The 57,671-nt window shown below is 47.7% G+C and carries 49 protein-coding genes and 1 riboswitch (2 of these 50 running past the window's edge); of the genes, 33 read left to right on the top strand and 16 right to left on the bottom strand.

The window, feature by feature from the left end:
• The 4 genes in view from KE626_RS26950 to hisD are tightly spaced (at most 23 nt apart) and all read left to right on the top strand, a layout consistent with a single transcriptional unit that may run on beyond the window.
• Positions 1-1,353: the 3' portion of a sialate O-acetylesterase gene (locus KE626_RS26950; RefSeq protein ID WP_211976129.1), read on the top strand. 81 nt of this gene lie to the left of the window's left edge; 1,353 of the gene's 1,434 nt are visible here — the last part of the coding sequence; its start codon lies beyond the left edge, outside the window; it ends in the stop codon at positions 1,351-1,353.
• Between the two features lie 5 nt (positions 1,354-1,358).
• Positions 1,359-2,516: a glycoside hydrolase family 172 protein gene (locus KE626_RS26945; RefSeq protein ID WP_249207708.1), complete on the top strand. Its 1,158-nt coding sequence runs from the start codon at positions 1,359-1,361 to the stop codon at positions 2,514-2,516.
• Between the two features lie 23 nt (positions 2,517-2,539).
• Positions 2,540-3,586 (top strand): glycoside hydrolase family 43 protein, encoded by a 1,047-nt coding sequence (locus KE626_RS26940; protein ID WP_249207705.1) that lies wholly within the window; start codon positions 2,540-2,542, stop codon positions 3,584-3,586.
• Between the two features lie 4 nt (positions 3,587-3,590).
• Positions 3,591-4,862, top strand: coding sequence for a histidinol dehydrogenase (gene hisD / locus KE626_RS26935; protein WP_211976128.1), 1,272 nt, complete (start codon positions 3,591-3,593; stop codon positions 4,860-4,862).
• Positions 4,863-5,209: 347 nt separating this feature from the next.
• Here hisD and KE626_RS26930 read toward each other — a convergent pair whose 3' ends face one another.
• Positions 5,210-6,076: an AraC family transcriptional regulator gene (locus tag KE626_RS26930; protein WP_211976127.1), complete on the bottom strand. Its 867-nt coding sequence runs from the start codon at positions 6,074-6,076 to the stop codon at positions 5,210-5,212.
• A gap of 187 nt (positions 6,077-6,263) precedes the next feature.
• Between KE626_RS26930 and KE626_RS26925 the strand changes: the two genes are divergently transcribed.
• Positions 6,264-8,498 (top strand): DUF2961 domain-containing protein, encoded by a 2,235-nt coding sequence (locus KE626_RS26925; protein WP_211976126.1) that lies wholly within the window; start codon positions 6,264-6,266, stop codon positions 8,496-8,498.
• Positions 8,499-8,538: 40 nt separating this feature from the next.
• Here the strand turns inward: KE626_RS26925 and KE626_RS26920 are convergent, their stop codons facing one another.
• Both KE626_RS26920 and KE626_RS26915 read right to left on the bottom strand, forming a co-directional pair.
• Positions 8,539-8,925, bottom strand: a complete 387-nt coding sequence (locus tag KE626_RS26920) for a VOC family protein (protein ID WP_211976125.1) — start codon at positions 8,923-8,925, stop codon at positions 8,539-8,541.
• Positions 8,926-8,968: 43 nt separating this feature from the next.
• Positions 8,969-9,361: a helix-turn-helix domain-containing protein gene (locus tag KE626_RS26915; protein WP_211976124.1), complete on the bottom strand. Its 393-nt coding sequence runs from the start codon at positions 9,359-9,361 to the stop codon at positions 8,969-8,971.
• Positions 9,362-9,465: 104 nt separating this feature from the next.
• Between KE626_RS26915 and KE626_RS26910 the strand changes: the two genes are divergently transcribed.
• Both KE626_RS26910 and KE626_RS26905 read left to right on the top strand, forming a co-directional pair.
• A complete protein-coding gene (locus tag KE626_RS26910) occupies positions 9,466-10,224 on the top strand; it encodes a MerR family transcriptional regulator (RefSeq protein ID WP_211976123.1) in 759 nt (252 codons plus the stop codon).
• 142 nt (positions 10,225-10,366) lie between these two features.
• Positions 10,367-11,821 (top strand): aminoacyl-histidine dipeptidase, encoded by a 1,455-nt coding sequence (locus tag KE626_RS26905; protein ID WP_211976122.1) that lies wholly within the window; start codon positions 10,367-10,369, stop codon positions 11,819-11,821.
• 90 nt (positions 11,822-11,911) lie between these two features.
• Here KE626_RS26905 and KE626_RS26900 read toward each other — a convergent pair whose 3' ends face one another.
• On the bottom strand, positions 11,912-12,808 hold the full coding sequence (locus KE626_RS26900; protein WP_211976121.1) for an NAD(P)H-binding protein: 897 nt from the start codon (positions 12,806-12,808) through the stop codon (positions 11,912-11,914).
• A gap of 84 nt (positions 12,809-12,892) precedes the next feature.
• Here KE626_RS26900 and KE626_RS26895 point away from each other — a divergent pair, with 84 nt between their 5' ends.
• Positions 12,893-13,303 carry a winged helix-turn-helix transcriptional regulator gene (locus tag KE626_RS26895; protein ID WP_211976120.1) on the top strand — a complete coding sequence of 137 codons (411 nt, stop codon included), beginning with the start codon at positions 12,893-12,895 and terminating at the stop codon, positions 13,301-13,303.
• 26 nt (positions 13,304-13,329) lie between these two features.
• Here KE626_RS26895 and KE626_RS26890 read toward each other — a convergent pair whose 3' ends face one another.
• Positions 13,330-14,034: a VOC family protein gene (locus tag KE626_RS26890; RefSeq protein WP_211976119.1), complete on the bottom strand. Its 705-nt coding sequence runs from the start codon at positions 14,032-14,034 to the stop codon at positions 13,330-13,332.
• 124 nt (positions 14,035-14,158) lie between these two features.
• Between KE626_RS26890 and KE626_RS26885 the strand changes: the two genes are divergently transcribed.
• Positions 14,159-14,503, top strand: coding sequence for a winged helix-turn-helix transcriptional regulator (locus tag KE626_RS26885; protein WP_211976118.1), 345 nt, complete (start codon positions 14,159-14,161; stop codon positions 14,501-14,503).
• Positions 14,504-14,566: 63 nt separating this feature from the next.
• Here KE626_RS26885 and KE626_RS26880 read toward each other — a convergent pair whose 3' ends face one another.
• The gene (locus KE626_RS26880; protein ID WP_211976117.1) at positions 14,567-16,990 is read right to left on the bottom strand and encodes an outer membrane beta-barrel family protein; all 2,424 of its coding nucleotides are present in this window, start codon (positions 16,988-16,990) and stop codon (positions 14,567-14,569) included.
• A 597-nt stretch (positions 16,991-17,587) separates the two neighbouring features.
• Between KE626_RS26880 and KE626_RS26875 the strand changes: the two genes are divergently transcribed.
• Positions 17,588-18,430 carry an ester cyclase gene (locus KE626_RS26875; protein WP_211976116.1) on the top strand — a complete coding sequence of 281 codons (843 nt, stop codon included), beginning with the start codon at positions 17,588-17,590 and terminating at the stop codon, positions 18,428-18,430.
• On the opposite strand, the gene KE626_RS26870 is transcribed toward KE626_RS26875, so the two are convergent.
• Positions 18,372-19,289, bottom strand: coding sequence for a ferritin-like domain-containing protein (locus KE626_RS26870; protein ID WP_211976115.1), 918 nt, complete (start codon positions 19,287-19,289; stop codon positions 18,372-18,374). The two genes, KE626_RS26875 and KE626_RS26870, sit on opposite strands and share 59 nt — an antisense overlap.
• A 384-nt stretch (positions 19,290-19,673) precedes the next feature.
• Between KE626_RS26870 and KE626_RS26865 the strand changes: the two genes are divergently transcribed.
• Positions 19,674-21,077 (top strand): hypothetical protein, encoded by a 1,404-nt coding sequence (locus tag KE626_RS26865; protein ID WP_211976114.1) that lies wholly within the window; start codon positions 19,674-19,676, stop codon positions 21,075-21,077.
• Positions 21,078-21,289: 212 nt separating this feature from the next.
• Here KE626_RS26865 and KE626_RS26860 read toward each other — a convergent pair whose 3' ends face one another.
• Positions 21,290-21,928 carry a Crp/Fnr family transcriptional regulator gene (locus KE626_RS26860; RefSeq protein WP_211976113.1) on the bottom strand — a complete coding sequence of 213 codons (639 nt, stop codon included), beginning with the start codon at positions 21,926-21,928 and terminating at the stop codon, positions 21,290-21,292.
• Between the two features lie 81 nt (positions 21,929-22,009).
• Here KE626_RS26860 and KE626_RS26855 point away from each other — a divergent pair, with 81 nt between their 5' ends.
• From KE626_RS26855 to KE626_RS26840, 4 genes are all read left to right on the top strand, one after another.
• Positions 22,010-22,705, top strand: coding sequence for an HAD family hydrolase (locus tag KE626_RS26855; protein WP_211976112.1), 696 nt, complete (start codon positions 22,010-22,012; stop codon positions 22,703-22,705).
• A complete protein-coding gene (locus KE626_RS26850; RefSeq protein WP_211976111.1) occupies positions 22,702-23,331 on the top strand; it encodes a chloramphenicol acetyltransferase in 630 nt (209 codons plus the stop codon). The genes KE626_RS26855 and KE626_RS26850 overlap by 4 nt, the downstream gene beginning before the upstream one ends.
• A gap of 137 nt (positions 23,332-23,468) precedes the next feature.
• Positions 23,469-25,094, top strand: a complete 1,626-nt coding sequence (locus KE626_RS26845) for a glycosyl hydrolase family 18 protein (protein ID WP_211976110.1) — start codon at positions 23,469-23,471, stop codon at positions 25,092-25,094.
• Between the two features lie 46 nt (positions 25,095-25,140).
• On the top strand, positions 25,141-26,010 hold the full coding sequence (locus KE626_RS26840; RefSeq protein ID WP_211976109.1) for a polysaccharide lyase: 870 nt from the start codon (positions 25,141-25,143) through the stop codon (positions 26,008-26,010).
• Between the two features lie 82 nt (positions 26,011-26,092).
• On the opposite strand, the gene KE626_RS26835 is transcribed toward KE626_RS26840, so the two are convergent.
• Both KE626_RS26835 and KE626_RS26830 read right to left on the bottom strand, forming a co-directional pair.
• On the bottom strand, positions 26,093-27,271 hold the full coding sequence (locus KE626_RS26835) for an acyltransferase family protein (RefSeq protein WP_211976108.1): 1,179 nt from the start codon (positions 27,269-27,271) through the stop codon (positions 26,093-26,095).
• A 41-nt stretch (positions 27,272-27,312) separates the two neighbouring features.
• Positions 27,313-27,942: a VOC family protein gene (locus KE626_RS26830; RefSeq protein WP_211976107.1), complete on the bottom strand. Its 630-nt coding sequence runs from the start codon at positions 27,940-27,942 to the stop codon at positions 27,313-27,315.
• 121 nt (positions 27,943-28,063) lie between these two features.
• Here KE626_RS26830 and KE626_RS26825 point away from each other — a divergent pair, with 121 nt between their 5' ends.
• From KE626_RS26825 to KE626_RS26815, 3 genes are all read left to right on the top strand, one after another.
• Positions 28,064-29,059, top strand: a complete 996-nt coding sequence (locus tag KE626_RS26825) for a LamG-like jellyroll fold domain-containing protein (RefSeq protein WP_211976106.1) — start codon at positions 28,064-28,066, stop codon at positions 29,057-29,059.
• A gap of 152 nt (positions 29,060-29,211) precedes the next feature.
• Positions 29,212-29,769: a lipocalin family protein gene (locus KE626_RS26820; RefSeq protein WP_211976105.1), complete on the top strand. Its 558-nt coding sequence runs from the start codon at positions 29,212-29,214 to the stop codon at positions 29,767-29,769.
• A 222-nt stretch (positions 29,770-29,991) separates the two neighbouring features.
• Positions 29,992-31,197, top strand: coding sequence for a cytochrome-c peroxidase (locus tag KE626_RS26815; protein ID WP_211976104.1), 1,206 nt, complete (start codon positions 29,992-29,994; stop codon positions 31,195-31,197).
• Positions 31,198-31,443: 246 nt separating this feature from the next.
• On the opposite strand, the gene KE626_RS34965 is transcribed toward KE626_RS26815, so the two are convergent.
• The gene (locus tag KE626_RS34965; RefSeq protein WP_283093182.1) at positions 31,444-31,578 is read right to left on the bottom strand and encodes a hypothetical protein; all 135 of its coding nucleotides are present in this window, start codon (positions 31,576-31,578) and stop codon (positions 31,444-31,446) included.
• 33 nt (positions 31,579-31,611) lie between these two features.
• Positions 31,612-34,743 (bottom strand): lantibiotic dehydratase, encoded by a 3,132-nt coding sequence (locus KE626_RS26810; RefSeq protein WP_211976103.1) that lies wholly within the window; start codon positions 34,741-34,743, stop codon positions 31,612-31,614.
• A gap of 253 nt (positions 34,744-34,996) precedes the next feature.
• Here KE626_RS26810 and KE626_RS26805 point away from each other — a divergent pair, with 253 nt between their 5' ends.
• From KE626_RS26805 to KE626_RS26785, 5 genes are all read left to right on the top strand, one after another.
• On the top strand, positions 34,997-35,155 hold the full coding sequence (locus tag KE626_RS26805; protein ID WP_211976102.1) for a hypothetical protein: 159 nt from the start codon (positions 34,997-34,999) through the stop codon (positions 35,153-35,155).
• Between the two features lie 10 nt (positions 35,156-35,165).
• Entirely contained in the window at positions 35,166-35,351 is a 186-nt protein-coding gene (locus tag KE626_RS26800; protein WP_211976101.1) for a hypothetical protein, read from the top strand.
• A gap of 83 nt (positions 35,352-35,434) precedes the next feature.
• Positions 35,435-35,620: a hypothetical protein gene (locus KE626_RS26795; RefSeq protein ID WP_211976100.1), complete on the top strand. Its 186-nt coding sequence runs from the start codon at positions 35,435-35,437 to the stop codon at positions 35,618-35,620.
• A 97-nt stretch (positions 35,621-35,717) separates the two neighbouring features.
• Positions 35,718-36,932 (top strand): lanthionine synthetase C family protein, encoded by a 1,215-nt coding sequence (locus tag KE626_RS26790; RefSeq protein ID WP_211976099.1) that lies wholly within the window; start codon positions 35,718-35,720, stop codon positions 36,930-36,932.
• 122 nt (positions 36,933-37,054) lie between these two features.
• Entirely contained in the window at positions 37,055-37,669 is a 615-nt protein-coding gene (locus tag KE626_RS26785) for a response regulator (RefSeq protein WP_211976098.1), read from the top strand.
• Positions 37,670-37,807: 138 nt separating this feature from the next.
• Positions 37,808-37,905, top strand: a riboswitch (TPP riboswitch).
• 25 nt (positions 37,906-37,930) lie between these two features.
• Here the strand turns inward: KE626_RS26785 and KE626_RS26780 are convergent.
• Positions 37,931-38,773 carry a universal stress protein gene (locus KE626_RS26780; RefSeq protein WP_211976097.1) on the bottom strand — a complete coding sequence of 281 codons (843 nt, stop codon included), beginning with the start codon at positions 38,771-38,773 and terminating at the stop codon, positions 37,931-37,933.
• Positions 38,774-39,005: 232 nt separating this feature from the next.
• Here KE626_RS26780 and KE626_RS26775 point away from each other — a divergent pair, with 232 nt between their 5' ends.
• Positions 39,006-41,423, top strand: a complete 2,418-nt coding sequence (locus KE626_RS26775; RefSeq protein ID WP_211976096.1) for an ABC transporter permease — start codon at positions 39,006-39,008, stop codon at positions 41,421-41,423.
• Positions 41,424-41,514: 91 nt separating this feature from the next.
• Positions 41,515-41,871, top strand: coding sequence for a hypothetical protein (locus KE626_RS26770; RefSeq protein ID WP_211976095.1), 357 nt, complete (start codon positions 41,515-41,517; stop codon positions 41,869-41,871).
• A 109-nt stretch (positions 41,872-41,980) separates the two neighbouring features.
• Here KE626_RS26770 and KE626_RS26765 read toward each other — a convergent pair whose 3' ends face one another.
• On the bottom strand, positions 41,981-45,082 hold the full coding sequence (locus KE626_RS26765; RefSeq protein WP_211976094.1) for a non-ribosomal peptide synthetase family protein: 3,102 nt from the start codon (positions 45,080-45,082) through the stop codon (positions 41,981-41,983).
• Between the two features lie 872 nt (positions 45,083-45,954).
• Between KE626_RS26765 and KE626_RS26760 the strand changes: the two genes are divergently transcribed.
• The 3 genes from KE626_RS26760 to KE626_RS26750 all read left to right on the top strand — a co-directional run bounded on the left by KE626_RS26760 (position 45,955) and on the right by KE626_RS26750 (position 48,936).
• Complete coding sequence (locus KE626_RS26760) at positions 45,955-46,500, top strand: ORF6N domain-containing protein (protein ID WP_211976093.1); 546 nt, start codon at positions 45,955-45,957, stop codon at positions 46,498-46,500.
• 719 nt (positions 46,501-47,219) lie between these two features.
• Positions 47,220-48,107, top strand: a complete 888-nt coding sequence (locus KE626_RS26755; protein ID WP_211976092.1) for an oxidoreductase — start codon at positions 47,220-47,222, stop codon at positions 48,105-48,107.
• A gap of 25 nt (positions 48,108-48,132) precedes the next feature.
• Positions 48,133-48,936, top strand: coding sequence for a helix-turn-helix domain-containing protein (locus KE626_RS26750; RefSeq protein WP_211976091.1), 804 nt, complete (start codon positions 48,133-48,135; stop codon positions 48,934-48,936).
• Here KE626_RS26750 and KE626_RS26745 read toward each other — a convergent pair.
• Together KE626_RS26745 and KE626_RS26740 are read right to left on the bottom strand one after the other, a co-directional pair.
• On the bottom strand, positions 48,910-49,695 hold the full coding sequence (locus KE626_RS26745) for an SDR family NAD(P)-dependent oxidoreductase (RefSeq protein WP_211976090.1): 786 nt from the start codon (positions 49,693-49,695) through the stop codon (positions 48,910-48,912). The two genes, KE626_RS26750 and KE626_RS26745, sit on opposite strands and share 27 nt — an antisense overlap.
• A 67-nt stretch (positions 49,696-49,762) precedes the next feature.
• Complete coding sequence (locus KE626_RS26740; RefSeq protein WP_211976089.1) at positions 49,763-50,662, bottom strand: helix-turn-helix domain-containing protein; 900 nt, start codon at positions 50,660-50,662, stop codon at positions 49,763-49,765.
• Between the two features lie 167 nt (positions 50,663-50,829).
• On the opposite strand from KE626_RS26740, the gene KE626_RS26735 reads away from it, so the two are divergent.
• The 5 genes from KE626_RS26735 to KE626_RS26715 form a co-directional block, all read left to right on the top strand.
• A complete protein-coding gene (locus KE626_RS26735) occupies positions 50,830-51,435 on the top strand; it encodes a sterol desaturase family protein (RefSeq protein WP_211976088.1) in 606 nt (201 codons plus the stop codon).
• Between the two features lie 67 nt (positions 51,436-51,502).
• Complete coding sequence (locus tag KE626_RS26730) at positions 51,503-52,654, top strand: DUF5005 domain-containing protein (protein WP_211976087.1); 1,152 nt, start codon at positions 51,503-51,505, stop codon at positions 52,652-52,654.
• A gap of 174 nt (positions 52,655-52,828) precedes the next feature.
• The gene (locus KE626_RS26725) at positions 52,829-56,059 is read left to right on the top strand and encodes a S41 family peptidase (RefSeq protein ID WP_211976086.1); all 3,231 of its coding nucleotides are present in this window, start codon (positions 52,829-52,831) and stop codon (positions 56,057-56,059) included.
• Positions 56,060-56,257: 198 nt separating this feature from the next.
• Complete coding sequence (locus KE626_RS26720) at positions 56,258-56,809, top strand: sigma-70 family RNA polymerase sigma factor (RefSeq protein ID WP_211976085.1); 552 nt, start codon at positions 56,258-56,260, stop codon at positions 56,807-56,809.
• 99 nt (positions 56,810-56,908) lie between these two features.
• Positions 56,909-57,671 carry the 5' portion of a FecR family protein gene (locus KE626_RS26715; protein ID WP_211976084.1) on the top strand. It continues 383 nt past the right edge of the window, so the window shows 763 of its 1,146 coding nt (coding positions 1-763); its start codon is at positions 56,909-56,911; the stop codon falls past the right edge of the window.

Here is a 57,671-nt window from a genome sequence, read left to right as displayed (position 1 = left end):
CCGGCCGCCGCCAATATCCGGCTGCCGGCCATCATCGGCAGCAATATGGTATTGCAGCAGCAACATCGTGTAAAGCTATGGGGCTGGGCCGATCCGTTGGAAAAAGTGGTGGTTACTACCTCCTGGGATCGGCAAAGCTATCCTGTTACCGCTACCGGCAATGCCCGCTGGGAGGTGAGCATCCAAACGCCCGCAGCCGGCGGCCCTTACAGCATTACTTTCGCCGGAAAAAATAAAATTACACTTACCAATATCATGCTGGGCGAAGTATGGATATGCGGCGGACAAAGCAACATGGAAATGTGCGGGCAATGGGGACTGGCAGACATCAAAGCAGCGCTGCCCACTGCAGCCAACAATGATATCCGTTTCTTTCATATCCCGAAAACTACGGCTACCTGTCCGCAGGATGATGTAAAGGCCAGCTGGACCACCTGCGACAGTAGCACACTGAATACCTTCAGTGCAGTGGCTTACTTCTTTGGAAAAAAATTACAGGCGAAGTTGCATGTGGCTATCGGGCTGGTTGCTGCCAGCTGGGGCGGCACTTCCGCAGAAGTATGGACACCGGACAGCATTATTCAAAAGGACACCATCCTGAAAACTGCCGCTGCAGCCATTGCCCCGAGCGGGATGTGTCCGCATACACCGGGCATAGCCTGGAATGCCATGCTGGCGCCCATTACGAACTACGCCGCTGCGGGCGCGATCTGGTACCAGGGCGAAAATAACACCAGCACCGCCGGCACCTATGCACGCCTGTTTACTAAAATGATAGATGCCTGGCGCTGCGCCTGGCAGGATACCCTTCCGTTTTATTTTGTGCAGATCGCCCCCTTCAACTACCGCGAAAAAAATGTGGGCGCCTTGCTGAGGGAAGCGCAGTGGCAAAGCAGCCGGCATCTGCGTACAGGCATGGTCGTGATAATGGACCTGGTGAATAATGTGTATGATGTGCATCCGGCTAACAAACACGATGTAGGCGCGCGACTGGCAGACCGGGCGCTCGGGGACACCTATCATATTCCGGGGGCGCCGTATGAAAACCCATCTTATCAATCTGCGGTAGTGCGTCAGCATAAAATGCTCCTTTCCTTTGATCATGCTGCAACAGGTTTAACCATACAGGGGAAAACGATCAGGGAGCTGTTTATTGCAGGCAGCGACCAGGTATTCTATCCTGCTGAATGCAGTATCAAAAACAATACGCTGCTCGTATGGAGCAGCGAAGTGAAAACACCGGTGGCAGTACGTTATGCTTTTAGCAATACCGCTATCGGCAATCTTTTCAGCAACAACGGTTTACCGGTTGGCCCTTTTCGTACAGACGGCTGGCCGGTAGCAACAAAATAACAAGTATGAAATATCTGATCATTTCGATAACATTTTTATTGTCGGCCACCAACCTGTTATCCGCACAGGATCTGGGGAGCCTGACACAAATACGTTCGCATGTAAAGTCCCGGCGTATCAGCAGCTACGACAAAGCCGGTGGTCCCAATGATAACCTGCAGCATATTGAAAACGGCGGTAAACGAACGCTGGTGGATATCAGGGGCGCAGGTGTGATCCGTCATATCTGGATCACCATGTGGCCGGCGCCCGATAAATTAAGCCGTAACGATGTGATCATCCGCATGTACTGGGATGGTAAGCCGGAGGCATCGGTGGTGTCGCCTATCGGTCCTTTTTTCGGGCAGGGCTGGAACGAATCGTATTCGTTTACCTCGCTGCCGCTGGCAGCCGCGCCTATGGATGGTACCAGCCTCGTGAGCTATTTTGCGATGCCCTTTTCCAACGGCGCCCGCATAGAAATAGAGAACCAGTCGGGCGCCGAAATACAACCCTTTTATTTTTGCGTGGACTATGAAGAAATGGACAAGCTGCCTGCCAATACCGGTCGGTTTCACGCCTGGTACAACAAACAGCTCATGGGATCGCAGGACAGCATCGAAAACGAGCACTGGGTGTTTGGACCGGAGGGCAATAACCTCGACGGGAAAAATAATTATGTGATAGCCGATGTTAAAGGCGAAGGTCATTTTGTAGGGGTGAACTATTATGTACAATCACCCACGCCGCTCTGGTATGGAGAAGGCGACGATATGATTTTTATTGACGGAGAAGAGAAACCTTTGAATGGTACTGGTACAGAAGATTATTTTAATACTGCCTGGGGCCCCAAGGTATTATACACGCATCCTTACTTTGGCTATGCACGGGTGAACAATGATATTGGCACGTTAGGCCGCACCCATCTGTATCGCTTTCACATTACCGACCCGGTATATTTCAGCCGGTCGCTGAAGTTTACCATCGAGCATGGGCATAATAATGAAATGACCCTGGACCTGGCCAGTGTGGCTTACTGGTATGAACGCGAGGCCACAGCTGTACCGCCGATACCGGATGCCGCCGGCAGGAAGCCGATGCCGCCTATCGACTCCTATGATATTCATCGCTGGCGCAATGAGTGGCGTAAAAGCCGCGGCAAAGATCCGAAGTTATGGAGGTAGTCATTCGCTTAAAATCATCCGCCATGGAAAAATTATTATTGTTATTATCTTTTATGGTGAGCGTATCCTGTGGAACGAGCAGGGATGCCGCAGTAACGTCGCCGGTTATACGAAAAGACAGCACCTTTACAAATCCTTTACTGGACGGAGGCGCCGACCCCTGGGTGATACAAAAGGATGGCTTCTATTATTATATGAGCACCGGCGTAAGCCGCATTTTTATCCGTAAAACAGCGGCCATGTCGGAGTTGAAAAACGCCGCCGCCGTAACCGTTTGGACGGCGCCCGCTACCGGTCCCAATTCAAAAAATGTATGGGCGCCGGAGCTGCATTACCTGCAGGGAAAATGGTACCTGTATTATACTGCCGGCGCCACCGGGAACCTGGCCACCCAGCGTTGTTTTGTTTTGGAAAACAGCGGGGCGGATCCCATGCAGGGCATATGGACGGAGAAAGGAAAAATCGGGGATCCCAACGGCGATTTCTTTTCGATAGATGGTACTGTACTGGAATACCATCATAAAAATTATTTTATCTGGAGCGGACAGATTTCCGGCACGGACATCACCCAACGATTGTATATCGCGGAAATGGAAAATCCATGGACGCTGAAAACCGGCAGGGTACAGATTTCTATGCCGCAGTACGATTGGGAGAAAAACGGGCAGCCGGTAAATGAAGGGCCGGAAATTTTAAAGAATGCCGCAGGTCAGGTATTCCTTGTTTTCTCTGCCAGCAGTTGTGGTACTGATAATTACTCGCTGGGTATGCTGCGTTTAAAGGAAGATGGCGATCCGCTTCATCCTGCCGACTGGACCAAATCGCCCGAGCCGGTATTTACAACACAGGTCACCAATAATGTGTATGCCCCCGGGCATAACGGTTTTTTTATGTCGAAAGATGGAAAAGAAAACTGGATCATCTACCACGCCAATCCGCAGAAAGGGCAGGGCTGTGGCGGTGCGCGAAGTCCGCGTATGCAGCGGTTTACCTGGAAACCAGATGGTACGCCGGATTTTGGCGTGCCGCTTAATCCATATTATCCAATCACCAAACCTTCAGGAGAATAGTATTATGGCGACTTATATAAAACGGGGACAAAGTAATGCAGCCATCAGGGAAGCTGATGCCGGTATTAAAACAACGGTGGAAAAAATGATCAGGGATATTGAGCTAAGGGGCGATGAAGCTGTTCGCGGGTATTCGGCCTCGCTGGATCATTGGTCACCTGCTACTTTCCGGCTTACAGCTGCAGAAATTGATGAGATCATTGCGCAAACGCCGGCCACGGTGATAGCGGATATTAAGTTTGCGCAACAGCAGATCCGTTTCTTTGCGGAGCAGCAGCGGGCGTCGATACAGGACATTGAAATAGAAACGCTGCCGGGTGTTTTCCTGGGGCATAAAAACATCCCGGTAAATAGTGCCGGGTGTTATATCCCGGGCGGCAGATACCCGATGGTGGCCTCTTCGCATATGAGTATTCTTACCGCAAAAGTGGCGGGTGTAAAACGGGTTATTGCGTGTACGCCGCCTATCAACGGGAAAATTCCTGCAGCCACAGTATGCGCCATGCACTTTGCCGGTGCCGATGAAATTTATATCCTGGGTGGTGTGCAGGCTTTGTGCGCGATGGCGATCGGTACGGACACCATTGCCGGAGTAGATATGATTGCCGGCCCGGGTAACGCATTTGTTGCCGAAGCGAAGCGGCAGTTGTACGGCAGGGTGGGAATAGACCTGTTTGCCGGGCCAACGGAAATATTGGTGATTGCTGATGAAACCGCAGATGCCGAGATGGTTGCCTGCGATTTGCTGGGACAGGCAGAACATGGTCCCGGTTCTCCCGGTGTGCTGATCACTACTTCACCCGCATTGGCACAGGAAACATTAAGGGAGATAGAAAAGCAACTGGCGGTGTTACCGACCGCTGACATTGCCAGGGTGGCCTGGGAAAACAATGGCTCCGTGATGATAGTGGAGGATGAGGCCGAAGCTATCAGGGAAGCTGATGAGCTGGCGTATGAGCATGTGGAGGTACTGACCCGCGATCCGCAGTTATTTCTCGATAACATGACCAACTACGGGGCATTATTCCTGGGCCCCGAAACGAACGTGGCTTATGGTGATAAAGTGATTGGCACCAACCATACACTGCCCACCCGGCAGGCGGCGAGGTATACCGGTGGTTTGTGGGTAGGTAAATTTCTGAAGAACTGTACCTATCAGCGATGTACCCCGGAAGCAAGTGCCATGATCGGCGAATATGCCATGCGGCTATGCGACCTGGAAGGGTTTGCCGGACATCGTGAACAGGCAGCGCTGCGGGTGAGGAGGTATGGATAAATAGCTTTTAGCAGTTAGCTTTTAGCTTTTAGCTGATGATGTTTTTTTCTAACAGCTAATAGCTGTTAGAAGCCAACTGCTAAAAGCTAACAGCTGTTAAACCCAACACCTGCTAAGAGCTAAGAGCTAACAGCTAAAAGCTAATAGCTAATAGCTGTTAAACCCAACACCTGCTAAGAGCTAACAGCTAAAAGCTAATAGCTGTTAAACCCAACACCTGCTAAGAGCTAACAGCTAAAAGCTAATAGCTGTTAAAACCGAACACCAGCTAAAAGCTAATTGCTAAAAGCTAACAGCTATTAAAACCGAACACCAGCTAACAGCTAACTGCTAAAAGCTAACAGCTGTTAGAAGCTATATCCCTTCATGTATTGCAGCGGTGTTTTTTTGGTGATGATTTTAAATTGACGGTTGAAATTGGAGAGATTGTTAAAGCCGCAGGTGTAGCCAATCTGCGATACGCTCAGGTTATTTTCAATCAGCAGTTTGCACGCATATCCAATGCGTATTTCCAGCAGAAATTGCCAATAGGTTTTTAGCGTGCGGGATTTGAAGTACCGGCAAAATGAATTGGGGCTTACGTTAGCTGCTGCAGCTACTTCTTTCAGGGTAATTTTATTCTGGAAGTTATTAAAGGTGTAGGTGTAGATCTGGTTAATATTATCGGTATTGCTGATGTTATAGGTGCTGGCAAACCCGATACTGGACAACAGGGTATATTCTTCTGATTGAGCGATGAGGTTTAGCATGGAGAGCAGGTATTCAATCCGTTGTACCTGGCTGGCATGCAGGATGGCCTCCATTTTCTGGCTTACAATTTCGCGGGTGCGGCCGTGTACCCGGATGCCGTTCTTTGCCTTTTTCAGGAGGTCTTTAATGCCTTTCATTTCTGGCAGTTCAAGGAAGGCAGTGCCCCAGAATTCGGCTTTGAAATGGATGGCTACGGCTTCGATCTGCAGGTCGGGTAGTTCCTGGAAATAGATTTCATCGCTCCGCCACATATGTGGCAGATCGGCTCCCAGTAAGATGAGATCGCCGTCGTTGAAACGTTCCATGCTATCGCCCACCAGCCGCATACCGCTGCCTTTCCGGATCAGGGTAAGCTCTGTTTCCGGGTGGTAATGCCAGTGGTTATAGAGGTAAGGATAGATGTCTTCGCGAATACTAAAAGAATAATTATGGCCCGTATCAACCTTGCGCAGAATTGGTTTCATAAAGCAGAATTCATAGATGAATCTAACAACATTTTATCACGCAAAAAAATGCATTTGCCAATATAGTACAGATATGTGCCAATGTAAAGGTATTTTTCCCGGGCTAAAAAGCTTTTATTTATGGGAATCATCATCACGGCTGCTCTTTGTATATAAACTGGCTGTCATTTTTTCCTTCTTTCGAAAAATGAAGAAAATACTTTCCTATGTATGCCTGTATGTCTTGCTGCCACTATTTTTGCAGGCACAGCATACCAGCAAAATACCCGTAGTTCCCGCCGGAGAAGATGCTTACCTCATGTGGGAGAAGTGGCCCATGCAGCGGTTAGGCGTGAGAACATATATGAGGAGTACTTACGATCGGGCGGGTGGTAATGAACATGCGGATGCCGGACATTTTTTATTTATGAACGGCGAACATGAAAATATAACCCTGGACGTAAACGGTAAAGGCATCCTTTATTTTTTTCGTTCCAATCACTGGCATGGCAGTCCCTGGCACTTTATTACTGATGGACAGGATCATGTAATATCTGAAGCAGGTACTGCCGATCCGGTGAATGCCCGCCGGGATATCAAAGGCGGCGGATTTATTCCCGCATTGCCTTTTCCCAGGCCGCTGGCCTGGACCTGGGGCGATACCAAAGGCGCCGACCTGATATGGACACCGATACCGTTTGAACAATCGGTTAGACTGGCATATTCCCGCACCCACTACGGCACCGGTTATTATATTTACCAGCTGTTTGCCGATCCCCAAAATCTTTCCCGGCCCATACACTCCTGGAATCTGCAACAGGCGCCCGATCCGGCAGTAATAGCGCTGTTGAACAAATCAGGTACCGACATAGCCCCGCAGCATATTCCGCAACAGAAAGGCAGCGTTACATTGAATCACGAAAAAATATTGCTGGCAACCATCCGCCGCCGCAATAGTACGGTGCGTGCCTTTAAGCTGAGTCTGCCGCTGGAAAAGGCAGAACAACTGGAGCGGGTGTGGATACGTATTACCTGGGACGACGCAGCAGCACCGTCGGTAGACGCGCCGCTATGCCTCTTCTTTGGCGCCGGTACCCTGCACAATCGCGATAACAGGGAATATCTTGTTAAGGGGTTTCCCATTAACATCCGGTTCGATACCCTGCAGCATAAAGTAGTCCTGGCCTGTTACTACCCAATGCCGTTTTTTAAATCAGCAAAATTTGAACTGACAGGTATTACCCCCGATGAACATACAAAGATCGATTATGAAATCAGGTATGCCCCCGATAAAACCCAACCCCAATGGAATGCATATTTTCACGCGAACTACCAGGACTTTCCTGCGCCTGAACCCGGGAAAGACCTGATATTACTGGATACCCGCGGCGCTGAAGGGCATGCCAACTGGTCCGGCAGTTTTGCAGGCACCTCTTTTGTCTTTACCCACAAAGGCGAACTGGGCACGCTGGAAGGCGATCCCCGTTTCTTTTTTGACGACAGCCAAACACCGCAGGCCCAAGGTACCGGTACGGAAGAGTGGGGCGGCGGCGGCGACTACTGGGGCGGAGAAAATATGACGCTGCCCTTCGCAGGACATCCCTGCGGTGTAGCCAAAAAAGAACAGGCAAAAGATCCGAAAGACCTCCTGCATTCTGCCTATCGCTTTTTACTGGCGGACATGATGCCGTTTGGACGCAATGCAAAAATACAGCTGGAACACGGTGGTGAAAATCTTTCACGCGAGCATTATGAAAGCGTGACGTACTGGTACGGTCTTCCTGCACCATCCCTGTTGAAAACGGATGAACTGGACGTTGGTAATATTGCCAGTGAAAACAGCCACGGATGGTATTCTCCGCAATCTTCCCCGGTGGAAAATATTGTGTCAAGATATGAACTGGGAATAGATTCTTTTGTAGTACGTAACCCGCCGGGTACATCTCCCGAAAAAATAAAACAGGAAGTGTATCCTGCTCACCAGGAAGATGGCCGTTACACGCAGGGAACATCAACATTTACGGTGCAACTCGATCCTGCCAACAAAGGAGCCCTGCTGCGACGCACCCTGGATTACAGTCACCCGAACCAGAAAGCAGCGGTATATATTGCCGATGGCAACGGCGATACCGCGCATCTGCAATGGACCTACGCCGGTACCTGGTACCTGGCCGGCGCCAATACAGGCGTATTCAGCAATGTGCCGAAAGAGCTGGATAACCGCGTGCATATTGTACAAACCAGCAACCGACGTTTCCGGGACGATGAATGGCTGGTGCCTCCGGCGTTAACGAAAGGACGCAGCCGTATCCGGGTGCGGCTGGTGTTTGTTCCGGTAAGCCAGGAAGTATACCCGGGTTATCCTTTCCCGGGTGCGAATGCCTGGAGTGAGTTAAGGTATACAGTATATAGTTATGTAACGCCGGCGTTTAAGGTGAAGTGAGGATCACGACTATGGTTGCCGGCGTTATCTTTTCATCTGTTTATAACATTTGCGACAGCTGTATATTATTGCCACACGTATCATCAAGTACGGCTACCTTCACCGGCCCCATCGGGGTGGGAGGCATACTGAATGTTACTCCCGCCCGGAGTAATCTTTCATACTCTTTATCGATATCATCCACACTGAAGGAAGTAAGGGGAATGCCTGCGTCAAAAAGTGCCCGCTGGTATACGCGTGCCGGCGCAAAGGCCATGGGCTCCAACAGCAACTCTACGCCTTCCTGCTCTTCTTTTGATACTACCGTAAGCCAGGAGTACTCGCCTAATGGTACTTCCCGTTTTTTTACAAACCCGAGTATGGCCGTATAAAATTGCAATGCTTTTTGCTGGTCATCAACCAGTATGCTGGTAACAGTGATCTTCATCGTTTTATTTTTTACAAACATACATGCCAGATGGTAGCCCGGCTTATCGATTATTGCTTTTTTGTGCCTGTTCACGGAATGCGGCGGGCGTAAGACCGGTACTTCTTTTAAACAGTGCAGTAAAAGAAGGAATGCTTTCAAATCCGCATTGCGCGCATACCGTTGCCACCGGCTGATTGGCAGACAAAAGTTTCCGGGCTTCCCGTATCCTTACTGAAATGAGGTGTTGATGCGGCGTATAACCATAATAGGTTTTAAATAACCGGATAAAATGAAATTTTGATAAACAGGCTTCGCGGGCAAAGCCAGCCAGAGACATATTATCCGCAAAATGTACTTCCATAAAATGCCTGGCCTGTATCAGCTGCCTGGTCAGGTATTCTTTTGGATATAATTCGCCGTTTAGTTGATGAAATTGATCGGAATAAAACCCCATAATTTATAAAGTTAAAGAAATAACAAAAAAAAGTGCGGCAAACACTTGACTCTTACGCAACGTCATACCCTACCTTTGTTGGCATCAGAAAAAGAACACCCGTCATGAAGCAGTATGCGGTAAAGAAACTGGCAAAAATAGCAGGTGTGAGTGTGCGCACGCTCCACTATTACGATCAGATCGGTTTGCTGAAACCATCCGTCCGTACCTCCGCGGGGTACCGGTTGTATGGCGAAGCGGAACTGCTCCGGTTGCAGCAGGTGCTTTTTTACAGGGAACTGGATTTTGAGTTGAAGGAAATAGCCGACCTGTTGGATGACCCGGGTTTTGACCTGGTACAGGCCCTGGAAGGGCACCGGCAAAGGCTGTTGCAGAAAAAAGACCGGATAGATGCTTTATTGATGACGGTACACAAAACAATTCTTCACCTGCAAAACAATGTAAAAATGAATCCGGAAGATTTATATCAGGGCTTACCCAAAGAGCAGGCGCAGGCCTGGCGCAACGAAGCCCGCGCAAAATGGCCTGGCCAGGTGGAACATGCCGAAAAACAATTACTGACCATGGACAAGGAAAGCTTTCAGCAGCTGCAGGATGGGTTTAAGGCCAACTGGAATGCGCTGGCAGCGATGAGTCACCTCGATCCCGGCGCCGCGGCAGTACAGGCAGAAATTGACCGGCACTATCATTACATCTTGCAGTTCTGGGGCAAAACAGGTAAACAGGGCGAGGCCTATAAGGGGCTCGGTGATCTGTTGACCAATGACGAACGCTACACAAAGGTGGACGGGTTGGAGCATCCGGCATTCGGCCGGTTTATGCAACAGGCCATTTACGTATATGTAGCGGAGCATCTAAGTTAAGGAGCAGCGTAACCCTGTGCAGGAGCTGCGCAGGGTTACCTGTTTTAATTACATGGAGGTCCGCCATCGCGCTTACTGTCTCATAGTTTTTGCCCGTTTGAAATGATTTGTATACTTTGCCGGCGTCAAAAACACGTTACTGATGGAATTAAAGGATTTATCCCCGCAGCCGTTATGGCAATACTTTACTGAGCTGAACGCAGTACCCCGCGCTTCGAAAAAAGAAGAGGGCGCCATTGCATTCATTATGAATTTTGGTAAAAGTCTGGGGCTTGAAACACGCAGGGATGCTGCCGGGAATGTAGTGATTAAGAAACCCGCTACGGCAGGGATGGAGCAGCGAAAAACGGTGATACTGCAGTCCCACCTCGATATGGTACACCAGAAGAATGGCGACGTGGTGTTTGATTTTGCCACCCAGGGTATTGATATGTATGTGGACGGCGATTGGGTGAAAGCGCGTGGTACTACGCTGGGGGCCGATAATGGTATTGGCGTGGCTGCAATCATGTCGGTGCTGGCGGCGAAAGACATTACGCATCCGGCTATTGAGGCCATGTTCACTATCGACGAGGAAACAGGTATGACCGGCGCCAAGTCACTGGACCCGGCTAATTTTTCAGGTACTATTCTCCTGAATCTTGACACAGAGGAAGAAGATGAGCTGACGATCGGTTGCGCCGGCGGATTAGATACCAATACCAAAGGAGTATATAAAGAAGTGCCTGCGGCAGATGGGATCGCCTCGTTTGATATCCGGATCAAAGGTCTTATGGGTGGACATTCCGGCATGGATATCCATAAAGGAAGGGCAAATGCCAATAAGCTGATGAACCGCCTGTTGTATAATGCGAAGAAAAAATTTGATATACAGTTGTCGACTTTAGATGGCGGAAGTCTGCGGAATGCGATTCCCCGCGAATCCAATGCCACCATAACAGTGCCGGCGGGGGGAAAAGATAACTTTGTTGCTTTTGTTCACGACTTCGCCACCGTGCTGAAAGAAGAGTATGCAGCTATTGAAGCAGGTCTTACAGTGGAAGTGAGTCCGGCAGAAAACCCTGCCACAGTGATGGATGCTGAATATTTTCCGCGGGTACTGCGGGCTGTTTATTCCGCTCCCAACGGCGTATTCCGCATGAGTCCGGATATTGACGGACTGGTAGAGGCGTCATCCAACCTGGCACGGGTGATTGTAAAAGAAGGGGTTTTTATTACACAATCTTTGCAGCGGAGCAGCGTGGAAACCACCAAGGAGGATGTGGCGGCAGCGGTAGGCGCTGCCTTTGAAAACATCGGTTGCGAAGTAGCGCAAAGCGGCGACTATCCCGGATGGCGACCAGATGCTGATTCTGCTATCCTGCGATTGCTGCTGCAATTATATAAGGATCATTTTACGCATGAACCAAAAGTGGGGGCTTGTCACGCCGGACTGGAATGTGGTATTTTAGGTGGTCACTTTGGCGGTTTGGATATGATTTCCTTCGGCCCTACCATACAAGGGGCGCATTCGCCGGACGAAAAAGCGCAGATCTCTTCTGTGGGCAGATTCTATGATTATTTGTTGCATATACTGAGAGAAATCCCCGTGAAGTAACAGCAATTGTTATAAAATGCATAAGACCCGGCGATTTATCGCAAGGTCTTGTGCATTTAGCACATGATGTTGAATGCCTGTTGATGTATATTAATTGGCTGCATTGTAAGCAAAGGCAAATTCCTTTGCAAAATCAACCAGCCGTCTTTCTCCGAAGGCCGTGGCGGCATGTTTGCGGTAGTCGTCAAATAAAGTACCTTCTCTGAGTGCTACCCCAATTTCAATCACGTATACTCTTGCCATTTGCTCGGTGAATCCGTTTTGCAGCATTCCCTGTAACATATCCTCGTCGGAGAAGCCGATCCATTTCAGTTCCGGCTGACCGATCGCCTCGCCTAATATGCCGGCAATTTCAGCGCCATTTTTTTCATCGCTGGCAATGTAGCGCACTGTTTTCCCGGTAAAGGAAAGCGCATCCAGTGCTTCAGCAGCAGCGGCGGCAATGTCGTGCGGATGAGATAATACCATGCTGGTATCTGCATCGAAATTGTTGCCAATGATGTGCTGGTGTTTTATCATGGACAAACTGCCATAGAAGTTGGTATAAAACATACCGGGGCGGAGATGTAGTACATGTGTATCCGGCAGTGCATTCAGTTGTTGCTCTACATAATAATTGGCGCTGTTGGGACCCGGGCCATCAGGAAGATGGGCGCCAATGGCACTCAGGTTAACCACATGCTTTACGCCCGCCTGTGCAATGGCAGCAGTATAGCGGTCGCCCGCCGATTTCATATAGGCATGAATATCTGCTGCCTGAAAGTTAGGTGGAATCATGAGGTATACGGCATCCGCATTTTTAAAGGTGCGCAACAGGAAATCCCCGTCCTCTATAGATCCGATTGCCGGTATAGCATTGAGTTGGGTAATAGCGGCGGCTCTTTCCGGGTTATGGCTGATGACGGTAACCTGGTGACCTTTTGCAATGAGCTGTGTAGCGAGGGGCTGGCTGATGTTTCCTAAAGACCCTGTGATAGTAATGTTCATAAGAAATATGTTTTAATAATTTTCTTGTACAAAAGTAGGATAGTACTTACTTTTGTACAAGTACTTACCCTAAAGTATGTATCTATGGCAAAAGCAAAAGATAACTCTACCATCCAGGCAAATAAGAAGGCAGCCTTCCAGGAATGCCCGGTCACTTATGTAATGGAGAAGATCGGCGGATACTGGAAACCTATCATCCTGTTCCAGTTATTATCGGGCAGTAAAAGATATAGTGACCTGAGAAAATCCATCCCGGCCATTACAGAAAAGATGCTGATCCAGCATCTAAAGCAACTGGAAGCCGATGACCTGGTATTGCGGGAAGCAAAGCAGGTAGTGCCGCCGCATGTAACGTACAGTCTTACAAAAGCAGGGCAGGGGTTAAAACCGGTATTGTATGCGATGGCGGTATGGGCAGTGGACGACAGCAAAGAAAACGCTGCCACTTTCCGCAGAAATTTGAAAAATTTTCCTGGTGTACCAAACACCCCCTGAGCTCCGGAGGTGTTTTAGCAACGAAATTAATCTGCAAAGAAATGCGCGATATCCTCGTTGATATGCAGCTTTGCTTTTAGTTGCGTGAGTTCTTCGGCCGACAACCGGATCTGTTTCAGCGGCTCCAGGCAGGGATCGGAACCGGTAACCAGTTCACTTCTTATCCAGTGTGCATGGGCAAGATCGATATTCAGTTCATTGACGGCTTTTTTTAGCCCGGTATCCAGTACTTTGACGGCTGCGGCAGGATCTTCTTTAAAATCACGCAGCCGTATCGCCAACGCTATGGCTTTCTGCAATGGCGTTAACCCTTCTTTTTCCGGTTCGTTAAATGCTTCCGAATCGGCTTCTCCCATCGTAACAAAAATCACGGAGTTGCCTGATGGGTCGGTGACCGTAAACCTGGTGGCGCCAGGCTTCATTTTTGAAATACGTGGTAATCCTGTAATCGGTACTTTGCCGGTATGTGTACGCAAACTTTGGGTAAATGTGGCATACAGGGCGGCTACATCTTTGATCGTTACCAAACAGCCGCTGTACGATTTTCCGGGCTCGAGTCCCTTTACATGTACAAAATGCAGGGCGGAACACGCCCGTTCCACTACCCCGTACTTATAGGGTCTGTTTTGGTAGTAAGTTGTTTTGTAGCCGAGTAGTTCCCAGAATGCCAGGGTATCATCGAGGGACAGGCATTGCAAAATGGGGACTGTCAGCCATTCTTTTTGAAGCATAGACGGAAAAGTTTTAATCGTGCAAACATATTTTTAATTTTATTTCCGGGCGCTTTATATACTTTTTTGCCGATAAAGGAGAATAGTGAGAAACGGCTGATTATAAACGATTTACTTTGCTGTTATGAAAGACTTTTTGCATGAGAGCCGCATCTATTACAATCCAATTGAATTTGCCATGGCGCATATTGGCGGTACCTGGAAAATGCCGGTACTGCTATGTTTGCGGGAGGGACCGGTGAGATACGGCGATTTGAAAAAAGCCATTTCGCATATTTCTGATAAGATGCTGATTACACAGTTGCGGGAACTGGAGGAAAAAGGAATGGTGACCCGTATTACTTACCGGGAAAAGCCGCCGAGGGTGGAATATGCTTTGACGCCCCGGGCAGAACAGGCGCTTCCTGCTATTGATGTATTGATGGAATATGGGCGCTTCCTCATGAAAGAAGAAAAGATAGGAGAGTGATGACCTGTTCGGATATTGATAACAGCGCCGTCTTTCAGAAAATGGGAAGGCGGCGCTGTTGTACTAGTGTATACGTCCTTTTTCATCCGCATTGCCGGTATCGGTGCGGATCGCTTTATGTTCGCTGCTGCCAAAGCGATAGCTGACACCCAATAATACGTACCTGTAAAGCTGGAAGTTGGTCAGCTTTTGCGGGATGCCGTTGATATTGGTAGACACGGCCGTGGCGCTGCTGAGGAAGATATCATTTACGGTTAATGAGATATCTATTTTCTTTTTTAACACGGCGGCTTTCATACCTACATCCATTTTGTAGTAGGCATCCGTTTTGCCGATATGATCTACTTCCGGGAACTGGTACCAGCAATTGATGGCGGCAGCCAGCGTTTTGTCGCTGTTCAGGTAGATATTATTGTTGGTAGCCAGGTAAACGCCTATACCTTCTACACTCTTGATGTATGGCACGGCCGACCTGGCAGTGGTATGATACACGCTTACCTGGTTGTTGTTATCGAGCCAGCCGAACAGCTGGAGGGAGATGCTCTCCGATATGCCTGCTCGATATGTTTGAATAAAGTTTAACGGTTTCGTATATACGAGATTGGTATCGGTGCTGGCCACTGTGATATAGTTAAACCCGTTATTGGTAACATTGAAAAATACAGAGGAGGTCAGCATATTCTTATAGGTATGCGATACCTCGAAATTCGTGTTGTATTCAGGCGCCAGGTAAGGATTTCCTTCTCCGTAGCTATAGGCGGTATACAACGATTTGAAAGGATTCAGGTTCCAGAACGAAGGCCGGTTGATACGTTTACCCACGTTGAAAGCCAGGCTGTTGTTGTCGTTTGCCTGGTAAGATACCGACAGGGATGGAAACAGGCGGAAGTATTTATTAACCGTTTCCTTATTTAACGTGTAGGAATAACCTTTGGTTTGAGTAAGTTCTCCCCGCAGGCCGGCTTCATATTTCCATTTGCCGAACGCCTTGCTTATGCTGATATACAGCGCCTGGGTGTTTTCCTTGTAATCAAATTCATTACTCAGATCAGTATTGTACACCAGTTCATCCCGGCCTGTTTTGTTATAATAAAAGGCGTTGCTGTAGTTATCAATAAAGCTCAGTTTACCACCCAGCATTATTTTCGCAAAGCGGGCAGGGATCTCTGCATCCGCTTTCAGGGTGTATATGTTGATGCGTTGTTTGTTATTGCTGAAGTAACGGGAGGTAGCGGTAGGGTGCACCGGATCGCTTCCAAGGTAATTATGGCTTTCAAAATCGGACTTGTCTGTCCTGTAGTAATTAATATAATCCGCATTGAGCAATAGTTTGCGGCCGCTGGTGTCAAAGTTGATCACGGAATGCAGGTTTACCGCATTGCTGAGCGCGATGGGGTAGTAGGTAGCATATGTTTTTAAGACAGAATCCATTTTACCGCTGGCCTTATCAAACACGGGATTGTTAACGTGGTCGGAGCCATCATAGAGGTTTTTACCGCCCTGGTAGTTGATGCCAATGCTGGTGTTGGGGCTGATCTTATAATCCGCGCCTGCTACTATGTTTACGTTGTAATACCTGTATTTACCGGTATCGCTCTGCAGCCAGGTTTGTTTTGGGTAAGATAAGGTCGTTTGAAACCCTTCCAGGTGATGATCCTGGTCGAGGTTAATGCTGCCATAGGCCGACCATTTGCCGGCGTTATAATTCAGCGTGGCGCTGACATTAACGGCTTCGTAGTCGCTGGCGCCATATACTACGGCGGGGTTGTGCAGCCAGCGCTTTGCGTTGGCCTGTACATTGCCGGAGTAGCCCTGTGTTTTGCTTTGTTTGGTGGTGATATTAAGCAGGCCGGCATTGCCTTCTGCATCATAGCTGGCATTAGGATTTTTGATCAGCTCTATCTTTGAGATCTGGTTGGCCGACATCGATTTCAGGAACCGGATCAGGTCTGTTCCGGAGAGCTGTACCAGCCGGTCGTTGATCATCACTTTTACGGCGCCTTTGCCGGCTATACTGATTTCATGATCATTTACTTTGATACCCGGTACTTTCCCGATGGTGGTGAGTACATCGCTGCCGGTGGCCGTAATGTTGGAAGAAACGTTGTACACCAGTTTATCCGGGTTGTCGTTGATGGCTGGTTTGGCAGCGGATACCACCACTTCTCCCAACCGCGTATCCGCTGTTACCAGCATGATAACAATACTGGTATCTTTTTGTAATACTACGTCCAGTATAACAGGCTTATAACCTGTCAGCGAGGTGCTGACCTGGTATTGCCCTGCGTGCAGCTGCCGGAAGCTGAAATGCCCCGTACTGTCTGCCTGTAAAGCCTGTTGCCGGGTTGAATGTAACCGCTGCAAACGAATCATCGCAAACGGTATTGTTTTTTCATTGTTACTGCGTACTGTTCCTGAAAGGGTCATCTGAGCCTGGGCGTTGCTACATAATACACCGGTCAGCAAGAGTAAAAAAAATAATCTCAAGAATAATGGAATTTATAAATATAAAAGAACTTAAAACATTCCAAGATAATAAATGTGCTTTGGAAGTGAAATAATAACATGATGGATGGTAAATGATAGCCGGTTATTTTGCTTATTTATGGCGTGTTTGTAATATGTTTTTTTAGTAAGGAATGCAAATTTAATTCATACTTTTCCAGCTTATTTTATTCCACTTGAAGCGCCTGTTTTTACCCAGCTTTCATCGTCAAAATATGATGTTATGAACAGCAGAAAAATTGACCGGGAATTTTTCCCGTAAGTGGAGCATCGCTGCCAAATTAGGCGCAGTGCTTTTAATGGGTATGATAGCGTCAGCATCTCTGAAGGCGCAGGTGCCAATCCCAACTCCTCCACCGCTAATAAGCTCAGGGAAACCATAACGCGGCATACTATTTTGCTGCCTGTATACCATACTCATCATAAGCGGTTACAAAGATCAACGTAAAATCGGGCGCAGGCAATTCCTCCGGCCTTCCGGGGTTTGAGTTTGGCAGGCCAAAAACTAAAATCAATGATTTTTTACAATTCCCGGCCCCCGGCGCCGGCTACTTTTGTATTCAATAAAACGATCCAAAAATGAACATCCGGACATCAGTACTGCTCGCGGGATTATTGCTCCCCGGCATCGCAGGCGCTCAACAGGCAAACAAAAACAATCATGATAAAATTGTCAACATGGAAAACAACAAAGCAATCGTAAAGGCATTGTATGATGAATCATTGAATAAAAGGAACATGCAGCTGTTATCTAACTATATCTCTGACGAGTATATTGGCGCCGGAGGTGTAAAAGGGGCGGCTGGTTTTGAAGCGCCGTTAACCAGCCTGATAGCGGCTTTCCCGGATATTCACTGGGAGCTGATAACAGTGGTCGGAGAAGGCAGCCAGGTAGTGGCCAGGTGGAAATGGACCGGTACCCAAACAGGGCTGTACCGGAATATTCCTGCTACGGGTAAAAATATTGTCAACGATGGTATGGCGGTGTATGAATTAAAGGAGGGGAAAATAATTGGTTCAGATGTGCAGATAGATCGTTTGGGTTTTCTCCAGGCGCTGGACGTGTTACCTGCAGAGGTACCGCTGCCGCAGCAGCCGTCGAAAGAGACCGTACAGTTTATTGATAAGTTCCTGGTACCAGCTGACGGTATCGCCGAATTCAAACAGAGAACAGCCATCAACCGTCAATTTATCAAAACGTTACCCGGTTTTATAGAAGATGCGGCATATGAATATACCGATGAAAAAGGAAACCTCATCTGTGTAACCGTAGCGAAGTGGGCAAGCAAAGAAGCGCTGGCAAAAGCCAAAGAAAGCGTGCAGGCACTTTACAGGGAACAAGGCTTCAACCCTGCTGAAATGTTCAGTCGGTTAGGGATTGCGGCCGACAGAGGCGTTTATACATCGATGGATGTAAAATAACAGGACCCACTTCCGGCCGGAGGCTGTCCCACCATTGTGGAACGGCATCTTTGCCTTCCCATATGACGCCTGCTTCGTTGGTGACATGGCAAACTTCCTGGTATATTTTCAGCAGGCGGTTAAACCGGGAGGGCTCGCCTGCTGTGGCGCTATTAGTCCTGATGGCGCTGAGGGTATGGCAAATATCTGTTCGCAGGCCGGCATCGTTTACTACGGCCGGAGCCTCCGCCAGTTGCTGTAATACATGAAATAAGGCGTTTACCATATTGGCTTTAGGCATTTCCCTGGCTACCCTGTCATTGATTTCTTTGGCCAGCGGATCGGCGCCGCTGAGAAAGTCAACAGGTGCTTCTGCATAAACATATTTGGCAAGAGAAGCTGGTGTCAGTGGTTCCAGCCTGAAAGAAAACGGATAACAAGGAGTATCCTGATGATCATCCCGCTCTTCGGCATACAGCGTTGCGCCGATCAGTTTCAGCGCTTGTTGTACCAGCACCAGGTGCCTCATTTCTTCTTTGGCGATGCCGAGGCATACTTCCTTCCAGCTGCTGACCTGGGCCCGGTATTTTTCCGGTATTTGAGGGGTATCCATGCTATAGGCTGCGTAAAGATGTTGCAGCATCGCTCCATGTTTAATTTCTGCTGCTATATGTAACAGAAAGGTCAGGTAGGATGTTCCGCTGAATCCTACTGGTATCTCAATTCCTTCTTCCTCAATCAATAGTTCTTCTGTCAGGAAAGTATGGAGTCCTGCCTTTTCTCCGGAAATTAAAAATTGCCTGGTAATCTCTGCCCGGCGTTCTTCTATCCTGGACCTGGTAAAAACCGGTTCAAGGAGGCGTTGATAGTGACTTTTCATTACGGATAAACAGTTAAATAGTTAAAGCGTCATCATAAGTAAAAGGAGGATAATACAGGTTGCCGTTTAGAGCCATGAAGGGTAGTTCATGTGAGTCGTTTGAACAGTTATTTTGAGTTTGTCTTTATTGGTATTTGGGTGAATAAAATAAGCGCATTTTTATGACCTGGCAAAATATTAATGCAGGTAGACAGGTACAACCGGTTGCGATGTTTAACTTTTGTTTACAATTGTTTAAAATCTGTTGACAGGTTAGTGTGATATTAATGACTAATTTCTATATCGTATTCAACCAGAACTGAACGCTGATAACCAACAGGCTGTTGAGCATTTATTGATGAAAACCCGCAGATCCCCTTTCATTTATAACCAAAAAACAAACGTATGAAAATTGCTATGTTAGCCACTGCTATCACCGTGCTGGTCATGCTGGCAGGATGTGACAAAAAAATCCATCCTGACAACGGACTACAGGCCATTTCCGCAAAAAAGTCCACCTTGCAGGTACTTGCCACTCCGCCCGTTACATGGCAGGAGCACTGGTTTGAACATGTGCAACTGCTGCACCGCGTGTTTTATGATACCAGCGTAGCCGTGTATTACGACAACGACGTAAACAGCAGTATTACCTGGCCTTTTGGCTACCTTGCCCAGGCATGGAACTATACCAAAAGTACCTATGGCACTTTCGGTGATGATTCCCATCTCTTTGCGATTTTTCACAGCGGTAAGTACTCCGGTGGTCATCCTTCCACCTATATGGTGGGCGACCATGATTACCGGAATGTAATTGATGTGGGCTCTTCAGATCCCAACGCCTGGCTCTCCGGTACCGGTAACGATATTGACCTCACTACGCATGAAATAGGTCATATTGTGGAAGGTGCTTCAAAGGGTGTACATGGCTCGCCTGCCTTTGGCATATGGCACGACAGCAAATGGATGGAAATCTACCAGTATGATGTATACCTGGGACTGGGTCGCAGCAGCGACGCCACCCGCTGGTATAATATGAAGATCACCCAAACAGATGCTTTCCCCCGCGCCGGTACTTATTGGTTCCGCGATTGGTTTTACCCCATCTACAATAACTACGGTGGTAAAACAGCACTGAACAATTTTTTTGTATTGCTGGCGCAACATTTTCCGAAACAAACGTTCAATAACGGCATCACTACTTACCCGGAATATAGTCGTGGGCTGACTTTCGGAGAGTTTGTGCATTTCTGGAGCGGCGCCGCCAATACTGATCTGAAACAACTGGCACTGTCGGCTTTTGGAAATAAAGATGAGCAGGGCAACGACTGGACGGCACAGCTGCAGCAGGCTAAAACCAATTTCCCGGGTATTACTTACCCTTCCAATGACATCACCAACCAGGGCGCTATTACGGTAAGCAAGGAAAACGGCGGCGGCGCCTCTGCAGCAGAAGGTTCTTTAAAGCTGACCGATAATATTTACAACACCAAGCTGTTTGTAAATGCGGTACCCGCCACTTTTACCATGCAGCTGCATTTCAGCACAGCCCAAACGGTAAAGGCATACACCCTTACTTCCGGCGATGATGCAGTGGACCGTGATCCCAAAAACTGGCAGTTAAAGGGATCCAACAACGGTACTACCTGGACGGTGCTGGATACCCAAACCAATCAAGCGTTTACCGGCAGAAATCAAACCAGGCAGTTTAACATCAGTAACAGTACCGCCTATACGTACTACGCGGTGTTTGTAACCGCTACTAACGGCAGCGTGGATTTCCAGCTGAGTGAGTGGAGGTTGTTTAAGTAACGTTTTTTTTGCCCAGGATTAACGGTGATTTTGATGATTTAAAAGATTCTTTTTTTAATGATTTTAAAAGATTGGCGAAGATAGAAGCGGATGTCGCTTTTGTCTTCGCCAATCTTTTAAAATCAAAAAAATTGTAAAACTAAAATCTTTTAAATCATCAAAATCACCGTTAATCCTGGGCAAAAAAAATCCCAGGCGTAAGAAACCCGCCACTATTCCTCGTACCTGCGCAGGATTTCCTCCAGTTGTTTTTTAGTGAGATCTATGTTCAGTCCCTCTGTATCCAGGATATTTTTTTCCCTTAACTCCTTCAGTGTCCGGTTAAAACTTCTGACGGAAATGCCCAGGTAGGCGGCCATATCTTTTTTAGGGATGAGGAGCTGCTGATCGGCATCGAGGGAGAGTAGGCGCAGCAAGGCATATTCCACCGGGTAGAGTTGCTGATAGGATGCCCGGATACAGGTTTGATGGATGCGGGTGGCCAGTTCATGGATCAGGAGACTGTTAAATTCCGGGCTGCTGAGCACCAGCGAGGAGAACAGCGAATGTGGAATGGCATAAACGGTGACCGGCGTGAGGGCTTCAATATTGCAGAGGCATTTTTCTTTCCGGATCGCTTCCAGGTCACCGGTGACTTCTCCCTTACCCAGGAATTCGAAAATATAATCCTTCCCGTTATCTTCCGCTATATAACATTTGGTAATACCGTCGATGATAATATATACATGGCTGATGGTATCCCCCTGCCTGATTAAACGGTCGCCGGGAAGAAAGGATTTACGTGCAACCGTATTGCCTGCTGCCGCATAACGTTCCATGAAATTAAAAAAGCCGAGATTTGTTCGTAACATACCAGTAGGGTGTGGGACAAATGTCCCGTTTTGTTTAGTACCGGTGCTTATTTTTGCATCCGGAAAAATGTAAAAATAACAATGATCAATCATATTAGCGTAATTGCCTTCGATGCTGACGACACCCTCTGGATGAATGAGCCTTATTTCCAGGAAGTGGAAGCCCGTTTCTGCGGCTTGCTGGAAGACTACCTGCCGCATCATACCGTGTCGCAGGAGTTGTTTAAAACAGAGATGGACAATTTGCCATTGTATGGCTATGGTATAAAAGCATTCATGCTTTGCATGATAGAAACGGTGTTGCGGGTTACTGAGAATACCGCCAACCCGGAAATACTGAACAAGGTGATTCAGTACGGACAGGAGATGCTGGATAAACCCATTGAACTGCTAGACGGGGTAGATTCGGTGCTGGCGGCGTTATATGGGAAGTACCGCCTCGTGGTGGCTACCAAGGGCGATCTGCTGGACCAGGAGCGTAAGTTGAAGAAGTCGGGGCTGGAGCATTATTTCCATCATATAGAAATTATGAGCGACAAAAAGGAGCGCGACTACCAGAAGCTGCTGAAACACCTGGACTGCCGCCCGGAAGAATTCCTGATGATTGGTAACTCGCTGAAGTCGGACGTGTTGCCGGTGCTGGCGCTGGGGGGCCATGCCGTACACGTGCCGTATCATACCACCTGGCAGCATGAACATATAGATCATACCATTGAAGATCCCCGTTTTTATCAGTTTATTACAATAGCGGAGATCCTGCCGCACTTAACCACATGAAACAACAGTTAGATCTGAATACCTGGGCGAGAAAAGATCATTTTCATTTCTTTGGTCGTTTTGAAGAACCATTTTTTGGTGTTTGTGAAGACATCGACTGCACCGTTGCCTATGAGCAGGCGAAATCTGCCGGCAGCTCTTTCTTTTTAAAATACCTGCATCATTCGCTGGCGGCAGCCAACGAGGTAACGCCTTTCCGCTATCGTATCAGTGATGGGGAGGTATGGATATACGACCAGGTACATGCTTCGCCTACCATTAACCGGCCTGATGGCACCTTTGGGTTTGCCTATATGGACTATTATGAAGACTTCGCCACCTTTGAGGCTAAAAGTAAAGTGGAAACAGAAAGGGTGAGGAACAGCACCGGCCTGGTGCCTGCCGTTTCCGGGGAAAATGTGATCCATTATTCCTCACTGCCCTGGATCAGCTTTACCGCCGTTTCCCATGCGCGCAGTTTTTCTTTTAAAGATAGCTGTCCTAAAATAGCTTTCGGGAAGATGAGAGAAGACAGGGGCCGTAAGTTAATGCCGGTTTCCGTACATGTGCATCATGCCCTTATGGATGGTTTCCATGTAGGACAGTTCCTGGAAAACTTCCGGCAGCGGATGAACAGCAGCAAATAAATACCCCGTGATTATCAGGAGGTTTGGGCGAAAAATTATACATGACGTAGTAATGTCGTAGTGCCTGTTGAACGTTTTTTTATGCAAACGTTTACATTTGGGCGTACTGTATATTTTTTCAACCAAAACTTCCCCGTATGAAAACGCTATCATTGTTAGCCTTCCTGATTGTATGTTATACTCACCTGTGGGCACAAACGCCTTTCCGTGTTATCGGCTATATGCCATCCTGGGCCGGAAATGTAAACCAGGTGCAGTATAGCAAGTTAACGCATATTAATTATGCCTTCCTGTTGCCTACTGCCACCGGTGGTTTGCAGGCGATCGATAATCCCGCAAAACTGCAGAGTCTTGTCAGTACGGCACATGCCAACAATGTAAAGGTGCTGATTTCCGTAGGCGGCTGGAACGACGGTAACGACAGCGGTTTTGAAGGCCTGGCGGCCAATGGCACCCATCGCAATAACTTTGTTACCAATATCATCAATTTCGTGAATCAATACGGACTGGATGGTGTGGATATTGACTGGGAGTACCCCGATCCCGGCGCCTCTGCCAACAACTACATTACCCTGATGACGCAGCTGAGCACGGAAATGCATAACCGTGGCAAGTTGCTTACCGGCGCTATTGTAGGTACCGGCGGCGCCAGCATCCTGAACAGCGCTTTTGCGCTGGTAGATTTTTACAACCTCATGGCGTACGATTACAACAACTTTGATCACTCTACCTATAGTTATGCCAGCCAATCTATCAATTACTGGCGGGGCCGCGGGTTGCCCGCCGCTAAAACTGTTTTGGGCGTGCCCTTTTATGGCCGTCCTACCTGGGAGTCATTTGCACAACTGATCGCCCGGGGCGCCAACCCTTATGCCGATGTATTTGACAATGTGGGATACAACGGCATCACCACTATCAAGCAAAAAACCAATCTTGCGTTTGACCAGGGCAGCGGGGTTATGATATGGGAGCTATCGCAGGATGCTACTGGCGCCAATTCCCTGCTGTCGGCCATTCATGAGGTGGTGCTTACCCATACGGGCAACCCCGGCAATCCCGCACCCATCGGGCAAACCATCTGGCTGAAAGGTAATAATAACCTGTATGTCAGCAGTGAAAACGGCACCCAGGCAATGAACTGTAACCGTGCCAGTGCACAGGGCTGGGAACAGTTTACGGTAGTGGATGCCGGTGGCGGTAAGATAGCCCTGCGCAGCCAGGGGAAGTATGTATCTTCCGAAAACGGGGCGCAGCCCATTAGGTGTAACCGTACCAGTATACAGGACTGGGAAAAATTTACCTGGATCAGCAACAGCAACGGTACCATTTCACTGCAATGCAACAACGGCGGTTTTATCAGTTCTGAAAATGGGGCACAGGCCATGAGCTCCTGGAGAACTGCCGCAGGTACCTGGGAATCGTTCAACTTCGGCGCCGTTGGAAGCCTGTCGGCCATCACCGCGGCTACTGGTATGGTAGCCACCACAACAAAAAATATCGTGGAGGAAACACCCGCTGCGGCTATATCCGTTTATCCTAATCCTGTAAGCGCCGGTGGCAGTTTTACCGTGACGCTGACTGATTATAACGACAAAGTTCCCGTGAAGTATTCGTTGCTCAGCACCGGTATGCAGCCCTTACAGGTGCAGCAACCCAATGCCAGGATATTTAAGGTAAACACCGGCAGTATAGCAGCGGGCACTTATATCCTGGAAGTATTGCACTACAATAAACGACATGTAAAAAAGATAGTAGTACTGTAGCATATCTGTTGATAAACCCGTTTTTCTCACCCACAAATGAATACACATGAATTCCACTTTTTTCTCCCGCTTCGCGGTAGCAGCCGGACTATTATTGCTTGGCAGCAGTGCCATTTCCTGTCGTAAAGACCTGGCCTCCACCGTGGCTGACCCGGATGCCAATCCTAATGCACTGGTGGGCATCACCGCCATTAACAGTACCTGGTCCGTTAATTGGGATAACTACACCAACGGCACTACGTACACCTCTGCTAATGCTGCAAATGATTTTGGCAATGTTACCGGCTGGAATAATAACCGCGGTTATATCTCTAACGGCAACCTCCGTATCCAGCTGGATCCTAATGCGCTGTCAGCCGCTGGTGGGGTAGTAGCTAATATTGATGTGGAAGACGGACAGGCTTATGAAATGGATTATGACATCCGTTTTCACAGCCAGTTCGACTGGAGCCGGGGTGGTAAAGTAGGTTTTGGTTTTTCTATCGGAGACGGAAATACCGGCGGCGACCCTGCCTGGGATGGTAATGGCGGTACTTTACGCCTGATGTGGTACCAGAATGATAACGGCCGGGTATACTTTCAGCCTTACCTGTACTACAAAGATCAACCCGGTCAGTATGGCGATGATTTTGGTTTATCGTATCCCGCCACCGGCAGCATACAAAAAGGTACTACCTATCACGTTCACCTCTATATCAAAAGCAATACCGGCAGCAACAGCAACGGCCACGTGCAGATCGTGATCAATAATACGGTACTGCTCGACCGCGATATCCGCTGGACCACCAACGACAGCAAACGGCTTATCAGGGGTGTAACCTTCCATACTTTCCGCGGCGGTAGCCAGTCGTATTGGGAATCATCTACCGTAGGATATATTTACTATGATAACCTGAGTGTACATAAAATAAACTAACAGTACGTGTAATCGTAATCGTTAGAACACCGGGCCGGGAGGATTAAACTGCCTTCCGGCCCGGTTTGTTGGACCACGGCCGTCAGAGATATTTTTTTACAACGCTGTTGCTCCGGAGCAGCACTGTCAGCATCCAGCTTAATCCGACCGCCGTCACAAACGTAATAAAGAATTTTACCACCGCAGGCAGGGGATAGTCCAGCAGGTAATATTGGCACCATACCACAAAAATGTAATGGACCAGGTAAATGCCATACGCGTTGGCTGACAACGACTGCCACCAGGAATTTGTCCGGTTAAAAATGTTGCTGAAGGTGGTCAGAAAAGCAATAGAACTCAGCGTACAGGATAATATCCAGATGGACCGGTAAATAAGTGTAGCAGACAACTCACTTAGTTCGCGCCGTTCCAGCATAGCAGTGAGTGGCGCTTCGCTCCATTTTAACAAGGCATACACGCCTAAACAGGCTGCTACCCAAAGCGGCCATCGTTTGTTAAATGCAGCCGCCGCAGAAAAAATTCCATTGTTTAACCCGGGAGCACCAATGATGATACCCAACAGGAAATAGCCGGAATATAAAAACGGCCGGCTTAACTGAAAATCAAAAGGACCGATGCCGGTCCAGCTCCCGGCCCCCACGAGAAGTACCATGGGCACAAATAATATCCAGCTGAAAAGATACCAGCCGGTCAGCAGCGTGAACGACCGCTGTTGCCGGGAAGCCAGCAGTAGCCCCATTTTATAGATACCATTTTTTACAAACGGATAGCATAACGCAAAAACCAGGTTAAAGAAAAGCAGCACCCAGATAAACCAGGGAGGACCAACCGGCCAGGCTTCTACCGTAAAAAAATCAATGACATATGCTTTCAGATCGTGTGTGCCGTGTGCGAGATAATAAGCCGGGTAGTAAGCCAGTAGCATCAACAGGGTAACACCTATCATAAAAGGGACAAACAGGCGGTAAAACCTGTCGCGGATAAATATAGTCACGGATTTATGCCGGAGACTGGACATCACAAAAATGCCGCTGATTAAAAACATGAGCGACATAAAGAAAATATCGTTGAAGTCTTCAAAAATATCGAGTCCTCTTGATCTCATTTTATCTACTATAGGGTGAGTAGATGTGATGTAAGCAGCTTTGTTAAAGTGTGCAAACGTGGTATAGGCGAGGGAGGAATGATGCGCTACAACAAGAAGGGTGATGAATGAACGTAAATTATCTACCCAGCTGTTGCGGGTAAAGCTTTGCCCCATATTTTTGCGGTTGAATGGACCAGGAAGTTATACTCTTTTTCTCATTCTTCAAAACGGTACCCGTCGTGGGTATCGTAATCAATGCCGTGTTTCTTTTTCAGTTCCTGGATATATTGCAGCGTACTTATCGTGTGTGGACTTGCCACAGTATCGCCTACCTGTTCAAAGGTATGCAGCAGTGTTTCTTCCAGGGTGGCCGACAGGCTCATATGTTTATGTTCTGCCAGGTCGCGGAGCACGGCCGCGAGCCGCTTTTCCAGTCTTACCGGCACATCTTCCCGTTCAATTTTAATTTTAGGGCCCTGGTTATAGATATAATGTCCGAAGCCGAGATAATTCCCGTCCAGGTCTTTTACTTTATAGTCGCGTATGCCATATTCCCGGTCATCGATAGGTTCTACGATTTCTACTCCGTTGGCGCGGTGAAATTGATATTGTTCGTTGGCATCGTCGATGATAAAATTCACTTCGGAGTAGCCTTTTATGAAAGGTGAACCTTTTGCCAGGTGAATGGTCGTATTCCCAAGGCCTATTCCAGCATAGGAGAGTGGCTCACCCCAGGTAAAGCGGAGGGTAAAGCCCAGTTGGCCGGTATAAAAATCAACGGAGCGGGTAATGTCTTCAACGAGCAAAGTGGGAAACACAAGATTGCATGTAGTATTCCGGGTCATAACCTATTTTTTACTGAAATGAAAGCGTACCTGATGCGAGGTTAAAAGTAATTTAGTAAAGGTAGTAGAGAAATAATGAACAGTGTGTATTAGATTTATAACAAATTGTTCATTGCATCTCATGAAAACCTGTTATCACATCACGGCGAAAGATGATAAAACTTTGTTTGCCGGGGGCATACTGCTCTTGTGTTTGCTGACATTGTCCGGAACTATCATTTTCACCGGCCGGCAACAAAAAGCGTTGGAAATTTATTCAAACCCGGATTATATTGAAATGGCCAGTGCCGGCATCGGCCGGGATCCTGCTATGGGGCATGATAAGGTTAGTAAGGGATTGGTGGTGGACCTGGACGCTGATAGCGCTGTTGTTACCGATGGGCACAAAAGAGTGGAGAAATGGATAAACCAGGCCGGGAAGTTCCCGGTGATGGCTTTTGTGAAGCAGGATAAGGGAAGAAAAGAAGAAGGATCTGGCAGGCCGTTGCTGGTGGAGCATCTTCCTGCTTTAAACGGCCACAACACTATCTCTTTTAATAAGCAGGAGTTGGTAGCCGCCGATGAAGACGCATTCGATCACCTGATTACCGGTAGCGGCTACACCTGGTTCTGTGTGCTGAAACCCGGGCGGCAGTCCGGTGAGCTGGAAAACGTGAACTCATTTTTCGGATCGCTCAAGAACGGGGGATATTACGAAGGATTCTGGGCCGGATTTAATGACGATAACAGCATTTGGATGGGGAGCCGGAATGGTAAATCGTTTGGCAGATGGGATGCCAATAACCCCAATATCGCAACTAACAAGGTATTGTCTGCCGGGCAATATTACCTGGTAGCCGGAAGAATGGACGCCGGCACTGATACCGTTAATATTTCATTGTATGTAAATAACTGTACTACACCTGTGTCTACAGGCCGGTTCCCGGTAAACATAAACGCCAATGCTTCTAAACTGGCCATTGGCCAGGAACGGGATGCAGTGGAGCATCCGGGACGGGAATCGTTCATCGGTGAAATTTCCCGGTTTTTATTATACGAGCGTGCATTAACGCAGGAAGAGATGAAAGTTGTGGGGGAGTCGTTGAGGGATTATTACCAATTAAAACAGGGTAAATAAAATATTAGCGTGATGATCCACCATTTGTAGCAAAAACGCAACAACTCCGGCTAACTTCCTCATTGCCAGAATCCTTTACTGTAACGGATCACCCCGGAATCGCCGGTAAGGCAGCATATTTGTTATTCGTACAGGGACAAAAATTCAATGCTATGAATAACAAAAAGCTGCTTGCGCTTGCGGTAACTGCGTCTGTGTCTGCTGCGGCAGCTATTGTGCTGTACAATAGCTGTAAAGTATCTATTCCAAGAGGCGCTAAAGCGATATCGCCATTTGATGTGAGAAGATACGTTGGTACCTGGTATGAGATTGCCCGTCTCGACTACAAATTTGAACGCAATCTGACCAACGTTACTGCTACGTATTCATTAAATGAAGACGGAGATCTCGAAGTAGATAACAAAGGATTCAGTCCTGAAAAACAGCTGTGGAAGGAAAGCACAGGCAAGGCGAAGTTTGTGGAAAGCCCTGATCTGGCCCGGTTAAAAGTATCCTTTTTCGGACCGTTCTATGCGGGGTATAACATTATTGATATCGACAAACATTATAAGCATGCGCTGGTGGCAGGTAATAACCTGAAGTATATCTGGATATTATCCCGCACTACCAGTATACCCGCTACCATTAAAAAACGATTCCTTGATAAAGCCGGGGAGCTGGGATACAATACCGACGCATTAATCTGGACAAAGCACGATTTGAATGCGTAGTATGGCAGCAAAAAAATAAATTTCTTTTTACTAAAAATATTAGTATTTTTGTAACAGAAAGCAAATTGAATAATGTAGAAAGGCCTTAAACATCATGCTGTAGTGGTGTTTAGGGCTTTTCTATTTTTGTTTTATACTAAATAAATTAGTGATATGCGAAACTAATAATGCTTCTCATAAGGGTATTTTTCAGTTCAGGTGTAATAAGGGGAAATTCTGTATATGTTAGCAACGAAGCATCGGAAAAGCATCATCGTGCTGCTACTAATGGCGATGATAATAATTGTAAATGCCCTTTCCTGTAAAAAAGATCCCGATAACCCGATTCATCCTAAACCTGAGCCGGAACCTATTGGTGAAAGTCCCATTAATTTGCCGGCAACACCATACGATTATGTGAATACCCGGACAAACATGCCTCCCTGGTTAAAGGATTTTATGACTGCCCATCCGCAGCTGGATAATACACCTGTCGGCAATCCGATTACAAATGAAGGCGCCACTTTGGGTCGCGTGCTTTTTTATGACAAATCATTGTCTGTAAACAATACCATCGCTTGCGCTTCCTGTCATCACCAGGCCAACGCATTTTCTGATGTGGTAGCGCTTTCCAAAGGTTTCGAAGGGCAGCTAACCCGGCGCAATGCCATGCCGGTCACCAATCTCCGTTTCTTTAAAGATAAAACCATGTTCTGGGATATGCGGGCGGCAAATATAGAAGTACAAACCCTTATGCCTGTTCTCGATCATATAGAAATGGGGATGCCTGACTTGCCTGCACTGGAAAAGAAACTGGGTAAGTTAACTTATTACCCGGCATTATTTAAAGCTGCATTTGGCTCAACGGAAGTTACATCCGATAGGATTGGCAAAGCGTTGTCGCAGTTTCTTCGCTCCATCGTTTCCCTTAATTCAAAATATGATAAAGGGGTACAAAATAACTTTGCCAATTTCACACCGCAGGAACTGGATGGGTTACATACCATGCAGCGCGACTTCTGTACCGAATGTCACAGTGACTTAAATACCAGTGGTCTCGGACAGCAATCATCTTTCCTGATAGTGGATAATACCGGTGTTAATACCGGTTTTGGCTCCAACAATGGCCTGGAAACTAACTATACGGACAAAGGCATCGGGGAAATCACACATCAGCCAAAGGATCAGGGCACTTTTAAAATTCCCAGTCTGAGAAATGTGGCGCTTACGGCGCCTTACATGCATGACGGTCGCTTTGCCACGCTGGAAGCGGTATTGGAGCATTATAATACAGGAATAAAAGCTAATCCCAATCTCGGGATCCAGATGCGTGTAGGCGGTATTCCGTTGAGCGCCACCGAAAAAAGTAATATCATCGCTTTTTTGAAAACACTTACGGATGATGAGTTAATCCATGATGTGAAATATTCGGATCCTTTTAAGAAATAAAATATCTTATGGATTTGTGGTACAGGTAGAAAGAGTGGTGTTTTCCGTAGGCCCGTAACCGTTAATAATGTATAGGGAGGGGCAGGTAGGTCGTCTCCGGCGGAATTCATAATGGTGCGCTGTAGTGGTGGATAGGGTAATTTTTTATGGCGGGATAGCGGATGGTTTGAACAGAACAGAAATGGAAATACCGGGCCGCCTGTTGGTTGTAGGAGTAAACCCGCAGGCAAGCCCGGTATGCTGCTTTTAGCAATCAAAAGTCCTATGCACCGTAGTGGTAGGAATAGTGATATCTTTTTTGCCGGCTACTTCATTGCTGACATTCAGCCTGGCCACTTTTACTGTACCCAGTTTCATTTTCTTTTCGATTTTCTTTTTCATACTTGTGTTGTTTTTGTGAATAATGAAATATGGCTACAGTACAGCTTTTAGGTGTTTTTTGGTAATGGCTGTGAGTGATTCATAGTACCTGCTCAGGAAATGATAGATGACCAGTTCGTGTTTGCGCTGGTTAGATAACAGTATCCTGTTGAGAAACATATGAATATAACTGCCCAGCAGATCGTCGCGGTTGCTGATGCTGACGTTTTCCAGGCGTTGTTTTATTTTCCGGGAGCGGGCTGTCAGCAGCGCAGTGGCTTCTTCTATACCATTTGCGGTATCCTGCAGCGGGTCAAGAATGCTGCTGATGGTGCGCATTTCTTCCCGGTATTTATCATTCAATTGCAGTAGCAGGGGCTTTCCTCCGCCAAATTCTTCATAAAAACTTTTTTGCAATATTTTCAGCAGCGACCATTTTTCCGGCAGGGTATAACCGAAATCATCTAATAGGATATCGATGCCCCGCATGGCCAGCAGCCAGCGGTAACGTTCGCCTTCTTCTTCATCCAGCAGATCAAGCAGCGGGAGTATACATTCGCTGTCGTAGTAAAACAGGTCCTCACTGAATACCATGGTAGCGGGGCCATATCGCTCAATTTCCCGTTCATAGGTATCGGTTTGAATGCGGTATACCGTATTGGCTGATGCTGTCAGCGTGGTATGTAATCTTTCCAGTACTTCTTTCCAGAAATCCTTCCGGGTGCCATGATGAAACCGGAGGCGCAGGTGGTGTTCCGGGTCTGTATACCGGATAAAAAACCATTTGTCGACCAGGTTATCAGCCAGCAGCTGGCGGCTGAGCGGCAGCAGTTGTTCTTTCAGTATATTTTCTGCGCTGCGGGTGCCGGCGTATAATTTTACATATAGCCATTCGCTGCCCGTGGTGAATTTTCGTGTAATCGTTTCTGTTATGGTATTGATAGCAGGGGCTGTTTGGCCTTTGTTTTTTTCTGGAGACAGGTACTGCAGCGGAATAATAAATTCGTTGGTATGTTTTCCGTCGGTTCCTTCAATCCAGCAGTTATCGGGTGTATGGAGGAATTCCTGCAGTGTAACCTGGTCTTTTTTGAGCAGTTGTGTGACCAGTAAATGTACGGCCACTTCATTTTCAAGATCTGCCGGCAGTTCGTTGTCGCCTTCTTTGATAACTACATACCGGGGCAGCTCCAGGCTGTTTTTTATCTCCCGGAAAATTTCCATATAGCGGTCCGCTGTGGCCGTAACCAGTGCAGGGTAACTTTTTTTATGCAATACCCAGGTGCTTTTGCTGAGAATAATATTGCCATATTGTACCCTTGGGAAGAAAGGGGTATCCCCGGGGATTTGCCAGTGCCAGCCAATACCGGTGTGATAGTCCTGGTATTGGAGGTCGCAGAGAAATTTATAGACCGGGAGCCCGTTCCGATAGTTATGTGCCGTACTCATACGGGGAACAACGATCTTATTTAATCGTTTGGAGCGCAGCACTATTTTGTTTTGCTGCACGCTTACCATGAGGTCGGAGAGAGGTATCTGATATGCTTCGGGGGTAAGGCTATTGGCCAGGTACACAATTTCGTAGTCACGCAGTCTGGGGCGCATCAGGATATTACCGGTCCTGGATTCGGGCAGATGTATGATTTCCGCGTAGATCTTTCCGGGCTCACGGGCTTCTTCTGCGCGTAAACATTCATTTACTTTGGCGGCCAGTTTTTCATCGCCGTGACAGAATCTTCCCAGCAGGTTAGCGGCAGAAGGGCCGCTGCAGCCGTTCATATCAAAGAGGTAGTCGCCGTTATCTACGGCGGCTGCGCTGTTGCTGATGATGCTTCCCATCAGGTACATACTGTCGGGTAATGAGGGTGCTTCCTTGCCCTTCAGTGTATCCAGCTGTTCGCGGGTAAGTGTGATTGTTTTTTCCTGGTGGCGCAGGCATTGCTGGAGTTGTTGTACCTGGAACTCCTGCATTTTACTGCGGGTAGTGGTAGTGGCTTGGGCATCGCGGGTGGCGGCCTGTATATCGTCTACCAACGGGGTATGATCGGTATTGCTGTTGCTGTGCGGGCCATAGCCGATTCCCGCTTCGGTATCCAGCGCGAGGCTCAGTGGTACTTCCTGTTCTTCGTAGCGCTGCCGGAAAGCCTGACAGAAATTTTGCAGATCGCTGTTCTGGTCTTTGGTGGCCAGTTTCCAGAGTTGCCCCATTTGCGCAGCCAGTTCATTAACGACGGTATGGCTCAATGTGTTACTGCTGGTAGCAAGAAAAAGATCGGTTTGTACCAGGTCTTTGTTACTTGTATCAGTAAGCATTGATTTCACGAGGGCATGCGTGGTGGTATATTTTTCTACGCCTGTTTGCTGGTCATTTAATATTTCGCGGATACGTGTCAGCGGCCGTACAAATTCGCCGGCGTATTGGAGGCGTGCCAGCCGCCGGGTGAGGTGTATAAAAAACTCTTCCCCGGAAACAGTGGGTTCCAGTTCACTTACCAGCAGCTGGTTTTGCACCAGTTCTGCGGTAAATTCGGCCGCTTCTTCTTCACTGATCTGGTCGGCTTCGCTCACAATGCTGTTACGTATATCCTTTAACGTAGCGCCGCCTGTGGCGGTGTGCAGCATTTTTTCCAGGTAGGGAGTATTATTGACGGCGGTCAGGTAATAATTGCGGATTTTATTTTTAATGCTGTAGGCCGCATACCGGAATTGCCTGCCGGCAGCATAGAGGGAGTTGTTGGGATAAAACAGCAACTGTTCTTTTATTTCAGGAATGGCCGTGATGGCTGCCGCCAGTTCTGCAACATAGTTCATGTCGAGGCGGCAATGCTTTTTATGTTCGTTTTTGTTGCGGAGGGTAATGGAAGTACGATCAGCGGGTTCGCCTGTAGCGCAGCCGGCAAAGAGCCCGTAAGGAGTGCAACGGGTGCTCATCCGCAGCAGGTAGCGATACAGTGCGGCAGAAAGTTTATATGTCTCCTTTTCATTACTGCTACCTCCCTGCAGCCATTTTTGCAGCTCCTGGTATAATTCAGGGGAAGCAATATATATGGCTTCCTGCAGATAGGCATCCCGGAAAATTTCTTTTAGAACAACAGGTAGTGTGGCATTCGTAATATGGTTTAACCGAGTGACAATATTAACCGGTAACAGCGGTGTTCTTACCACATAGAAGTTTTCAGCTCTGATCATGGCCAAGGTCAACATTAGGGGTTGAAGGTAGGTGTTTCCACTTCTTTTAACTATCACGTAAAACCGGTAAATTTTGTGTTTAAACATGCTTTTGGAAAAATCACGTTTTTCCGTGAGGCCCGGTTTCTTACTTTCTCCCTACATTTATGTTAATCCTGTAATGATGTAAAACCTGTATTTTTTTAATGGCCCTATTTCAACAAACCTGCCGGATTACTTTGTCTTTATTTATCAACACATAAATTTTGCTATTATGAGAAAAACACCTGTTAAAAAACTTGCCCTCGGAAAATTAAAAGTAGCCAAACTCTCTATCAGCAGCCAGGAACAGGGTGATGCGAAAGCGCCTACCTACACAGGTTGCAGCCTGTTTAAATGTACACCACCTATTTCAAAGGATCCTTGTTTCTAAAAAGCCAGCGATGAAAAAATTATCCGGAAAGAAATTGAATCTTGGTAAAATCAAGGTAGCAGACCTCAGCAAGGCCAGCGCTGTTAACGGCGGCATGGCCCAATTGATGTTGTCACTCACCTGCGTGCCCAGCGAAAAGATAACTTGTCTCAGCCAGGGCTCACCCATGTGCAGTGCTGATATCTGCTTCGCCTGATTCAATTTAATTTATAAAAGCAAACGCCTTATTTGCCTGCGGCCAATAGGTATTCTTTTACTGTACTGTCTAAAATCAGTCTTATGAAAAAGCAATCAGAAAAAAAATTAAGTCTCGGTAAAATAAAAGTAGCCAGTCTCTCCGCTACTGGTAATCAACAAATGGTGGCAACGGTAGGTACCTGTTCCGTGCTCTGTTCTCTGCGGATCTGTACAGATAATATGAGCCAGGGTGCTCCTATCTGCAGTGTTGATTCCTGCCGGTACTAAGCTTATCATTATTAGCAACCTGACTGTATGGCAAAACATGTGTGCGTAAAGCAATACATGTTTTGCCATTATATATTTTATAAAGGGATTTCAGTTTATGGATCATAAGGAAGAAGCATTATCAACACTGCAAAGGATCTGCGCGGAACTGGACAGATTTATTGAAGAGGACACCAACACCAGCTTATTGGGCGGCTACACCGGCGTAGCCTTGTTTTATGCCTATTATTACCAGCTTACCGGAAACGAAGCATATCTCGATAACGTATACCGCATTATAGAAAAATGCCTGCAGGCCATGTCGGAAGAACCGATGAACGGCTCGCACTGCAGCGGTCTGGCCGGCATATCCTGGTGTATACAGCACCTCAGCGCCATGGGCTTTATAGAAGCTGAAGATACGGCAGATACCTTCTCAGATATTGATTTGCTCGTGGCAGATTTTATGGAAACAGAACTGTCGGAAGGCAGAAATGATTTCCTGCATCATGGACTGGGTACGGCGCTTTATTTCCTGGAAAGACTCCCTGCCCGTATTGCAGTTACACAGCTGGAAAATCTCGTCACCCATCTCGAAAAAAGCGCCATCACTTTGCCCGGTGGTATTGCCTGGAAAGATCATTTTTCCAGCAAGAGCCAGGAGCATAAGGATCAGGACTTATTTAACCTCGGACTGGCACACGGCATACCCGCTATTATCGCCATACTGGCAAGATGTTATGAAAAAGGAATTGCCCCCGGGAAAGTGAAGCCCTTAATTGAGCACAGTGTACAATGGCTGCTGGGCGCCAGGAACGCACCCGGAGCGCCGGATCAGTCGCTGTACCCGGTATTGGTGACGGCCCGGCGGAAAGTAATGGGCGAGGCGCATAGCCGCCTCGGATGGTGTTATGGCGACCTGGGGATTGCAACGATGCTTTGGAGTACCGGTAAACGGCTTCAGCGAAGCGATTACCAGCAGGAAGGGCATCGCATGTTTCATCACATCGCCGGCCACCGGGATGTGAAAAATGGGGCCGTACACGACGCCTGTTTATGTCACGGCAGCGCAGGTATCGCACATATCCTGCAACAGGCAGGCATCGCCACCGGCGACACCCTATTGATGGATGCCGCCGGCACCTGGTTGCAAACCACCCTGCAAATGAACACCTGGGACGATGGTCCTGCAGGGTATAAATTTTATCATCATCCCACTTATATCAACAGCCATAATATGCTGGAAGGGATTGCAGGAATAGGCCTGTCACTCATCAGTTTTGCAGACCCCGGAATCAAACCTGCATGGGGAGAATGTATGCTGATATTTTAAACTTGTCTTGTTGTTGATTCACAGGATTTTTTTACTATCTTACAGGTATAGTAAATGAGTTAAGTTGTTTTCCCAACTTCAAAATGCCAGCGTATAACGACGTTACAGCAAACAGAAAAACCATGATCCGTTTATATTTTGTTGATGATCATCCATTGATACTAGAGGGATTGAGGTCCCTGCTTAGCATGGAGAAAGATATTCAGTTGGCGGGTGAAACCAGGAACGGCATCTCCTGTCTTCATTTTTTAGACCGCCACACCGCAGATGTTGTTTTACTCGATACCCTGCTGCCCGATATCAGCGGCGCCGAACTTTGCGCCTGCATAAAAAAGCGCTACCCCGATGTGGCTGTGCTGGGACTCAGCTATCATAAAAACGATACCGGGATTACCGGGATGCTGGACAGTGGCGCCAGCGGCTGTTTGATGAAGAATGCCGATAAAGCAGAGCTGTTGAAAGCCATCCGCGACGTTTATTCCGGGAGGACCTATCTCTCTGCTGAATTAAAACAGGTGTTAAAGACCGACAGCATGCTGCCGTTACATATTACCAAGCGGGAGAAGGAAGTGCTGTGGCTGATTGCTAACGGTCATACCAATCACGAAATTGCAGAAAAACTGTTTATCAGTTCTGATACGGTAGACAGTCACCGCCGTAACCTGCTAGGGAAATTCAACGCGCGGAATACCGCTATGCTGATCAAATGTGCAGTGGATAATAAAGTGCTGATTTGAGTCAGGCACAGGCATAAAATCATGGAAATAAATCACAGGCATGCAGACGGAATTTAACATCCTGTGGAAATATTTTCCTGAAAAAGACGCTAAATGCGTCATTTCCTGCTGGCATGATTTTTTCACTGTTGTAAGCAGATGTTTCAACAGGGGTGGTCTGATAACACAGATCTGAGATCAAACCCAAGCACCTGATCTGGGTAATGCCAGCGTAGGGAAAAAGAAACAACTAAGAGCTCCGGTAAACAAACCGGAGCTCTTTTATTTTACCGGGGCTGGTGGCAGCGACAACAATGGGATATGAGAATCGTACGCCAGCTTTTTGCTGATACTGCTTTTAAAAAAAGATGACAGGAAACCGGTTTTACGGGGTACTACAATGATGATGGACGTTTGATGGCGGTTGGCGTAGGAGAGAATTCCTTCTACCGTGTTATCTTCATTGATATATTCAAAATTTGCCGGGTAATTTTCGAAGATGGTATGCAAACTGGCAATCGTATCTCTCGCTTCCGCTGAATAGGTATCGTCTGTGCCCTTGGCTACATTTAACACCTGTACCGGAATGGGGAAAGCATCCAGGAATTCATATAGCTGGTGAACAGGAATGGTGGTATGATCTTTCAGGTCCGTGGTGAACACCATCGATGAGATACCCTTACCGATGATGGTATCTTTCGGAACAATTAATACCGGCACTTTGCTTTCTTCAATCATCATGGAAGTGGTGCTGCCCAGTAGTAATTTTTCCAGGCCGGAGCGGCCCGAAACCCCCATTACAATCAGATCTACCTGTTCTGTTTTACATAAATCGCTGATATAGGCCGGCAGTGAGATATCCTCCGCCATCAGGTCAATTTGTATTCCTTTGAGCGTCGGTTTCAGCCGGTCCTGTAGCAGGGCCAGGTGCTCCATGCTCTGGAGATAGAGGTCCTGGTTACTCTGCGAATTACCTATCGGCAAATCGGTGCCGCCAATAATGCTTTGATAGGCATGGTACAGGATAACCCGGTTGATCTGTAAAGGGATGGCTACTTCGGCGGCATATTCTGCTGCGCGGAAGGCATTCTCTGAAAAGTCGGTTAGTATGAGTAATGTTTTCATGGCCTTATAAGTTTGGTGCCGGTAAAAAAACTGCTAATTTCCTGCCAGTTAAAGGGTAAACAAAATTGAGCCGGGGATGTTCATTTCTGTTCCCGGAGTGTCCGTATTTGAACATTTTTTACTGCTGCTTATCCCGTGGACGGGCCATGGTACTGTACCGGTTTAAATGGCATTTTTTTTGGCTTCCCGGATGCGTATCTTTTTGCATCGTATCGCCGTAACCTTATTATTTATGATCCGTAATTATCTGAAGATTGCCTGGCGCAGCCTTTCCAGGAGTAAAATCTACTCTTTTATCAATATCATTGGGCTAACGGTGGGCATTGCCTGTTGTATTCTTATTGTGATGTATGTAAAAGATGAGTTATCGTACGATCGCTATCATCAGCACTACAACGAAATATATCGTGTATTGCAGGCTTTTCGCAGCCCTACCGGGCAGAAAGACGCGCCGCCTCCCGGGCCCCGGGAATACCAGGTATGGGGCTGTGCACCCGTTGGTCCGGCGTTGAGCGCCGATTTTCCGGAGATTAAACAGCTAACCCAGTTTACCAGCCCGGTCACCTTGCTGATGCAGTATGGCGACAAGCGCTTCCAGGAAGGCAATATACTGTTTGCTGATTCGGCTACGTTTGATATTTTCAGCTGGAGAATGTTGTACGGCAACCGGGAAACCGCTTTGAAGGCGCCTAACACTATTGTACTGACCAGGAGTATGGCAGAAAAATATTTTGGTGATACCAACCCCATAGGGCAGGTATTTAAAGCAGAATCCGATTTATCGCTGATGGTATCCGGTGTGATGGAAGATGTTCCGGCCAATTCTCATTTTACATTTTCCGCGTTGATATCGATGAGTACATTCCGGCGTTTCCGCCCGGAAATTTTTGACTGGTGGGGCTATGTTGATTTCTACACTTATTTCCTGGTGCCGGAGCATACTAATATCGCGGCGATGCAGGCTAAGGTGCCGGATTTTTTGAAGCGTTATAATCCAAAGGCAAATGCTAATACCTATACCATTGCATTTGAGCCGTTAAGAGATGCTTATCTCCGTTCGGAGGCGGGGCGTCAGCCTGGCACCACCGGTAGTTTGTCGAACGTTTACATATTTTCGCTGGTGGCAGTTTTTATCCTGTTTATTGCCGGGATCAATTTTATCAACCTGACTACAGCCCGCTCTATGGAAAGGGCGAAAGAAATTGGTGTGCGGAAAGCGGTAGGTGCGTATCAGCAGGGACTCGTTTTGCAATACCTTACAGAAGCTGTGCTGATAGCTGCTTTGGCTACGGTGTTGGCGTTGGCGTTGATACTGTTGCTTTTGCCAATGGTGCGTGAAATTTCGGGTAAACAGTTACCCTATGGAGATCTGTTTAACTGGAAGATGGCCACTGTATTGTTGCTGGCGCCGTTTTTAGTAGGCCTCCCTGCAGGTATTTACCCTGCCTGGGTATTGGCCCGTTTTAAACCGGCATTGGTGTTAAAAGGTAAATTTGAATCTTCCGGCAGAGGAATACAATTAAGAAAAGGCCTGGTGGTGTTTCAATTCACTTTGTCTATTGCATTGATAGCCTGCACGGCTATTGTCTTTTCCCAGCTGGATCATCTTCGTACCCGGAATCTTGGTTTCCGGCAGGATCAGATGCTGGTGATAGATTATGGCGGTGATGAAGCCGTCAACAAGAATATTGATGCGGTGAAAACTGCGCTGGCAGCCAATCCTGCCGTGTTGGCAGTTACCGCTTCCAGGGCGGTGCCGGGAGAATTCTTTCCGAACGGCTCAACCCAAATTGCGACCAAAAGCGGCGGTATGCAGTCTTACGACCCGGCGTTGTATGAAGTGGACTACGATTTCTTCTCCGCCTATGAAATGAAAATGGTGGCAGGTCGCGCCTATTCCCGCGATTTCCTTGCAGATACCACACACTCACTTATTATAAATGAAGCGGCGGCGCGTTTATATGGCTATGCTAATCCTGAAGAAATCATCGGGAAGAATTTTGAACAGTGGGGGCGTAAAGGTACCATTGTGGGCGTAGTAAAAGATTTTAATTATCAGTCGCTGCATAAAAAAGTAGAACCACTGGCACTCAGGATGGCGCCGTACGAGGCGTTGGGCAGGATATCGCTGCGTATCAAAGCAGATCGTTTATCCAAAATAATAGCGGAGCTGGAACGCACCTGGGCCACGCTGGAGCCTCAACGGCCTTTCCGCTATAGTTTCCTCGATCAGGCATTTAACGCGCAATATCAGCAGGATGTGCGGTTCGGACAGATATTTGCCGCATTTGGGAGTCTGACGATATTTATTGCCTGTCTTGGCTTATTTGGGCTGGCCACTTATTCCACCGAAAAGCGACTCAAAGAAATTGGTATCCGTAAAGTACTCGGTGCCTCTGTTTCTAATATCATCACCCTGTTGTCCGGTGATTTCATCAAGCTGGTACTGATAGCGATACTGATTGCCACCCCGCTGGGGTGGTGGTCGATGCATCGCTGGCTGAATGGCTTTGCTTACCGGGTGGATATTCATTGGTGGATATTCGGATTAGCGGGACTGACGGCGGTCATGATTGCTTTATTAACGGTAGGTTTCCTGGCGTTAAAAGCTGCGATGATGAACCCGGTGAGGTCACTGAAATCTGAATAGCCGGCGTGGGTAGGTTTATTAAGTTTGTAGAATCCCTTCAGCGATGAAGGGATTTTTTTTGTTTACTTTCGTTGGATATAAATGTTTTGCTATGAAACCAATTTTCTTCTGTGGCGCGCTGTTGTTATTGACCGCCTGCGATTCTACACCGGCCAAACAGGCAGCCGGAGATACCACTGCTGTAGTGAAAGATGTACAACCGGTTGAGAACGAAAAACCGGTTAAAGAAGTAACGGGCAAAGTGAAGGCGATAGTGAGTGGTAAAGATGGATATACCGCTAAAATTGTATCGGATGACGGAAAGGAATATGCAGCTACTGTGAGCCACGCTAATTTAAAGGATCCTACACAATATAGGACAGTGAAGGAAGGGGATAGGGTGACCGTGAAAGGGGATTCGTGGATGATGGGACAAGAGGAGCAGATTACGGTGAGGGAGTTGAGGTAGACGCAATGAATCGTTCAGCTGAATTTAACGATGCTGTAATAAAAAAAGTGCCCTAAAAGTCTCTGGCTTTTGGGGCACTTTTTTATTGCAGTAACATGTTTTTTGTGTGTTAAGCAGTAGGTATCTCCAGGTACTGAAGATATTTGTCCAGCATAGCTTTATCAAATACCGGTTCCGGTACGCCGGAATCCTGCATGAATTTGTCCACGTTATCGCGATGCCATACATAGGTATCCTGGTAAAGTTCTACGGTTGAAAGACCTTCATGCATATTGTCTCTGAACAGACTGGTGAGCGGGTAGAGGCGATTGGAACTGTCGTCTTCCCATTGCTTGCGCCAGTCTTTGTACGGGACAGGGTTTAGTTTGAAACCATAGAGTTGTTTTAGCCGTTCGAAGAACTGTTCGAGGGTAATATTGGTATCCGGGGAACAGATCAGGTTGAATTTTTGCCCGATAGCGTCCTGTTTTTTGGTGATGTGAACGATGGCTTTCACCATATAGTCTACTGTAATGAGGCCTTCCCGTAGTTCGCGGAGAGCGGGATAGGAGGAATACTGTATACAGTTTTTCACCAGGCTGGCCCACCACTGATAGGGTGCGCTGGCTCCGGATAGGCTATGGCACATGGCGTATCCCAGGCGGAGAGTGATAACGGGTATGCCGGCAGCAGCTGCCAGGTCAGCTGTTGCTTCCATCACCCATTTGCTTCTTACATAGCCAATGTCCTTGGAAACAGCGAGTAAATTTTGAGCGATGTCGTCTGTTTCCTTCATGATAGTTTTGTGTGTGAATACATGTCCCCAGCTATATACGGAGATAGTGGACAGGAGTGAGAGGCACTTGATTTTGCCGGTGGCGGCAAAACGAATGATCTCCCGAAGACCGTCGACATTAGGTTTCTTCATGTAAGAATACGGCTCAATAAAATTAACTGAGCTGCCGGAGTGATAGATCACTTCTACTTTGGCCGCCAGTTCCAGGTAGGTTTGTTCGGCAATACCAAGGAAGGGCTGTGAAAAGTCTCCTACTATCGGAACTATACGGCGGTGTGTATTTTCCTGTATCGGAATATGGTAGGCGGCAAATGCCTGGTTGATTTTGTCGAGCGCATGATGTTCATCCCGGGCTCTTACGAGACAATACACGATCGCGGAGGTGTTGTGCAACAGTTCCTGTAGCAGGTGGATGCCAACAAATCCGGTAGCGCCGGTAAGCAGCACTTCAGACTGTTGCAGCAGTATGTTGGTATCAAACGTTCGTTGATATTGTATGCCAGGTAACAGGTAGGCATCCTGTTGCAACGACACATAAGGTTCCACATCTTCTTCAGGGATGCCGGTTTCGCCGGTTTTAATACGGTTGTCGATCATAGCGGCCAATGTCCGCAGTTCGGGATATTGATACAGATCGCGCAGATATGTTTTTACCTGGAACCGTTCCCTGAGCTTTGTGGCCACTATGGCTACCAGCAGGGAATCACCGCCTATATCGAAGAAGTTGTCATTGTGATGGATATATGGCCTGTCAAGGATATCAGACCATATTTCTGCGATGGTACTTTCTGTTTCACTGAGTGGATCAGCAGATTCCTGGTGGTAGCTGGTTGTCTGCATAAAAATGCTGGCCAGTGCATTTTTATCAACTTTACCGTTGGCGTTTACCGGCAGCTCGTGAACGGTGATAAAGCTGCTTGGCACCATATAACCCGGGAGATCTTGTTTAAGTAGTTGCCGGGCGAGCGCAATGCCTTGTTGTTCGTTAGGATGATCCTGTACAATAAAGGCGATGAGTTGTTTTTGCTGACGGTTGTTGTCTACAGCAATGAGCGCGGCACTTTTCACGTGCGGCGCCTGTAGCAGGGCAGCCTCTATTTCACCCGGCTCTACCCGGAAGCCACGGATTTTTACCTGGTTATCGATCCTTCCCAGGAACTGTATGCTATTGTCGGGCAGGTGGCGGGCCAGATCCCCGGTGCGATACAATTTGCGGCCGGGAAGGAAAGGATGTGGCACAAACTTGCTATCAGTGAGTGCCGCATTTTTGAAGTAACCCTGCGCAATACCGTTGCCGCTGATGCAGAGTTCTCCTACAGCACCGGGCGCCAGCAGTTGCTGGTTGCTGTCGAGTATAAAAGCCTGGGTGTTGGCAATAGGCTTGCCGATGGAAGGAACATATTGTCCATCTACATCTGTCACATGCCGATAGGTGGCATATGTGGTGTATTCTGTAGGTCCGTAGTAGTCAATCAGCTGGTAGGATAATCCGTCGGTCAATACGGGTTTCATTTGTTCGCCGGCGGAAAACAGGTACTGAAGTACTGTTGTCGGTTCCTGGCGGCTGAGGCCTATTAGTTCGGTGAGCAGTACGGGAGGAGCGAAAGCGTGTGTGAGTTGGTTTTTCCGGTAAAAATCGATCAGCAGCGGAGCATGGGTTCTTTCCTCATTATCAGCAATGATGAGGGCGCCTCCCGATAGGAGTGCTGACCAACATTCCCAAACGGAGATATCGAATGCGAGCCCTGCTACGAGCGACAACCGGCTGCTGCTGTTAACGGCATATTGCTGGTTGTGCCAGGTGACCAGGTGTTGGATAGACTGGTGCGTAATCATTACGCCCTTGGGCTGACCGGTTGAACCTGAAGTGTAGATGATGTAAGCAAGGTCTGTTGGCGCCGGCATCCGGTCAGGGGCCTCAGTGGGTTGGTCCTGGAGAACGGAGAGGTTATCCAGGTAAACCACTGCGGCGTGATGCAGCTGGAAAAGCCGGGAGCCAAGCGAGAGCTGTGTGATGATCACTTTTGCCTCCACTTCATCCAGGATAAAGGCAATTCTTTTGCCAGGATAGATGGCATCCGTCGGGATGTAAGCAGCACCTGTTTTCAGGATGCCCAGCACCGCGATGACCCATTCGACAGAGCGTTCCAGGTATACCGGTACATAACTGCCCGTGGTAATCCCTTGTGCCAGCAGGTAATGTGCCAGCTGGTTGCTCTTTTCATCCAGCTCCCGGTAGGTGAGGGAATGGCCTTTGAAGGATACCGCCCTATTATCCGGGGTGCTGTCTGCCTGGTTCCTGAACAGGGAGACCAACGTTTCGCGGGAGTTGTGATCTCCGCAGGAAGTGTGTTTCAGTAGTTCGGTTAGATGTTCGCCGTCAGTGGCAGCAACATTGTCCTGTTGCCCGCAGGCATCGTGTTGGATCGCGTCCATAGAATGATGGTTTAAATTGAGGATTTAAAAAAAGGCTTCAATAAAAGATAGTTCGGAGGATAATATGGTTTGAAAGATCAGCAAAAAAGGTTTAGCTATTTGGTGGGGGACAAATTTTATCAGATGAACAAAAGGTTTTCACATGCCGGCTAATGGAAATAGTATGGTTTAAAAGATTAGAAAAAAGGTTTTAAAGGATGTATGGTTTTCAAAAAAATGAGAATAAGAAAAGTGTATTGGATTTATAACGCGGTAAAAAAAATAGCGGATATCAGGTATTCATGTTCGACTGACAACCAAGATAGTTTTTTTAATTGAAATATTATTACGGTGGAAAATTGTTTTTTTTGATGAATATTATCTTAGAGAGTGGATATGTGTGTGATACACCCGCAGGCGTCGCGTTACAGCACTGCTACCATTGAAACAGTTATCCGGGTAATTAATTACCGGCGGCAATGGGCAGTAAGGAGAATAATCCGGAGCAGGAAGATGTGGGCTACAGTGATATGCAGGACCTTAAAGATATCACTCATGAATCCTGAAAAATGCTGCCACCGCAGGAAATGAATATTTTATACAGGAGGCGCAATCGGGTGGTAATAAGTCTGCCGGTGGGCTTGCCTGTGGAGAAAGTAGCTGCCTTAAAAATATCTGATTTACAGCCACGGGAAAGTAAGATCATGGTACGTGCCAAACGAAGACTGTAGCTAGGAATATGACCTTAGAGAGCTTTTATGTGTATGCATTAATGGATTACCTGCAATGAAATGGGAAAACAACTTTTACCGGAACGAGTAATCGCCGGAAGGTTTACAAGAGGCTGTAATCCGTAGTAGGTAAATCTATTTTAAACATAAAAGTTACTAGTAATGAGTAAAACAGACAAGGAGGTAATGTTACCAGATGAATCTATTATGAGCAAAATACTGCTGATCAGGCGCAAAAGGGTAATGATCGATAAAGATCTGGCCGAGCTGTACAGCGTTCCAACAAAGCGATTGAATGAGCAGGTAAAACGTAATCTGAAACGCTTTCCGGAGGACTTTATGTTCCAGTTGACAGGGGAGGAAAAAGAAGAGGTAGTCGCAAAATGCGACCACCTTAAAAGCCTGAAGTTCTCGCCTAATCTGCCGTATGCCTTCACGGAACATGGCGCAGTAATGCTGGCTAGCGTATTGAACAGTGATCGGGCTATTGCAGTTAATATCCAGATTGTCCGCATCTTTACCCGGATGCGGGAAATGATACTAACGCATAAGGATATATTACTAAAGCTGGAACAGATGGAAAAGCGTGTATCCGGTCATGATGAGCAGATAGAGCTTGTTTTTGAATATCTGAAACAGTTGCTGAGTTCACCACAGGAGCCGCGGGTAAGGATTGGGTTTGCGCGGCACGATGGGGCGCAAGAATAGGTAGCAGTGAAGGTTCTGGCGAGATAATAGATCAATACCGAGATGAAATTGTATGAACGGGCAGTTCCAGAAAGAAACATTTATGCAACAAAGGCTCTTATTAATAAAAAACGGAAGACATTAATTAATAGTTTTATCTTGAAGTCTACCTGAATTGAATGCCGGGTTGCGGAGGAGGCTCCATATTATCCGTTGGTTGACTATCCATTGTTAATCCGCTCATGAAGTGGGAATTGGATTTGATACTGAGGTTTAATCCCCGCGAATAGATTTTTTTAGGAAAGATGGAGATAAAATATAAGCAATTGTATACCAGGTAAATCAATTTTACTATCTGAATACCGGGCGCTGTGACGAAGATCTGGAAAGCCCCCGGTTCTTTGAAGGCTTTGTTGTCGGGTATCGGGATATTTAAGTCTGCTGAAAAGTCGTTATTTATATATTTACATGGCGAAAGAACCTTTTGCAACCCGGCTTACCTCCATTTGGCTAGGAGCTATTTTTTTCTGGCTTTTGAAAGGAGGTAGAGGGAAATTAACAGACGAAATTTCAAGTCATGAAACACGGAACATGTGGACAGGTTATATTCTCTCTTTAGCTATCCTTCTATTTTTGGTGTATTTCTTTATATGAGCCACCCAACAAACCATCTTTGAGCTCTCCAACAAACCTCCGCAACCCATTCCTCCCGACCTTTGTCTAAACAAAAACAAAGAGAAATGACAAAGATTTGGTTTATCACCGGCAGCTCCCGCGGACTTGGACGCAGCCTTACCACAGCAGTACTGGCAAATGGTGATCGCGTAGCGGCAACCGCCAGAAACCCCGAACAGTTAAACGACCTGAAGGCAACTTATGGCAATCAGATCCTCCCCATACAATTGGATGTTACTGATAACGCACAGATAGAGCAGGCGGTAAAGGATGCGGTAGCGTATTTTGGCCGTATAGATGTGCTGGTAAACAATGCCGGTTTCGGTATTACCGGGGCCGCAGAGGGATATACGGAAGAACAGGTGCGTAGTCAGCTGGAAACAAACCTCTATGCGCCTATTGCTATTACCCGTGCGGTATTGCCTTATATGCGCAAACAGCGCTCCGGACGTATTTTGCAGATCAGCTCTATAGGTGGCCGGGTAGGTAATGTTGGATTATCTATGTACCAGGCGGCTAAATTTGGCTTGAGCGGTTTTACGGAAGTGGTGGCGAAAGAAGTGGCGCCGCTGGGCATATTTGTTACTGCTGTGGAGCCGGGTGGGTTCCGGACCGACTGGGGTGGTGCTTCTATGAGCTTTGCGCCGGAAGTGGAAGGATATGAAACAACGGTGGGCTGGGCTACTCAATTCCTCCGCTCAGGAAATTATGTGCCGGTAGGCGATCCTGGTAAAGCAGCTAAGGTAATGATTGAACTGGCAGCACATCCTGCGCCACCGGTACATCTGGTATTGGGCAGCGAGGCGGCGGGTATTTTAAAACATGCCGATGAAGCACGCAAGGCGGAATTTGAAAAATGGCTGCCGGTAAGCGTTTCCACAGATCATGCGGATGGAATAAATTTCCTCGATACGGAAGAAGGGAAGGCTATTATGGGCATTAAAGCCAGCTGAGATAAAAGAATTATATTGTAGTCATATGTCGAAGCAAATAGTATATTCCTGCTACGTAAACCGCTCCCGCGAGGGGGAACAGTTTGTACCGGTGCACGTGCTCAGCTACCAGATATCGGGGGCGCTCACTTTCAATGATGGCAAAAATACTTTTACAAGCCATGAGGGTGAATTCAGGTTTATCCGCAGGAACCAGCTGCTTAAATTTTTTAAGCAGCCGCCTGAAAATGGCGAGTTTAAAACCATCTCAGTATACCTCGATGAAGAAACGCTCCGCAGCTTTAGCATGGAATATGGGTATACAGCGGATAAGCCGGTGGACACAGATGTGGTCATTGAATTAAAACCCAACCCGCTGTATAAAAGCTATATGCAGTCGTTGCAGCCGTATGAGCAATTAAGTGAAACAGGCAACGAAGACTTAATGACACTGAAATTAAAAGAAGCGATCCTCATTTTGCTGAAAGCAAACCCGGAATTGAAAAATGTGCTGTTCGATTTTAGCGCACCGGGTAAACTGGACCTGGAAGCCTTTATGCAGCAGAATTTCCATTTCAATGTAGAAATGAAACGCTTTGCTTATCTGACCGGGCGCAGCCTCGCTACTTTCAAACGTGATTTCGAGAAAATATTTCATTCTTCCCCGAGCCGCTGGTTGCTGCAAAAGCGGCTGCAGGAAGCTTATTACCAGATAAAGGAGAAAGGGAGAAAGACCTCCGACGTATACCTGGAGGTAGGTTTCGAAGATCTTTCTCACTTCTCCTTTGCCTTTAAAAAAGCGTTTGGCGTGGCCCCGTCGGCATTATCCCCTTTGTCCCCCAATCGCTAAACCACCATCTACCAGGATACTTTCGCCGGTTACAAAGGAAGCCATCGGGCTGCTCAGCCATAGTACCAGTTCTGCTACCTCTTCCGGTTTTGCAAAGCGGCCAATAGGAGCATGCTTTTTAAACGGCGCCTGTAGTTCTTCCGCATTTTCGGCCGGGAAAAAACGATCAAACATCGGTGTATGAATATAACCGGGTTGTATGTTGTTGATACGGATGCCGGCGGGCGCCGCTTCTATGGCTAACGCACGGATCATGCCATCCAAACCGGCTTTGCTGGCGGAGTATACCGCAGATCCTGCGGCCGCGCCCCTGGCGAGCCAGGAAGAGGTGTTAACGATGGCGCCGCCGGTGCCCTGTTTCTTAAACTGCGCTATTTCATATTTGGCCGATAACCAAACACCTTTGAGGTTAATACCGATCACGCTGTCAAATTCTTCTTCCGGCGTTTCGTCTATCGGCGCAAAATGTCCTTCGATGCCTGCATTGTTAAAGGCGATATCCAGTTTACCGAAACGTTGTACCGTTTCCGTTATGAGTTGCTGTACTGCTTTGCTGTCAGATACATCGGCGGCTACAAAATGTACGTCGGGGCTGAGTTGTTGCAGCTGGGTGAGTGCGGCTTGTCCTTCCTTTTCCCGGCGTCCGGCGATCACTACTTTAGCGCCGTTTTTCAAAAATGCGGCTGCTGTTGCCAGACCTATGCCCGTGGTACCGCCGGTGATGAGGGCTACCTTGTCTTTTAATATCTCTTGTGCCATAGTTTTTATTTATGACACAAAGATAACGGGCATTATCTCCCTGGAATTATGCAAATCAAACAGGTAGTTATGAAATGGAAACAACCGTCTTCCGGAATTGATTAGGTGTTTGGTTTGTTTGTTTTTTGAAGAAGATGTTGAAATTGGAGGCATGCTCAAAACCAAGACAATACCCGATTTCCGCAATATCGCAGTTGCTGTGCAGGATCAGCGCTTTGGCTTCCCGGGTAATTTTTTCGGCAATCCATTCGGTGGTCGTTTTGCCGGTAGTTTCTTTCAATGCCCGGTTCAGGTGGTTGGTGTGAACAGACAGCTGTTCTGCAAATTCATTGGCATTTTTAAAACGGATCACCTGTGGCGGATCAATAGGGAACTGTCTTTCCAACAGGTCGAAGAACAACTCACTGATCCGTTGCGATGCATTGCCCGCCTGGTAGTAGGTGTCCGGCGCCTGCATTTTAAGCGCTTCGTGCATGATGATCTGTAAGTAGCTGCGCAGCAGGTCATGCTTATGGGCGTAGCCAGACTGCATTTCACGCAGCATGTTTTCAAAGATACCTTGCAGGAAACTTCCTGTTGGTGCATCGGGGAAGAAAATATGATTGCCGCCGGCCTTGAAGAGGGGAGACTGCGCCAGACCACCATTTTTTAAATTGGCGTCTATAAAGTCCTCCCGGAACAGGCAGAAATAGCCGGTTTGCTGATCCGTAGCGGGCTCCCAGGAATAAGGGATCATGGGGTTCATAAATGAAAGTGACATGTCGCCCAGATGGATGGACTTATCGGAATACGACAGGGTACCGCCTCCTTTTGTAATCAGCGATATTTTGTAGAAATCCCTTCGGTTCGACGGCAGGTTAGTAGCGCTGCACCCAAACTCCTCCAGGCGGTTTACATTAAACTGCCCCGAAGGATATTCCCTGCCATGCAATTCGAAAAACTCGTGTACGGTCTCTTTCGCTTTCATCCGGCGAAGTTATGAAATTCAAACTTAACGCTCCCTGGTAGAAAAGCAACACAGGTAAGCACCTTTTTTCTGCAACTCAGCACCATATTACCACAGTTCGTAGGGAAATAGGCGGTAAAAACCGCTGCCTGCCGCATTTTTGCAAACGACGCATCAAATACCGGCATATGAAGTTTGAAAAAGTCCATAATAAAGGGCAGGCACAGATTTTTAGTAACAGGTACCTGGAACTGTTAACAAAAACGCATCCCATCGTTATTTTTGGCATGTACCTGCCGGTGATCGGCTATATGCTGTACTATAGCAAAACAACCCTGCAGTATTCGTACTTCAGGGTTCTTTTTGTATACCTGGGCGCTGTATTCAGCTGGACCCTCTTCGAATACCTGGCCCACCGGTTTGTGTTCCATTGGGTAAGCACACACCCTATGGCCCGGAAAATTACTTATACCATGCACGGCAACCATCACGAATATCCGCGCGATAAACAACGCCTGTTTATGCCGCCCGTGCCGAGCGTGATTATCTCTTCCTTCCTTTTTGCGGTCTTTTACCTGCTAATGGGCGAAAACGCATTTGTGTTTTTTCCCGGCTTTATTTCCGGCTATTTGATGTATGGAAGCATGCACTACGCCATCCACGCCTGGGCGCCGCCATTTAAGTGGTTAAAACCGCTCTGGCGTAACCACCATTTGCACCACTACAAAAATGAAGAACTGGGTTTTGGCGTGAGCTCCACCCTCTGGGACCGCGTGTTCGGTACCATGTTCTGATACATGGCAGCATACTGCGTTATTTATCTCCCGAAGAAAAATAAAAAAGCACTATTTTAGAAGTGCTATGAAAACATTGCTGCTATTGCTTTGCGGGCTTACCCATCAGCGCGACTCGCTGCCGGACCTGCAACACCTGGACTATAAAGTAACGGCTGCCACCGAATGGAATGATTTATTTACCCGCAGCTCGGGCTGGTTTGGGGGAGATGGTATTTTCAGCATTCCCGTGAATAAACAGCACAACGACAGTACCCTGATCCTGTTCAGTGATACTATGGCGGGCGAAATCCAGGATGGTAAACTGCAACCCGGTTTTTCCATGATCCACAATTCTGTGGCGATCCTCAAAGGGAAGGAGCCGCTGGAAAAAAATATACAGTTTTACTGGAACACCGATAGCAAGGGAAACCCCGCAACCTTATTTGAACCGCATACCCCGGCAGCCGCAAAGGGCGATTATTATTGGCTGGGCGACGGTTTTGTAAACACTGCACTAAAGAATAATACCTATATTTTCGCGTATCGCATACGGAATATCAGTCAGCAGGACTTTGGATTTGCGGAAGTAGGCAATGTGCTGATTGTGCTTCCTGCCAACAGCAGGCCGCCATTTAAGGCGCAGCGGCAACTCGATACGCCGCTGTTTCTGCCGGCCGATAGCAGCGATGCCTACAGCTCCTTCGGCGCCGGCATCTTTTTAAATACAAAAGCGGCAGGCGCACCCCATCCGGATGGTTATGTGTATGTATATGGTGTAAGAGGCATGCAGAAAAAAGTACTGGTAGCAAGGGTATTGCCTGCAGAGGTAGAGCATTTCGGGAGATGGAGATTTTGGGATGGTCACCAATGGAATGCCGATATACGCCAGGCGGCGCCGGTTACCGCACAGGCCTCCAATGAATTAAGTCTTACGCCGCTGAAAGACGGGCGCTATGCGCTGGTATTCCAGGTAGATGGTATGGGCAGCGCTGTGGGGCTTCGCTTAGGAGCCACGCCAGCAGGCCCTTTCGGGCCGGTGATAAAAATATGGGAATGCCCGGAAGTAAAGGAAGATAAACATTTCTTTGTGTACAATGCCAAGGCCCACCCACGGTTATCAAAGCCGGGGGAGTTGCTGATCAGTTACAATGTCAATTCATTCGATTTTTTTAACGTGCTGCCACAACATCCTAACCTGTATCGGCCACGTTTTATCAGGTTAACTTTCCCGGAATAGGCCACCCGAACGGGTAAACGATGCCTGGTCTGCGGCAGTGGAGGAGGCAGGGGATGCCTTTGTTAACAGCTTCCTGCCACTTATCATTATCCTGCTTGAAAAAAAGTGTTCCTTTTTATATTTTGCTGCATCAGCATGCTGTCGCTGCTTTATAACAACAGATCTAATCGGCTTATGAAGAAACTACTTTTCGGGTGTGCAGCCATATTACTGGCAGCCGCCTCCTATGCCCAGGAAAACGCCCTGTGGCTGAGAAATCCCGCTATTTCGCCGGACGGTAACACCGTTGCCTTCGGCTATAAAGGAGATATTTACCGGGTGGATGTAAAAGGAGGGGTGGCCGTGCCACTCACCATCCACGAAGCGCATGATATGCTGCCGGTATGGAGCCATGATGGCAAATACATCGCTTTTGCGAGCGATCGCTATGGCAACTTCGACGTGTTTGTAATGCCGGCTTCCGGCGGTACGCCGGTACGGCTTACCAGCAACAGCGCCGGCGATTTTCCCTACGATTTTACAACAGATAACAAACAGGTGCTCTTCGGAAGCGCCAGGAACGCACCTGCAGAAAGCGTACGGTTTCCCTACCGCCTGTTCCGAAATATGTATACCGTACCGGTTACCGGTGGCCGCGCTGTATTACTCAGCGCTGCCGGTGCTGATGTAGCCCACTATAATAAGGCCGGGAACAAAATTATTTTCCAGGATAGAAAGGGCTACGAAGATCCAATGCGTAAACACCATGTATCTTCCGTTACAAGAGATATCTGGGTAATGGATATTGCCAAAGGCAGCTACGAAAAAGTGTCTGAATATGCCGGGGAAGACAGGGAGCCGGTGTTTGGCAATGGTAATGATATCTACTACCTCAGTGAAAAAGGAGGCATCTCCCAGAACCTGTTTAAAGGATCGCTGACAGATCAAGCCAGCATGCAACAGTTGACCAGCTTTTCAAAGCATCCGGTGCGTAATTTGTCTAAGGCAGATAACAACACCCTGTGCTTTACCTATAACGGTGAAATATATACGCTGAAGGAAGGGGAACAACCCCGTAAGCTGGAAGTGAGCATCTTCAACGATGGCCGAGCAGGTACTGTGAAAAATGTGCCCGTAAATGGTAATACCACCGAATTCGCTATGAGCCCCGATGGTAAGGAAATGGCTTTTGTGGCCCGGGGCGAAGTATTCGTTACCAGCGTGGAAGGCAATATTACCAAGCGCATCACCAACACGCCGCAACAGGAGAGAATGGTGCAGTGGTCGCCCGATGGTAAAAAGTTGGTTTATGCGGCAGAACGCAATGGTAACTGGGATATTTACCAGACCACCAAAGTACGTAAAGAAGAACCCTACTTTTTTGCGGCTACCCTATTGAAAGAAGAACCGGTAATAGCTACCGCAGCAGAGGAGTTCCAGCCGCTGTTTTCTCCGGATGGTAAAGAAATTGCCTTCGTGGAAAACCGTAATGTGCTGAAAGTATTTAACATCGCTTCCGGGAAAAGCCGCACCCTGCTGCCCGCAGGCAGGAACCATTCCTATTCCGACGGCGACTGGAGCTTTGAATGGAGCCCCGATGGGAAGTGGATTGTAACCGACGACTCGCACGGCTACTTCTTCATGACCAACGCCACCCTCATCCCGGCAGATGGAAAAGGAACGCCTGTAGACCCTGTCAACAGCGGCTTCGGTGAAAACAACAGCAAATGGGCCGACAATGGCAAAATGCTCACCTGGGCCAGCAGCCGCGAAGGACGTAAATCCCTCGCCCGGCAAGGCAGCCGCGAAGTAGATATCTTCGCCGTATTCTTTGACCAGGAAGCATTTGATAAATATAAACTGTCGAAAGATGAATTTAACCTGCTGAAAGAAAAAGAAGCAGCCGGTGGTAAAGCAGCGAAAGATTCTGCCCTGAAAACAAAGGATTCCACCGACAGCAAAAAAGCCTTCCAGCCGGATTTCAATAACCTGGAAAACAGGAAGGTAAAACTCACTATCAACAGCGCCAGCATCAGCGATTATGTGCTCAGCAAAGATGCCAGCAAACTGTACTACATGGCCTCTTTCGAAAAAGGATATGATCTGTGGATGACTGAACCAAGAACCGGGGAAACCAAGATCCTGGCTAAACTGGGCGGCACGCCCGGCAGCATCGCCCTCAGCAAAGATGGCAATACCATTTTTGTAAGCAACCGTGGCAGCGTGGTAAAAGTAGATGCAGGCAGCGGCAAAATAACCCCTGTGTCTATCAGCACGGAACTGTCGCTTAACCAGGACGAAGAACGTAAGTATATTTTCTGGCACGCATGGAAACAGGTGAAAGAGAAATTCTATGATCCAACCCTCCGCAACATCGACTGGAAAATGTATGGCGATAATTACGCCCGCTTTCTTCCATACATCAGCAACAACTACGACTTTGAAGAACTGCTGAGCGAATTGCTGGGAGAACTGAACGGTTCTCATACCGGTGGTCGCTTCTCACCACAGCCGGTAAACGGCGACAATACCGCATCGCTGGGATTACTGTATGATGAAAGCTCCACGGCAGACGGTCTCAAAGTAGCTGATATTATCGCCGGTGGTCCTTTTGATAAGGCCGCCAGCAAACTCAAAAAAGGTAATATCATCGAAAAGATCGACGGTGAAAATATTACGGTTAAAAGCGACTGGGCATCCATGTTAAACCGCAAAGCCGGTAGCAACGTACTGGTAAGCATCTACAACCCGGATACCAAAGTACGCTGGGAAGAAACCGTGAAACCGGTCAGCGGTGGCGAAGAAACCGCCCTGATGTACAAACGCTGGGTAAACAACACCCGCGAAATGGTAGATAAACTCAGTAACGGTAAAGTAGGGTATGTGCATGTGCAAGGTATGAACGACGCCAGCTTCCGCTCTGTATACGACGAAGTAATGGGCCGCAACCGCGACAAAAAGGCCCTGATCGTGGACACCCGCTTCAACGGCGGGGGATGGCTGCACGACGATCTGTATAATTTCCTCAGCGGTAAAAACTACCTGAAATTTGCGCCGCAGGGCGAAATGCTGAAAGGAGGAGAACCCTCCGGCCAGTGGCAGGCGCCCAGCTGCGTACTGATGAGCGAAGGAAACTACAGCGATGCATTCATCTTCCCCTATATCTATAAACAGGGCAACCTCGGTAAACTGATCGGTATGCCCGTACCAGGTACCGGTACCGCCGTATGGTGGGAAACCCAGATTGATCCAACCATGGTATTCGGTATCCCCATGATCGCTACCATCGGCAAAGAAGGTCGTCCTACAGAAAACCTACAGGTAGAACCGGATATCCGCGTGCCATTGCGCTACGAAGATTTCCTGGCCGGAAAGGACACCCAGCTGGAAGCCGCTGTGAAAGAGATGCTGGCAGAGATAAAATAAATATTATTCGTCTGGAAAAGTCCCTCTCTGAATTGTCAGAGAGGGACTTTTTTATTGCGCCAACTATTGTTAGTCTATCCGCGAAACCTTAGCTTTGAGATAATTACGCTAATGTAATCTTTTGAATCAACCATTCTTAAATATCATCCTGTTACTGTTACCGGTAGTAAATGAATTAAGGTCCCATAAGAATAAGCGATGACTGATTACGCCAATTTTGCCGATGAGGCGCTGGTTCAGATGATGAGCAACGACGATCACAATGCCTTTACAGAGATCTACAACAGGTATTGGAAACGCCTGTATGTACTGGCCTACGACCGCCTGCGTTCCCGCGAGCTGGCAGAGGATGTGGTACAGGATGTACTCACCGGCCTCTGGCTGCGCCGCCATCAATCCATTATCAGGTCCTTACCCGCTTACCTGGCCACCGCCAGCCGCTATGCCGTTTTTACCCAACTGTCCAGGATCATCCCGGTAACCGCCGTGGAGGCCCTGCCGGAAGCTGTGCAGGCCGTAACAGATGATACCGCCCAGCTCCATTTTCTGCAGCAATCCATGCAGGAACAGCTGAAACAATTACCCGAAAAATGCCGGATCGTTTTCGACTACAGTCGTAATATGGGCATGTCAAACAAAGAAATAGCCAGGAAACTCCATATCTCTGAAAAAGCTGTGGAAAAACATATTACCAAAGCCCTGCAGCGACTCCGCCTGCAGTTCAGGAACTATTTTCACGCCCTTTTTTAATAAAGCATCCCCTTTCAAAGATTTTCTTTTACCGGAGGTAGGGTAGCATCCCTATTTGCCGACATATACTATATAGCACCCTGTAAACTAATATCACGGATGGAAATAAATGAACTGGCCTTACTGTCAAAAAAATACCTTGCCGGAGCGGCCAGTGAAGAGGAAAAGCATCGTTTGCTCCAATGGTACAATGCCTACGATGAGAAGGCGCTCACGGCTTATATAGCCGCAGATGATACGGAAGCTGCCCTGGATAAGCGTATGCGCGAGCGTATAAAGGCTGCTACTATGCCGGCAGCAGCAATACCGAAAGTGGTGCCTATGCGCCGCAGCTATTGGAAAGTGGCGGCAGCAGCATTCATCCTGGTAACGGCAGGAACGGGCATTTACCTGGTGCAATCGAACCGCAAGCCGCAAATGGCACAGCTACCGGCGCCTATTATGCCCGGGGGAGATAAAGCCACCCTTACGCTGGCAGATGGTACCGTGGTAAACCTGGACAGCGCAGGTACCGGTATCGTAACAGTACAGGGTAACAGTAAAGTAGAGAAAACATCGCACGGACAAATCGTGTATAAGCGCGGACCGGGAAAGGGCGACGCAGTGAGTTATAATGTGTTGAGAACCCCCCGTGGCGGACAATTTAACATCACGCTGCCGGACGGCACCAACGTATGGCTCAATGCTAATTCATCGATCAGCTACCCTACGGCGTTTTCAGGAAAGGAAAGAAAAGTGAGTATCACCGGTGAAGCTTATTTTGAAGTAGCCGGCGAAGCAGAACAGCCGTTTACGGTAAAGGTTAACGAGATGGATGTAATGGTGTTGGGCACACATTTTAACATCAATGCCTATGCTGATG

The organism is Chitinophaga hostae (assembly GCF_018224885.1).
Lineage (GTDB): Bacteria > Bacteroidota > Bacteroidia > Chitinophagales > Chitinophagaceae > Chitinophaga > Chitinophaga hostae.
This window is presented reverse-complemented; position numbering and strand designations above follow the sequence as displayed.

Bases quoted from the DNA above. Each gene is read 5' to 3' on its own strand.
- KE626_RS26945 (WP_249207708.1), top strand. From the start codon at position 1,359: ATGAAATATCTGATCATTTCGATAACATTTTTATTGTCGGCCACCAAC.
- KE626_RS26940 (WP_249207705.1), top strand. From the start codon at position 2,540: ATGGAAAAATTATTATTGTTATTATCTTTTATGGTGAGCGTATCCTGT.
- hisD (WP_211976128.1), top strand. From the start codon at position 3,591: ATGGCGACTTATATAAAACGGGGACAAAGTAATGCAGCCATCAGGGAA.
- KE626_RS26930 (WP_211976127.1), bottom strand. From the start codon at position 6,076: ATGAAACCAATTCTGCGCAAGGTTGATACGGGCCATAATTATTCTTTT.
- KE626_RS26925 (WP_211976126.1), top strand. From the start codon at position 6,264: ATGAAGAAAATACTTTCCTATGTATGCCTGTATGTCTTGCTGCCACTA.
- KE626_RS26920 (WP_211976125.1), bottom strand. From the start codon at position 8,925: ATGAAGATCACTGTTACCAGCATACTGGTTGATGACCAGCAAAAAGCA.
- KE626_RS26915 (WP_211976124.1), bottom strand. From the start codon at position 9,361: ATGGGGTTTTATTCCGATCAATTTCATCAACTAAACGGCGAATTATAT.
- KE626_RS26910 (WP_211976123.1), top strand. From the start codon at position 9,466: ATGAAGCAGTATGCGGTAAAGAAACTGGCAAAAATAGCAGGTGTGAGT.
- KE626_RS26905 (WP_211976122.1), top strand. From the start codon at position 10,367: ATGGAATTAAAGGATTTATCCCCGCAGCCGTTATGGCAATACTTTACT.
- KE626_RS26900 (WP_211976121.1), bottom strand. From the start codon at position 12,808: ATGAACATTACTATCACAGGGTCTTTAGGAAACATCAGCCAGCCCCTC.
- KE626_RS26895 (WP_211976120.1), top strand. From the start codon at position 12,893: ATGGCAAAAGCAAAAGATAACTCTACCATCCAGGCAAATAAGAAGGCA.
- KE626_RS26890 (WP_211976119.1), bottom strand. From the start codon at position 14,034: ATGCTTCAAAAAGAATGGCTGACAGTCCCCATTTTGCAATGCCTGTCC.
- KE626_RS26885 (WP_211976118.1), top strand. From the start codon at position 14,159: ATGAAAGACTTTTTGCATGAGAGCCGCATCTATTACAATCCAATTGAA.
- KE626_RS26875 (WP_211976116.1), top strand. From the start codon at position 17,588: ATGAACATCCGGACATCAGTACTGCTCGCGGGATTATTGCTCCCCGGC.
- KE626_RS26870 (WP_211976115.1), bottom strand. From the start codon at position 19,289: ATGAAAAGTCACTATCAACGCCTCCTTGAACCGGTTTTTACCAGGTCC.
- KE626_RS26865 (WP_211976114.1), top strand. From the start codon at position 19,674: ATGAAAATTGCTATGTTAGCCACTGCTATCACCGTGCTGGTCATGCTG.
- KE626_RS26860 (WP_211976113.1), bottom strand. From the start codon at position 21,928: ATGTTACGAACAAATCTCGGCTTTTTTAATTTCATGGAACGTTATGCG.
- KE626_RS26855 (WP_211976112.1), top strand. From the start codon at position 22,010: ATGATCAATCATATTAGCGTAATTGCCTTCGATGCTGACGACACCCTC.
- KE626_RS26850 (WP_211976111.1), top strand. From the start codon at position 22,702: ATGAAACAACAGTTAGATCTGAATACCTGGGCGAGAAAAGATCATTTT.
- KE626_RS26845 (WP_211976110.1), top strand. From the start codon at position 23,469: ATGAAAACGCTATCATTGTTAGCCTTCCTGATTGTATGTTATACTCAC.
- KE626_RS26840 (WP_211976109.1), top strand. From the start codon at position 25,141: ATGAATTCCACTTTTTTCTCCCGCTTCGCGGTAGCAGCCGGACTATTA.
- KE626_RS26835 (WP_211976108.1), bottom strand. From the start codon at position 27,271: ATGGGGCAAAGCTTTACCCGCAACAGCTGGGTAGATAATTTACGTTCA.
- KE626_RS26830 (WP_211976107.1), bottom strand. From the start codon at position 27,942: ATGACCCGGAATACTACATGCAATCTTGTGTTTCCCACTTTGCTCGTT.
- KE626_RS26825 (WP_211976106.1), top strand. From the start codon at position 28,064: ATGAAAACCTGTTATCACATCACGGCGAAAGATGATAAAACTTTGTTT.
- KE626_RS26820 (WP_211976105.1), top strand. From the start codon at position 29,212: ATGAATAACAAAAAGCTGCTTGCGCTTGCGGTAACTGCGTCTGTGTCT.
- KE626_RS26815 (WP_211976104.1), top strand. From the start codon at position 29,992: ATGTTAGCAACGAAGCATCGGAAAAGCATCATCGTGCTGCTACTAATG.
- KE626_RS34965 (WP_283093182.1), bottom strand. From the start codon at position 31,578: ATGAAAAAGAAAATCGAAAAGAAAATGAAACTGGGTACAGTAAAAGTG.
- KE626_RS26810 (WP_211976103.1), bottom strand. From the start codon at position 34,743: ATGATCAGAGCTGAAAACTTCTATGTGGTAAGAACACCGCTGTTACCG.
- KE626_RS26805 (WP_211976102.1), top strand. From the start codon at position 34,997: ATGAGAAAAACACCTGTTAAAAAACTTGCCCTCGGAAAATTAAAAGTA.
- KE626_RS26800 (WP_211976101.1), top strand. From the start codon at position 35,166: ATGAAAAAATTATCCGGAAAGAAATTGAATCTTGGTAAAATCAAGGTA.
- KE626_RS26795 (WP_211976100.1), top strand. From the start codon at position 35,435: ATGAAAAAGCAATCAGAAAAAAAATTAAGTCTCGGTAAAATAAAAGTA.
- KE626_RS26790 (WP_211976099.1), top strand. From the start codon at position 35,718: ATGGATCATAAGGAAGAAGCATTATCAACACTGCAAAGGATCTGCGCG.
- KE626_RS26785 (WP_211976098.1), top strand. From the start codon at position 37,055: ATGATCCGTTTATATTTTGTTGATGATCATCCATTGATACTAGAGGGA.
- KE626_RS26780 (WP_211976097.1), bottom strand. From the start codon at position 38,773: ATGAAAACATTACTCATACTAACCGACTTTTCAGAGAATGCCTTCCGC.
- KE626_RS26775 (WP_211976096.1), top strand. From the start codon at position 39,006: ATGATCCGTAATTATCTGAAGATTGCCTGGCGCAGCCTTTCCAGGAGT.
- KE626_RS26770 (WP_211976095.1), top strand. From the start codon at position 41,515: ATGAAACCAATTTTCTTCTGTGGCGCGCTGTTGTTATTGACCGCCTGC.
- KE626_RS26765 (WP_211976094.1), bottom strand. From the start codon at position 45,082: ATGGACGCGATCCAACACGATGCCTGCGGGCAACAGGACAATGTTGCT.
- KE626_RS26760 (WP_211976093.1), top strand. From the start codon at position 45,955: ATGAGTAAAACAGACAAGGAGGTAATGTTACCAGATGAATCTATTATG.
- KE626_RS26755 (WP_211976092.1), top strand. From the start codon at position 47,220: ATGACAAAGATTTGGTTTATCACCGGCAGCTCCCGCGGACTTGGACGC.
- KE626_RS26750 (WP_211976091.1), top strand. From the start codon at position 48,133: ATGTCGAAGCAAATAGTATATTCCTGCTACGTAAACCGCTCCCGCGAG.
- KE626_RS26745 (WP_211976090.1), bottom strand. From the start codon at position 49,695: ATGGCACAAGAGATATTAAAAGACAAGGTAGCCCTCATCACCGGCGGT.
- KE626_RS26740 (WP_211976089.1), bottom strand. From the start codon at position 50,662: ATGAAAGCGAAAGAGACCGTACACGAGTTTTTCGAATTGCATGGCAGG.
- KE626_RS26735 (WP_211976088.1), top strand. From the start codon at position 50,830: ATGAAGTTTGAAAAAGTCCATAATAAAGGGCAGGCACAGATTTTTAGT.
- KE626_RS26730 (WP_211976087.1), top strand. From the start codon at position 51,503: ATGAAAACATTGCTGCTATTGCTTTGCGGGCTTACCCATCAGCGCGAC.
- KE626_RS26725 (WP_211976086.1), top strand. From the start codon at position 52,829: ATGAAGAAACTACTTTTCGGGTGTGCAGCCATATTACTGGCAGCCGCC.
- KE626_RS26720 (WP_211976085.1), top strand. From the start codon at position 56,258: ATGACTGATTACGCCAATTTTGCCGATGAGGCGCTGGTTCAGATGATG.